This window comes from Nocardia niigatensis NBRC 100131 (assembly GCF_000308655.1).
Taxonomy (GTDB): Bacteria; Actinomycetota; Actinomycetes; order Mycobacteriales; family Mycobacteriaceae; genus Nocardia; species Nocardia niigatensis.
In genome coordinates this window covers 57,672-115,342 of record NZ_BAGC01000053.1, presented here as the reverse complement: position 1 = coordinate 115,342, position 57,671 = coordinate 57,672, and the positions used below count along the sequence as shown (strand labels likewise).

The 57,671-nt window shown below is 67.5% G+C and carries 31 protein-coding genes (2 of these 31 cut by a window edge); 12 read left to right on the top strand and 19 right to left on the bottom strand.

Going from position 1 to position 57,671, the window contains the following annotated elements; translation table 11 throughout:
- Window positions 1–20,757, top strand: the 3' portion of a protein-coding gene (locus tag ON33_RS25460) for a non-ribosomal peptide synthetase (protein ID WP_083869289.1). 3,690 nt of this gene lie to the left of the window's left edge; 20,757 of the gene's 24,447 nt are visible here — the last part of the coding sequence; its start codon lies beyond the left edge, outside the window; the stop codon is at window positions 20,755–20,757.
- Between the two features lie 38 nt (window positions 20,758–20,795).
- Complete coding sequence (locus tag ON33_RS25455) at window positions 20,796–21,539, top strand: FkbM family methyltransferase (protein ID WP_218001511.1); 744 nt, start codon at window positions 20,796–20,798, stop codon at window positions 21,537–21,539.
- 479 nt (window positions 21,540–22,018) lie between these two features.
- On the opposite strand, the gene ON33_RS25450 is transcribed toward ON33_RS25455, so the two are convergent.
- Window positions 22,019–22,318 carry a hypothetical protein gene (locus ON33_RS25450; protein ID WP_040861584.1) on the bottom strand — a complete coding sequence of 100 codons (300 nt, stop codon included), beginning with the start codon at window positions 22,316–22,318 and terminating at the stop codon, window positions 22,019–22,021.
- A 491-nt stretch (window positions 22,319–22,809) separates the two neighbouring features.
- Here ON33_RS25450 and ON33_RS25445 point away from each other — a divergent pair, with 491 nt between their 5' ends.
- Complete coding sequence (locus ON33_RS25445) at window positions 22,810–25,248, top strand: ATP-binding protein (RefSeq protein WP_085996843.1); 2,439 nt, start codon at window positions 22,810–22,812, stop codon at window positions 25,246–25,248.
- A gap of 343 nt (window positions 25,249–25,591) precedes the next feature.
- Here the strand turns inward: ON33_RS25445 and ON33_RS25440 are convergent, their stop codons facing one another.
- Window positions 25,592–28,057 carry an ATP-binding protein gene (locus ON33_RS25440; protein WP_051152783.1) on the bottom strand — a complete coding sequence of 822 codons (2,466 nt, stop codon included), beginning with the start codon at window positions 28,055–28,057 and terminating at the stop codon, window positions 25,592–25,594.
- Window positions 28,058–28,328: 271 nt separating this feature from the next.
- Between ON33_RS25440 and ON33_RS25435 the strand changes: the two genes are divergently transcribed.
- From ON33_RS25435 to ON33_RS41620, 3 genes are read left to right on the top strand one after another with little or no spacing between them, the layout of a single operon-like run.
- On the top strand, window positions 28,329–28,766 hold the full coding sequence (locus ON33_RS25435; RefSeq protein WP_051152782.1) for a Zn-ribbon domain-containing OB-fold protein: 438 nt from the start codon (window positions 28,329–28,331) through the stop codon (window positions 28,764–28,766).
- Window positions 28,763–29,137 (top strand): hypothetical protein, encoded by a 375-nt coding sequence (locus ON33_RS25430; RefSeq protein ID WP_157184723.1) that lies wholly within the window; start codon window positions 28,763–28,765, stop codon window positions 29,135–29,137. Before ON33_RS25435 ends, ON33_RS25430 begins: the two co-directional genes overlap by 4 nt.
- The gene (locus ON33_RS41620; RefSeq protein WP_157184722.1) at window positions 29,134–29,280 is read left to right on the top strand and encodes a hypothetical protein; all 147 of its coding nucleotides are present in this window, start codon (window positions 29,134–29,136) and stop codon (window positions 29,278–29,280) included. The genes ON33_RS25430 and ON33_RS41620 overlap by 4 nt, the downstream gene beginning before the upstream one ends.
- 8 nt (window positions 29,281–29,288) lie before the next feature.
- Here the strand turns inward: ON33_RS41620 and ON33_RS25425 are convergent, their stop codons facing one another.
- The 6 genes from ON33_RS25425 to ON33_RS25400 all read right to left on the bottom strand — a co-directional run bounded on the left by ON33_RS25425 (window position 29,289) and on the right by ON33_RS25400 (window position 35,121).
- Entirely contained in the window at window positions 29,289–29,771 is a 483-nt protein-coding gene (locus tag ON33_RS25425) for a hydrogenase maturation protease (RefSeq protein ID WP_040861582.1), read from the bottom strand.
- Window positions 29,768–31,060, bottom strand: a complete 1,293-nt coding sequence (locus ON33_RS25420) for a Ni/Fe hydrogenase subunit alpha (protein ID WP_040861581.1) — start codon at window positions 31,058–31,060, stop codon at window positions 29,768–29,770. The genes ON33_RS25425 and ON33_RS25420 overlap by 4 nt, the downstream gene beginning before the upstream one ends.
- A 33-nt stretch (window positions 31,061–31,093) precedes the next feature.
- Window positions 31,094–31,948: an FAD/NAD(P)-binding protein gene (locus ON33_RS25415; RefSeq protein ID WP_040861580.1), complete on the bottom strand. Its 855-nt coding sequence runs from the start codon at window positions 31,946–31,948 to the stop codon at window positions 31,094–31,096.
- Window positions 31,945–32,457 carry a cyclic nucleotide-binding domain-containing protein gene (locus ON33_RS25410; protein ID WP_063711072.1) on the bottom strand — a complete coding sequence of 171 codons (513 nt, stop codon included), beginning with the start codon at window positions 32,455–32,457 and terminating at the stop codon, window positions 31,945–31,947. Before ON33_RS25410 ends, ON33_RS25415 begins: the two co-directional genes overlap by 4 nt.
- Window positions 32,441–33,562: a 4Fe-4S dicluster domain-containing protein gene (locus ON33_RS25405; protein ID WP_040861579.1), complete on the bottom strand. Its 1,122-nt coding sequence runs from the start codon at window positions 33,560–33,562 to the stop codon at window positions 32,441–32,443. The genes ON33_RS25410 and ON33_RS25405 overlap by 17 nt, the downstream gene beginning before the upstream one ends.
- Before the next feature lie 170 nt (window positions 33,563–33,732).
- Entirely contained in the window at window positions 33,733–35,121 is a 1,389-nt protein-coding gene (locus ON33_RS25400) for a flavin monoamine oxidase family protein (protein ID WP_281033234.1), read from the bottom strand.
- A gap of 134 nt (window positions 35,122–35,255) precedes the next feature.
- Between ON33_RS25400 and ON33_RS25395 the strand changes: the two genes are divergently transcribed.
- The 4 genes from ON33_RS25395 (at window position 35,256) to ON33_RS25380 (ending at window position 39,111) form a co-directional block, all read left to right on the top strand.
- Window positions 35,256–35,816 (top strand): TetR/AcrR family transcriptional regulator, encoded by a 561-nt coding sequence (locus ON33_RS25395; RefSeq protein ID WP_040861578.1) that lies wholly within the window; start codon window positions 35,256–35,258, stop codon window positions 35,814–35,816.
- A gap of 341 nt (window positions 35,817–36,157) precedes the next feature.
- Window positions 36,158–37,105 (top strand): universal stress protein, encoded by a 948-nt coding sequence (locus tag ON33_RS25390; RefSeq protein ID WP_083869288.1) that lies wholly within the window; start codon window positions 36,158–36,160, stop codon window positions 37,103–37,105.
- A gap of 78 nt (window positions 37,106–37,183) precedes the next feature.
- A complete protein-coding gene (locus ON33_RS25385) occupies window positions 37,184–38,182 on the top strand; it encodes an Acg family FMN-binding oxidoreductase (protein WP_040861577.1) in 999 nt (332 codons plus the stop codon).
- A gap of 29 nt (window positions 38,183–38,211) precedes the next feature.
- Window positions 38,212–39,111, top strand: coding sequence for a universal stress protein (locus tag ON33_RS25380; RefSeq protein WP_040861576.1), 900 nt, complete (start codon window positions 38,212–38,214; stop codon window positions 39,109–39,111).
- A gap of 69 nt (window positions 39,112–39,180) precedes the next feature.
- Here ON33_RS25380 and ON33_RS25375 read toward each other — a convergent pair whose 3' ends face one another.
- The 8 genes from ON33_RS25375 to ON33_RS25345 form a co-directional block, all read right to left on the bottom strand.
- On the bottom strand, window positions 39,181–40,893 hold the full coding sequence (locus ON33_RS25375; protein ID WP_040861575.1) for a sensor histidine kinase: 1,713 nt from the start codon (window positions 40,891–40,893) through the stop codon (window positions 39,181–39,183).
- Window positions 40,894–41,005: 112 nt separating this feature from the next.
- On the bottom strand, window positions 41,006–43,306 hold the full coding sequence (ppsA, locus tag ON33_RS25370) for a phosphoenolpyruvate synthase (RefSeq protein ID WP_040861574.1): 2,301 nt from the start codon (window positions 43,304–43,306) through the stop codon (window positions 41,006–41,008).
- Complete coding sequence (locus ON33_RS41615; RefSeq protein ID WP_157184721.1) at window positions 43,299–43,475, bottom strand: hypothetical protein; 177 nt, start codon at window positions 43,473–43,475, stop codon at window positions 43,299–43,301. Before ON33_RS41615 ends, ppsA begins: the two co-directional genes overlap by 8 nt.
- Window positions 43,472–43,951, bottom strand: coding sequence for a DUF2267 domain-containing protein (locus ON33_RS25365; RefSeq protein WP_051152780.1), 480 nt, complete (start codon window positions 43,949–43,951; stop codon window positions 43,472–43,474). Before ON33_RS25365 ends, ON33_RS41615 begins: the two co-directional genes overlap by 4 nt.
- Window positions 43,952–43,985: 34 nt before the next feature.
- The gene (locus tag ON33_RS25360) at window positions 43,986–44,540 is read right to left on the bottom strand and encodes a flavodoxin domain-containing protein (protein ID WP_040861573.1); all 555 of its coding nucleotides are present in this window, start codon (window positions 44,538–44,540) and stop codon (window positions 43,986–43,988) included.
- Window positions 44,541–44,620: 80 nt separating this feature from the next.
- On the bottom strand, window positions 44,621–45,499 hold the full coding sequence (locus tag ON33_RS44490) for a DUF302 domain-containing protein (protein ID WP_083869287.1): 879 nt from the start codon (window positions 45,497–45,499) through the stop codon (window positions 44,621–44,623).
- A gap of 264 nt (window positions 45,500–45,763) precedes the next feature.
- Window positions 45,764–46,405 (bottom strand): phosphatase PAP2 family protein, encoded by a 642-nt coding sequence (locus ON33_RS25350; RefSeq protein WP_157184720.1) that lies wholly within the window; start codon window positions 46,403–46,405, stop codon window positions 45,764–45,766.
- A gap of 92 nt (window positions 46,406–46,497) precedes the next feature.
- Window positions 46,498–48,828 carry a heavy metal translocating P-type ATPase gene (locus ON33_RS25345; protein ID WP_083869286.1) on the bottom strand — a complete coding sequence of 777 codons (2,331 nt, stop codon included), beginning with the start codon at window positions 48,826–48,828 and terminating at the stop codon, window positions 46,498–46,500.
- A gap of 262 nt (window positions 48,829–49,090) precedes the next feature.
- On the opposite strand from ON33_RS25345, the gene ON33_RS25340 reads away from it, so the two are divergent.
- Entirely contained in the window at window positions 49,091–49,528 is a 438-nt protein-coding gene (locus ON33_RS25340; protein ID WP_040861572.1) for a pyridoxamine 5'-phosphate oxidase family protein, read from the top strand.
- Window positions 49,529–49,530: 2 nt separating this feature from the next.
- On the opposite strand, the gene mgtA is transcribed toward ON33_RS25340, so the two are convergent.
- The 3 genes from mgtA to ON33_RS25325 form a co-directional block, all read right to left on the bottom strand.
- On the bottom strand, window positions 49,531–52,230 hold the full coding sequence (gene mgtA, locus ON33_RS25335) for a magnesium-translocating P-type ATPase (RefSeq protein ID WP_051152778.1): 2,700 nt from the start codon (window positions 52,228–52,230) through the stop codon (window positions 49,531–49,533).
- 90 nt (window positions 52,231–52,320) lie between these two features.
- Window positions 52,321–52,968: a response regulator gene (locus tag ON33_RS25330; protein WP_040861571.1), complete on the bottom strand. Its 648-nt coding sequence runs from the start codon at window positions 52,966–52,968 to the stop codon at window positions 52,321–52,323.
- An 87-nt stretch (window positions 52,969–53,055) separates the two neighbouring features.
- A complete protein-coding gene (locus ON33_RS25325) occupies window positions 53,056–54,048 on the bottom strand; it encodes an Acg family FMN-binding oxidoreductase (RefSeq protein WP_040861570.1) in 993 nt (330 codons plus the stop codon).
- A gap of 119 nt (window positions 54,049–54,167) precedes the next feature.
- Between ON33_RS25325 and otsB the strand changes: the two genes are divergently transcribed.
- Window positions 54,168–57,671, top strand: partial view of a trehalose-phosphatase gene (otsB, locus tag ON33_RS25320; protein ID WP_051152805.1) — the 5' portion only. The gene runs 489 nt beyond the window's last position; the window shows 3,504 of its 3,993 coding nt (coding positions 1–3,504); it begins with the start codon at window positions 54,168–54,170; its stop codon lies off the right edge, out of view.

Sequence of the window (57,671 nt, the reverse complement as noted above, 5' to 3'; positions counted from 1 at the left end):
ATTCCGGACTGGCGGCCCCTGACCGTGCAATACGCCGATTACAGCATCTGGCGCCGCGGCATGCTCGGCGACGAAGACGACCCCGAGTCGTTGGCGGCACGCCAGTTGCGTTACTGGGTGAAACAACTGGCGGGAATGCCGCCGTTGCTGGAGCTGCCCGCGGACCGGCCGCGTCCTGCTCGCCAATCCATGCGCGGCGACATCGCCGAGAGCGTGATCCCAGCCGAAACCTTTGCTGCGATCCAGTATCTGGCCCGTACGTCCAGCGTCACTACCTTCATGGTCATCCATGCCGCGCTGGCGGTGCTGCTGGCCCGGCTGTCGGGCTCGGGGGATATCACCATCGGGACACCGGTCGCGGGCCGAGGGGAGCGTGCGCTGGAACCGCTCGTCGGCATGTTCGTCAATACGGTGCCGCTGCGTACCGAGGTGCGTTCCGATGAATCGTTCATCGAGTTTCTGTGGCGGGTCAAGGACATCGATGTCGATGCTTTAGCCAACAGCGACCTTCCATACGAACGGGTTGTCGATGAAATAGATCCCAGGCGATCGGTCGCGCACGCACCGCTGTGCCAGGTTTACCTCGTTTTCGAGAACATGGACCGTCCAAGGCTGGAGCTGCCCGAACTCACGGTCGAGATCCTGGATCCGGGGCCGCAACCGGCGAAGGTGGACGTTATCGTCACGGTCGCCGAAAACGCCTCTGCGGGAGGCGATGTCGCCCTCCGGATCAACTACGCCACAGATCTGTTCGATCGGGAGACGGTCGAGGAATTGGCCGCGCGGCTGAATCGGGTCCTCGATGCGGTGGTGTCGAGTCCTGACCTGCCGGTGGGTCGCGTGAATGTGCTGTCGGGGATCGAGCAGGCCGGTTTGGTGCCTGCGTCGGGGGGTCCTGCCGTGGCGCCGCGGGTCTTGGCGGAGTTGTTGTCGGTCGCGGATCCCGATGCGGTGGCTGTGGTTTCGGGTGAACACACGATGTCGTACCGAGAGCTCGATGAGCAGTCGAATCGTCTTGCCCGGCAATTGATCGCGTGGGGTGTCGGCCCGGGCGACCAGGTCGCGTTGGCGATGGACCGGTCGGCGGAGTTCGTGGTCGGGATGTGGGCGGTGACCAAGGCGGGCGCGGCGTTCGTGCCGGTGGATCCGCGCAATCCGGCCGACCGCGTTGCCCTCATGGTGGCCGATGCCGACGTGCGGGTGGGTCTCACCGTCGAGGCGTCACAGGACCTGCTGCCGGACCGGGTTCAGCGGCTGGCGCTCGATGCACCCGACGCACAGGCGCGCATCGCGGCTCGGTCTCCGGCCGCGGTGACGGATGCAGACCGGCTGCGGTCCTGCCGTGTCTCGGACGTGGCCTATGTGCTCTACACCTCGGGGTCGACGGGGGCGCCGAAAGGTGTCGCGGTCACGCACTCGGGACTGGCGAATTTCGCTGCCGAGCAGCGGCACCGCTATCGGGTCGACAGTTCCTCGCGGGTGTTGCAGTTGGCAGCACCGGGTTTCGACGCGGTTGTGCTGGAGTTGCTGATGGCTCATGCGAACGGCGCGGCGTTGGTGGTATCGCCTCCCGACGTGTTCGCGGGCCGTGAGTTGGCGGAATTGATCGGGAAGCAGCGGGTATCGCACGCCTTCGTGACCCCCAGTGTCCTGGCGACAATGTCGCCGGCCGGTCTGGATTCGCTGCGAGTGCTGGTCGCCGGTGGGGAGGCGGTGTCGGCGGAGACGGTCGCGGTATGGGCACCGGGCCGACAGCTGTACAACGGTTACGGGCCCACCGAGACCACGATCATGGTGGCGATCAGCGACCCGTTGTGCGCCGGGGACCGCGTCACCATTGGCGGCCCGATTCGTGGTGTCGAGGCCGTGGTACTGGACGCGGGCCTGCAGCCGGTGCCTGTCGGAGTATCGGGACAGCTGTATGTCTCCGGAGTGCAGCTGGCCCGCGGATACCTCGAGCGGCCGGCCGCGACAGCCACCACCTTCGTTGCCGATCCGTACGGTCCCCCGGGCACCCGCATGTACCGCACCGGTGATCTGGTCCGATGGACATCCGAGGAAACCCTCGAATATCTCGGTCGCGCCGACTTCCAGGTCAAGGTCCGGGGGCAGCGCATCGAACTCGGCGAAATCGAGGCCGTTCTCGCCGCGCACCCCACCGTGGCAGCAGCGGTGACGGTGGGTGCGGCGACCGCCGGCGGGTCGCGACTGGTGGCCTACGTCGTGCCGGCCAATGGCGCCGTCGACACCGCGGATCTGCTCGGTTACGCCGCGCAGCGCCTGCCGTCCCACATGGTCCCGGACACGGTGATGGTGCTCGACACGCTGCCGTTGTCGGCAGTGGGCAAGATCGACCGTGTGGCATTGCCCGAACCGGTTTTCGCCACCGGCACAACCGAATACGTCGCACCGCGCGACGCGGCCGAGCAGCTGGTCGCCGATGTGTGTGCCGCCGTGCTGGGAATCGAGCGGGTCGGTGTGTTCGACAGCTTCTTCGATCTGGGCGGCAACTCGCTGTCGGCGACCAGGGCAGCAGCACAGCTGAGCGCCGCGTTCGGCGCCGACGTCTCGTTGCGCGCGGTCTTCGAAGCGCCGACTGTCGCCGCGCTGGCGGAAAGCATCCGGACCAGCGACGCGGCCGGACGGGAACCGCTGGGTCCGCAAGAGCGCCCGGACCGGATCCCGCTCTCGCCCGCGCAGACACGCATGTGGTTCCTCAATCAGTTCGATACCGCCTCGCCGATATACAACGTTCCGATGGTCGTCCACATGTCGGGCAACCTCGACGTGGCCGCCATGCACGCGGCGATCGCCGATGTGATCGACCGGCACGAATCCCTGCGAACCGTCTACCCGGACAGCGACAGTGGACCACATCAGGTGATCGTGCCGATGGCGACGGCACGGCCTTCGTTGGAGCCCGTGCCGGTCCCCGAAGGCGAGGTCGAGGCGCGCATCGCTGCGGAGGTGACCGCCGGGTTCGATGTCACCTCCGAGGTTCCGTTCCGGATCACTCTGCTGCGCAGCGCACCCGGCGAGCACACTCTGATTCTCGTCGTCCACCACATCAGCTTCGACGGGTCGTCGCTGGCGCCGCTGGCCGCAGACCTCGCGACCGCTTACCAGGCTCGCGTCGGACACCAGTCCCCGCAGTGGACGCCGTTGCCCGTGCAATACGCGGATTACGCTGTGTGGCAACAAAAAATGCTCGGTACCGAAAACGACCCGAACAGCCTGACCGCCGCCCAGCTCGAGTATTGGCGCGCGACCCTCGCCGACCTGCCCGAGGTGCTCGACCTGCCGACCGATCGGCCACGACCGGCCAAACAGTCGTTCCGGGGGGCGGCCATATCGACGGTGGTGCCCGCAGACCTCCATCGTGATGTGATCGCGTTGGCCCGGCGACTCGACGCGACGGTCTTCATGGTGATGCACGCGGCGTACGCCATGCTGCTGGCGAGGCTTTCGGGAACCGGCGACATCGCGGTGGGCACACCGATCGCAGGCCGTGGCGAGCCCGGACTGGACAATCTGATCGGAATGTTCGTCAATACACTGGTATTGCGGACGCGCATCGACCCTGGCTCGTCGTTTCTGAACATTCTCGATCAGGTCCGGGCCGCCGATCTGGGTGCATTCGAGACCGCCGACATTCCGTTCGAACGGCTTGTCGAGGTACTGAATCCGCCTCGCTCGACGGCACATTCGCCCTTGACCCAGGTTGGATTCTCGTTCCAGAACATCGAGATCCCGACCGTGGAGTTCGAGGACCTGACGGTTTCGGCCCGGATGGTCGATCCGAGCGTGGCCAAGTACGACCTGCATCTGAACCTTGTCGACTCACCGGCGTCGGATGGTGATCCGGGCCACATGGCAGTCGAATTCAGTTATGCAACAGATCTTTTCGATGAGGCGACGGTCGCTGCGATGTTCGACCGCTACCTGCTGTTGCTGCGGGCGATCGTGGCCGAGCCCACCTGTGTCGTGGGCGATATCGAGCTGCTGACGGCGAACGAGGCGCGCGAGCTGGCGGCGCGGTCGAGCGGTGAGTTGACGAGCCCTTCGTCCGAGACGATCGCGTCCCTGTTCGCCGCGCAGGCTGCCGCGAACCCGAACAGGATCGCGGTTGTCGACGCCGAGGGTGGCGGCCGGCTCGGTTACGGGGAATTCGCGGCGCGGGTGAATTCGCTGGCTCGGGTGCTGATCGGACGCGGAGTCGGCCCGGGAACCGTCGTCGCCGTCGCGATGCGCCGCTGTGTCGATCTGCTGACCACGCTGTACGCGATTCATGCGGCCGGCGCGGCCTACCTGCCTCTGGATCCGGATCATCCGGTCGACCGGGTGCGTGCGGTCGTCACCGACGCGCGGCCGAGTGCCGTCATCACCCGGCCGGTCGACCAGGCGAATGTGCCCGAAAACGTAACGGTGTGGGCATTCGAGCAGCTCGATAGCGAGCGCGCGGATACGTCGACGGTGACAGACGCCGATCGGCCCCGGTCGCTGCGCCCGGATGATCTGGCGTATGTCATCTACACCTCCGGCTCGACGGGCGTGCCCAAGGGGGTGGCCGTACCGCATGCCGCGGTGGTCAACCAACTTCGCTGGCTGCGGGACCATTACGGGCTCGGGGCCGAGGACATCATGCTGTTGCGGACGCCGGCCACCTTCGATCTGTCGGTCTGGGAGCTGTTTTCCGCACTGACCTGCGGCGCGGCGGTGGTTGTCGCTGGTCGCGACGCGCACCTCGACCCCGGAGCCGCAGCCGGGCTGCTCGCCGAACACCGGATCACGACCGTGGACTTCGTGCCGTCCTCGCTGTCGGCATTCCTCGATGCGGCCGGCGCGCGTGAGTTCCCCGATCTGCGGCGGGTGCTGTGCATCGGTGAGGCATTGCCGGCCGAGACCGTCCGTCGCTTCCGGCAACTCAGCACGGCGCGCATCGACAACCTGTACGGGCCGACGGAGGCGGCGGTGAGCGTCACCGCTCATCGCATCGGCGCGCTCGACGACGTCACCGTGCCTATCGGCACCCCCGAGGCGAATGTGGTTGTGCGCGTGCTCGATTCGCGACTGCATCAGGTTCCTGTCGGGGTGACCGGAGAGCTGTACCTGGGTGGAGTCCAGCCGGCTCGCGGCTATCACGAGCGCCCTGGCCTGACGGCAGCGAGCTTCGTCGCCGACCCCTTCGGCAGCACAGGCGGGGCCCGGCTGTACCGCACGGGTGATCTGGTTCGCTGGGGCTCGGATGGCAACCTGCGTTATGTCGGCCGTGCCGACACCCAGGTGAAGGTACGCGGTCTTCGCATCGAGCTCGGTGACATCGAAGCCGCGTTGGTCGCGCACGAGCAGGTTGCCGCGGCCGTCGTGCAGATGCGCACCGAGCGCGGCGAACAGTACCTGGTCGCGTATCTGGTTACCGCGGAGGCGCTGGACCTCCAGCAGGTCCGAGCGTTCCTGCTGCAGCGGTTGCCGGCGTATATGGTGCCGTCCTCGATAGTCCGGATCGGTGCTGTCCCGCTCACCGTCAACGGCAAGGTCGACTACCGGGCATTGCCGGCACCGGATGTGAGAGGCCACGAAGCGGAATACCGTGCGCCGCAAGGCCTCATCGAGCAGACCGTCGCCGGGGTAGTCGGCGAACTGCTCGATCTTCCAGAGGTCGGCGCGGACGACAACTTCTTCGACCTCGGCGGAAACTCGCTCCTCGCAACGCGTGCGCTGAGCCGGATAGGCGAAATCGCCGGCGTCACCGTGCCGGTGCGGGTGATCTTCGAAGCACCCACTGTCGCAGAGCTGTCCGAACGAATCGGGCAGCTGCGCGCGGTGCCGAACCTGCCCGCGCCAACTCGCACGCCGCGCCCGGATCGTATCCCGCTGTCGCTGGCACAGGCCCGGATGTGGTTCCTCAACCAGTTCGATCCGAGTTCGCCCGGATATGTTGTGCCGCTGGCGATGCGGCTCGACGGTAGCGTCGATCTCGATGCGCTCGCAGCGGCGGTCGGTGATGTCATCGAGCGGCACGAGAGTCTGCGCACCATGTATCCAGCGGTCGATGGCATCCCCGCACAGGTCGTGCTCGACGCGGCCGACGTCGTCGGAAACTGGGACCTCGGGCCGCAACCGGTCGATGAGCACGAGTTGTCTGCCCGGTTGACCGAGTTCTTCGGTACCGGATTCGACGTGTCGAAGGGCGTGCCGCTGCGCATTGCCCTGTACCGGCTGTCCGACGAGACCTGGGTGGTCGCGCTGGCAGTCCACCACATCAGTTGCGACGGTTCTTCGGTTGCACCGCTGGCCGCCGACATCGTCACGGCCTACCGCGCACGGTCCAGCGGCAATCCGCCGGACTGGGCGCCGCTGGCCGTACAGTTCGCTGATTACGCACTCTGGCAGCGCGAGGTGCTCGGCTCGGCGGAGGACCCGGGCTCGTACCTGGCCCACGACCTCGCCTACTGGAAAACACAACTCGCGGGTATCCCTGATGTGATCGAAGTGCCGACCGATCGGCCACGGCCGCTCGTGCAGACACAACGCGGCGCGGTCGTCCATGCCACGATCCCGAGCGAGCTGCACGCCCGGTTGGAGGCGCTGGCGCGGCGCGCCGGGGCGACGACATTCATGGTCGTGCACACCGCGTTGGCGGTGTTGCTGTCGAGGCTTTCCGGCAGTGACGACATCACGATCGGTGTGCCGCATGCCGGCCGCGGCCATCGATCGCTGGACAACCTGGTCGGGATGTTCGTCAACACCCTGGTGATGCGCAGCCGGTGCAGGCGGGATCAATCGTTCACCAGTCTGCTGAACCAGGTGCGGCGCACGGCCACCGAGGCTTTCGACCATGCCACCATCCCGTTCGAGCAGCTGGTGGAGGCACTGAATCCGGCACGATCGACGTCGTATACGCCGTTGTTCCAGGTCATGCTCGCCTATCAGAACATGGCGCAGGCGCGGGTCGAGCTTCCGGGTCTCACCGTGGAGAGCCTCGATCCGGAAGACAGCGCCGCGATCTACGACCTGCTGCTGATGATCACGGAGGGACACGGCGCTCACCGCGAGCCGACCGGCATGACGCTGCGGCTGACGTATGCCACTGACCTTTTCGACGATGGCTCAGTGCTGCGCTTCGCAGAACAATTCGTGCGGGTGCTCGACGCCGCCGCGACCGACGCCGACGCGGCGGTCGGCGGTATCGAGTTGCTCGATGCCGCGGAGCGCCACCTGGTGCTGCAGCGATGGAACGACACCGCCGGCCCCGCGGCGACCGGCCGGACGCTGGTCGACGCTGTGGACGAACAGGTCGCCCGAACCCCGGATGCTCCGGCGATCTGTCTTCCGGGCGGCGTCAGGATGACCTACCGGGAGTTCGACACCCGCGTCAATCGCCTGGCCCGATGGCTCATCGCCCGTGGTGCCGGGCCGGAAACCGTTGTCGCGGTGGGCATCCGGCGATCGGTCGAACTCATCACCGCGCTGTACGCGGTAGTCAAGGCGGGCGCCGCATTCCTGCCGATCGATCCGGATCATCCGACCGCCCGCATCGCTGATGTGCTGAACGCGGCGCAGCCGCTGCTGGTACTCACCACCTCAGCGGATGGCGACGCACTGCCACGTGGTTTCGAGATCTCGTGCGTCGATCGAGTCGACGTGGCCGGTCTTCCGGATGTCCCGATCACCGACGCCGAGCGTCGTACGCCGCTGCGGCCGGACAACGTCGCCTACATCCTGTTCACCTCCGGCTCCACGGGAGTCCCCAAGGGCGTCGCGCTGACCCACGCCGCGACCGTGAGCCAATTGGCGTGGGCACAGCAGCAATGGCCGCACGACGCGTCCGACACCGTGCTGTACAAGACCCCGATCACCTTCGACATCGCCGTATGGGAGCTGTTCTGGCCCTTGCAGACCGGTGCGCAGATCGTGGTCGCCGAACCCGATGGGCATCGCGATCCCGGATATATCGCAACCGTCATTGCGGACCATCAGATCAGCACTGTGCACTTCGTGCCATCGATGCTCGAGGTTCTGGTCGAAACCGCCGCGGGGACGCCGCTGCCGTCGATACGACGGGTCTTCGTCGCCGGTGAGGCGCTGGCGCAGCGCACCGTCGACGCCGCATCGCGCGTATTCGCGCATGCCGAGGTGCTGAACTGGTACGGCCCGGCCGAGGCGGAAGTCGTGACGGCGGCGCGTTGCCTGCCGGGGGTAGCGAACCATTCGACGGCCCCCATCGGTACGCCGGTGGCCGGCATGCGGGTCTACGTCCTGGACCCGTGGCTGCGACCGGTGCCGATCGGTGTCGTCGGCGACCTCTATGTCTCGGGTGTCCAGCTGGCGCGCGGTTACCACGCCCGTCCCGACCTCACCTGCGGTGCCTTTGTCGCGCACCCGTTCGGCAGGCCCGGTGAGCGACTGTATCGCACCGGCGACCTGGTCCGGTGGGTGAAAACCGGTGAGCTGGAATACCTGGGCCGCAGCGACTTTCAGGTCAAGGTCCGCGGCCAGCGGGTCGAGCCTGGTGATGTCGAAGCGGCGCTGTCCACGCTCCCGGACGTCGCACGCGCCGTGGCCGTCGCTACGACGGATCGAATCGTCGCATACGTGACACTCGCTCCCGGCGCGCGCACCGATGGGCGCTCGATTCGCGACCAGCTCACCCACGCATTGCCGTCCTACCTGATTCCGGCCGCCGTGCAAATCCTCGAGGCGATCCCGTCGACACCGAACGGCAAGCTCGACCGAGCTGCCTTGCCGCAGCCGGTGTTCGACGATGCCGAGGAATTCGTGCCACCCCGCACCGAACGGGAAGCAGCCCTTGCGGCAATCGTCGCGGAGATCACCGATCGCGATCGGGTGACCGTGACGGCGAACCTCTTCGAGATCGGGGTCAACTCACTCTCCGCCGCCCGTATCGCGGCCCGGGCCGCCGCGGAGTTCGGCATCGAGGTCGGCATTCGCGACGTCTTCACCGAACCGACGATTGCCGGATTGGCCGAGCGCCTGCGCACAAGAGCCGGTCACGCGGTGGTTCCGCTCACCGCCCGGCCGCGTCCGGCAGCGGTCCCGTTGGCGGCGGCACAACGGCGGATGTGGTTCCTCAATCAGTTCGACACCGCCTCGGCGGCATACAACATCTGCTTTGCGGCCCGGCTGACAGGCCGGCTGGATCTCGAGGCGCTACAGGCGGCGCTACTCGACGTGGTGGAGCGGCACGAGCCACTGCGCACGGTGTATCCCGCCGTCGACGGCGAACCGTGCCAGGTAGTGCGTCCGGTTGCGGCTGTGGCCGAGGAGCTGATGCTGAATCCGGAGCCTGTCACCGACGAGGCGGAGCTGGCCGACCGGATCCGGCAGGTCGTCGAAACAGGTTTCGATGTAGTGGATTCGGTGCCGGTGCGGGCACGGGTATACCGCACCGGTGGCGACGAGCAGGTGATCGTGCTCGTGGTCCATCACATAGCGGCCGACGGTTCCTCGATGGCACCGCTGGCCCGCGACATCTTCGCCGCCTACGCGGCGCGTGTGAACGGCGAAGCGCCACAGTGGAAACCGCTCGAGGTCCAATACGCGGACTACGCGATGTGGCAGGGGGAAATACTCGGTGCCGAGGACGATCCGGCGTCGCCGATCGCCCGGCAGATCGCACATTGGAGCGAGGTCCTCGGTGGTGCTCCGGAGCTGCTGGACCTGCCGACGGATCGACCCCGGCCCGCCACCATGTCGATGGCCGGTGGCAGTGTCGGCTTCGCGCTGTCGGCTCGGCTGCACGACGAGGTAGTGCGGCTGGCACACCGTGAGGGAGTCACGGTGTTCGTTGTGCTCCATGCCGCACTGGCGATCCTGTTGGCGCGCACCGCGCACAGCGAGGACATCTCGGTCGGTTCTCCGGTTGCCGGTCGAGGCAGCCGGGCGCTGGACGATCTGGTCGGCATGTTCGTCAATACCGTGGTGCTGCGCACGCGGGTTCGGGACGATCTGTCGTTCCGCGAACTCTTGGCGGAGGTACGCGACGTCGACGTCGATGCGCTGGCCCACGCCGATGTGCCCTACGAGCGGCTGGTCGACATTCTCGACCGTGCCCGATCCACCGCGTATACGCCGCTGTATCAAGTGATGTTCGGTCTGCAGAACATGGGCGCGGCGCGGTTCGAGTTGCCCGGTGTGGATGTCGAACTGCTCGACCCCGGTATCGCGCAGGCGAAAACCGATCTCACCGTGCTGATGACCGAACGCGGCGATGGCGAACGGCCGGGCGGAATCGACGGCGAGATCATTTACGCCACAGACCTGTTCGTCGCGTCCACGGCGGAAGCGCTCGCGGAGAGATTCGTCCGAGTCCTGGAATCGGTCGTGTCCGACCCGGCGCGGACGGTCGGCGGAATCGATCTGCTCGACCCGACGGAGGCCGGACGACTGGTCCCGGCGCGAGGCGGCGAGAGCCCGTCGCCGTGTCTGCTGCCCGATCTGCTCGCCGCGGCGGTGGCAGCAGATCCGACCGCGATCGCCCTGATCGGTGAGACCGGAACCCTCACCTACGCCGAGCTGGACCGCCGGTCCAACCAGCTCAGCGCAGTTCTGCTCGCCCGAGGCGCCGGACCGGGTACGTTCACCGCACTGGCCGTGCCGCGCTCGGTCGACTACCACGTCGCCATGTGGGCGATCGCGAAGACCGGTGCCACGTTTGTACCGGTGGATCTGCGATATCCCGCAGAGCGGATTGCCCACATGGTGAACGATTCCGGTGTCACCGTAGGGATCACGATCGCGTCCGCGCGCGCGTCGCTTCCGGGCGATGTCCGATGGCTGGTGCTCGACGAACCGGAAGTAGCCGCCGAGATCGCCGCGCAGTCCGGCCGGGCCATCACGGATGCGGCTCGTGGCCGGACCCTGCGGATTCGGGAGGCGGCGTATGTGATCTACACGTCGGGGTCGACCGGAACACCGAAAGGTGTCGTGGTCAGCCACGAGGGATTGGCCGGCTTCGCCGCCGAGCAGCGGGCCCGCTATCGCGTGGACGCCACGTCGCGTGTGCTGCAGGTGGCGGCGCCTGCCTTCGACGCGGTGCTGCTCGAGGCATTGATGGCGTGCGCGGCCGGCGGTTGCCTGGTCGTGTCGCCGCCGGAAGTGTTCGGCGGTGCGGATCTTGCCGCACTGATCCGCGAGCACCGGGTGACGCATGCGTTCCTGACACCCAGCGTGCTGGTGACGATGTCGCCCGAGGACTTCGCATCGGTGCGGGTGCTGGCGGTCGGGGGTGAGATGGTCTCCGCGGACCTGATCGCCTCCTGGGCGCCGGGGCGGCAACTGCACAACATCTATGGTCCGACCGAGACGACGATCGTGGTCACGATCAGCGATCCGGTACAGCCGTCCGATCCGATCGACATCGGTGGTCCGATCCGTGGGGTCGAGGCTCTAGTGCTGGACGCACGGCTGCGTCCAGTGCCCGTTGGTGTGACCGGGGAGTTGTACCTTTCCGGCGGTGCCTTGGCCCGTGGCTATCTGAACCGCTTCGCTCTGACCGCCGGCGCGTTCGTGGCGAACCCCTACAGTGCGCCGGGATCGAGGATGTATCGCACCGGCGACATCGTCCGTTGGACCGCGAGTGGTGCGCTGGAGTACATCGGCCGGGTCGACTTTCAGGTCAAGATCCGTGGCCAGCGCATCGAACTCGGGGAGATCGACGCTGTGCTCCAAGCGCACCCGCAGGTTGCTGCTGCGGTCACCGTGAGCCGCTCGGGACCTGGCGGGCAGCCCATGCTCGCCGCGTACATCGTGGCCGAGACCGCGGCGGGCGTCGAACCCGATGTCGTGCTCGATCACGTCGCCGCTGTGCTGCCCGCCCACATGGTGCCCTCGACGATCACCGTGCTCGACCACATGCCGCTCGCCTCGACGGGCAAGGTGGATCGGAAACTGTTGCCCGAACCGGTCTTCGATACCGGCAGCGCCGAGGACGTCGTCGCGGCGACCGACTTGGAACGCACCATCGCCGCGGCTTTCGCGGGTGTGCTCGGCGTTGCGTCGGTCGGCGTGACAACATCGTTCTTCACGCTCGGCGGTGACTCCATCATGTCGATCCAGTTGGTGTCGCGGTTGAAGACGGTGGGTGTCGTCGTGACCGCTCGGGACATCTTCGAGCACAAGACCGTGCGCGGGCTGGCGCAGGTGGCCGCGGCTGCGGACCGGGTGTCCCTCGCCGAGCTGCCGGGCGGCGGTGTGGGAGACATCCCCTTCACGCCGATCGTGTCCTGGTTCGTCGACCGGATCGGGACCGCCGATCGGTTCGCACAGTCGATGCTGGTTCGCTTGCCGCGGGACGCGCGCGTCGACGAGGTGATCGCGACCGTGCAGGCAGTGCTCGAACAGCACGATATGTTGCGGTCGCGGATGCGCGAACAGTGCATGGATGTGCTGCCCGCTCACGCCGCCGATGCCATCGGCGCGGTATTCGCACGAACCTTCCGGGCGCACGAGGCGCCGGGCAGCGACGGTTTCACCGCCGTGGTGGAAGCGGCGCTGACCGAGGCGTCGGATCGTCTCGATCCCGCCGCGGGCCGGATGATGCAGGTCGCGTGCCTGCTTCCGGAATCGGGCGTCGAGGCCGATGCCCGTGCCCTCATCGTGATTCATCACCTGGCTGTCGACGGGGTGTCGTGGCGAATCCTGCTGCCCGACTTCGTCACCGCGTGGCAGCAGATCGGCCAGGGACGCGCGGTCGAGTTGCCGGCGCAGGGTACGTCGATGCGGCGATGGGCACACGCGTTGACCGCTGCCGCCACCGACCGGGCCAGCGAGTTCGAGTTGTGGCAGCGGATGAGTACCGCCGCCGATCCGCTTCTCGGGACGGCGGAATTCGATCCATCCGTCGACACCCACGCGACGGTGCGATACCTGAGGGTCTCCATTCCGGCCGCGGTGACCTCGGCATTGCTGGACTCGGTGCCACGGGCCGTGCGCGGCAGCGTCGATGACGCGCTGCTGGCCGGGCTGGCCGTGGCCCTGACCCGTTGGCGCCGACGCCGCGGCATTCTGCACCCGGGCATGAAAGTCCTGCTGGAAGGACACGGCCGCGAAGAGCAGATAGTCCCGGGAGCGGATGTTTCACGCACCGTCGGCTGGTTCACCAGCGCGTACCCCGTAACCCTCGACCTGAGCGGCATCGACGACACGGACCTGCGTACGGCAGTGAAGTCCGTCAAGGACCAGCTGCGCGAGATCCCCGACAAGGGCATCGGATACGGCTTGCTGCGCTATTTGAACACCGACACCGCCGACCGGCTCGCGCCGGCGCCCCAGCCACAGATCAGTTTCAACAATCTCGGCCGCGCCGGTGTGGACCTGGCATCCCTGTCGGATCTCGCGTGGGTCCCGACCGATGAGCAGTTCGACCGGCGATCCGCCTTCGATCCGGATATGCCTGCCGCAGCGGTGATCACGATCGACGTCGATATCGCGGACACCGAGATCGGACCCGAACTGTCCGCACATGTCGGCTACGCTTCGCGGCTACTGCAACACGACGAGGTGGCCGCACTCGTCGCCGGCTGGGTCGACGTCGTGACCGAGATCGCCAGCCTCGCCGGCGCCGACGACAAGTGGGGATTGTCCCGGGCGGATGTTCCGCTGGTCGACCTCACGCAGCACGATCTGGATGTATTCGCAGACCGGTACGGTCCGCTGAGCGAGGTGTGGTCATTGGCGCCGCTGCAGGAGGGCCTGCTGTTCCACGCCGAACTCGCGGCAGGCGAACTCGATGTGTACACCGCTCAGTCGGTCCTCACTCTCGCGGGCGCGGTCGACGAGGACCGGCTCGAATGTGCCGCACAAGCTCTGCTCGAACGCCATCCCAACCTGCGGGCTGCCTTCACCCGAACGGTGGATGGCGTTCCGGCGCAGGTCGTTCCGGCCGGCACCACCGTGCCCTGGTATCAGGTCGATCTCTCCGGCGACGCCGGCGCGGTCGCTGCGCTGATCGAAACCGAGAGGGCGGTCGTCTTCGATCCCGCCGACCCGCCGCTGCTGCGGTTCCTGCTTGTTGCCCTCGGGCAGAACGAGTTCCGGCTGGTGTTGACGGCGCACCATCTGCTCCTGGACGGCTGGTCGCTGCCGTTGCTGTGGCGTGAGCTGATCGGTTTGTATGCCGTTGCCGCGCAGCCGGAGCTGCTTCCGCCCGCGGCCTCGTATCGGCAGTACCTGGAATGGCTGGACCGGCGCGATCGCGACGCCAGCATCGAAGTGTGGCGGGACGCGCTGCGGGATATCAGTGAGCCGACACTCGTCGCCGATCCGCGCACGCCGGTGACGGCAGACATTCCGATCGATGTGCCGATCGTTGTAGATCGTTCCGCCACAGCAGAATTGGTGGCATTCGCGCGGGCACGGGGCGTGACGATGGCGACGATCGTGCAGTTCGCCTGGGCCGTGGTGCTGGGCAACCTGCTCGGTGTCGAACGCGTGGCATTCGGCAGCACGGTTTCCGGCCGCCCCGCCGAATTGCCCGATGTCGAGTCGATGATAGGACTGTTCATCAATACGATTCCGGTCGTCGCCGAGGTGCGCCGGGAGCTGAGCGTCGAGGACGCTCTGCGTCGGCTGCAAGCCGACAACACTCGTCTGCTCGACCACCACTACCTCGAACTGTCGCAGATCATGGCGGCCACCGGCAACAGCCAGTTGTTCGACACCCTGGTCGTTTTCGAGTCGTATCCGGTCGACAGCAGTGGCCTGGGCGATGTGGACATCGACGGTATGCGTGTGGTCTCAGCGGAGGGCCGCGACGCGGCGCACTACCCCATCACCGTGCAGGCGCACCAGACCGACGAGTTGCACGTCCGAGTCCGCTACCAACGAGCCCGCGTCGACGAGGTGATGGCGGCCGGTCTCGCGGGCCGTCTGGAAACCGTGCTACGGACCCTGGCCGGCGATCCGGATACGGTGCTCGGTGCGATCGATCTGCTGACCGAGGACGAGCGGCGCGCACTGGTGCCCGCATCGGGCGGAGGGGCCGTGGCACCGAGCCTGATGTCGGAGTTGCTGGTAGCGGGCGTGACGGTGAATCCCGATGCGGTAGCGGTAGTGTCCGGTCCGCACACGGTGTCCTACGCGGAGCTGGATGCCCGGTCCAACCAGCTGGCTCGGCAGCTGATCACGTGTGGCACAGGACCGGGTGATCAGGTCGCGCTGGCGATGCCGCGGTCGGTCGAATTGGTGATCGGCCTGTGGGCGGTGACCAAAACCGGCGCGGCGTTCGTGCCCGTTGATACACGGAATCCGGCCGAGCGCATCGCGCTCATGGCGTCCGATGCCGGCATTCGGCTGGCGGTCACGGTCGAGGAGACGCGAGATCTGTTGCCCGGCACGGTGTTTACGTTGGTAATGGACGATCCGGACATCGAGCGGTCGATCAACGCGCAATCGATTGCCCGTGTCACAGCTGGAGAACTCGTGCGGATGCCGCACATCCAGGATGTGGCATACGTTCTCTACACCTCGGGCTCGACCGGAATGCCGAAGGGCGTCGCGGTCACCCATGAGGGGCTTGCGAATTTCGCTGCCGCGCAGCGGGATCGGTGCGCTGTCGACACCGGATCGCGGGTGCTGCAGGTTGCCGCTCCCGGCTTCGACGCGATGGTCCTCGAGGTGCTGCTGGCTCACACCAGCGGCGCCGGGCTGGTGGTCGTGCCCCCCGCGGTTTTCGCCGGGCACGAGTTGGCGGAACTGGTTCGCGCACAGCAGGTCTCGCATGCCTTCATTACTCCCAGCGTGCTGGCGACGATGTCACCGGCCGGTATGGATTCGCTGCGGGTGCTGGTGGCGGGAGGCGAGGCGGTGACGCCGGAAACGGTCGAGACATGGGCGCCGGGCCGAACGCTGCTGAACGGGTACGGGCCGACCGAAACCACGATTCTCGCCGGCATCAGCGCTGCGCTGCACCCGGGTGACGCGGTGACCATCGGCGGGCCGATCCGTGGTGTCGAGGCCGTCGTGCTCGACGCGTGGCTGCGGCCGGTGCCGGTCGGGGTGGTGGGGGAGTTGTACCTCGCGGGAGTGCAACTGGCCCGCGGCTACGCGAACCGGGCATCGGCCACCGCAGGCGCGTTCGTCGCGAATCCGTTCGGTGCGGCGGGTTCGCGCATGTACCGCACCGGCGACCTGGTTCGCTGGACACCCGAGCACACTCTGGAATATCTCGGACGCCGCGATTTCCAGGTCAAGATCCGTGGCCAGCGCATCGAACTCGGTGAAATCGAAACTGTTCTGGCCGGGTATCCCGGGATCTCCCAAGCGGTGGTTCTGCGGCGGGAGGATCAACGTGGTGTCGACCGGCTCGTCGGCTATCTCGTCACCGACGAGGAGCTGGATCCGGACGATGTCCGTGCCGCTGCGCGGTTGCGGCTGCCCGCGCACATGGTGCCCGAGGCGTTGGCCGTGCTGGCCGAACTTCCGCTCACCACGACCGGCAAACTCGACCGCTCGGCCCTTCCCACTCCGGAATTCGCGGTGGGCGGGGAACGGGTCGCGCCCCGCACCGACGCCGAACGACGTGTCGCCGCAGTGTTCGAGAGCGTGCTGGGTATCGACAGTGTCGGGGCGACGGACAGTTTCTTCGACCTGGGCGGCGATTCGCTGTCGGCCACCCGGGTGGCCGCCCAGTTGAGTACGGCGTCAGGAGTGCGTCTGGGGGTTCGCGACCTGTTCCAGGCGCCCGTGGTGGCCGAACTCGCCGCTCGCCTGGCGACTCTCGACCGCGACTCCCGGGTGCCGTTGACGGTGCGCCCCCGGCCGGCGCAGGTACTGCTGTCACCGGCGCAGCAGCGAATGTGGTTCCTCAACCAGTTCGACACCGCCGTCGGCAGGTACAACGTCCCGCTGGTGATCCGACTGCGAGGAGTACTCGACATCGATGCGCTGCGGCGCGCGTGCGAACTGGTTGTCGACCGGCACGAATCGCTGCGTACGAAGTTCCCGATGGTCCATGGCCGGCCCTGTCAGGTCGCCGTCGCCGTGGACGAGGTCGTACCCGCGCTGGATCCGGTTCAGGTCGCCGAACATCAGGTGATGGATCGCGTGATCGCGGTGGTGTCAGCGGGTTTCGATGTGACGCAAGCGCCTCCGTTGCGGATGGAATTGCTCGCTGTCGACGACCGGGACCATGTTCTGGTCATCTGTGTGCACCATATCTGCGCGGATGGCCAGTCGATGATCCCGCTGGCGCGGGATGTGGCCATGGCCTACGAGGCGAGCAGGCATGGGAAAGAGCCCACGTGGCAGGTACTTCCGGTCCAGTACGTCGACTATGCGCTGTGGCAGCACGAGATGCTCGGGTCGGCGGATGACCCGGACTCGGTCATGTCCCAGCAGTTGCGATTCTGGAAGGACACCCTCGACGGGCTGCCCGAGCTGCTCGAGCTGCCGACCGACTTTCCACGGCCGCCGATCGCGTCGATGGACGGGTGCGCAATCGAGTTCGAACTTTCCGCCGATCTGCACGAGCGAATCGCCGGCGTCGCACGCGAGGCGAGCGCGACAGTCTTCATGGTCCTGCATGCCGCACTGGCCGTGCTGCTGTCGAGGCTGGCCGGCGTCGGCGATATCGCGATCGGCGCCCCGATAGCCGGACGTGGAGAGCGCGACCTCGACGATCTGATCGGCATGTTCGTGAATACCCTTGTGCTGCGGTCACGGGTGTCGATGCGGCAGCCGTTCGCCGAACTGCTCGCCGCGATCCGTGAGACGGATCTGGCGGCGTTCGCGCATGCGGATGTGCCTTTCGAACAAGTTGTGGAAGCGCTGAATCCGCCGCGGTCGACAGCGCATCTTCCGCTGTATCAGGTAACACTCGATGTCCAGAACCTGAGCAAGGCTGCATTGGAGCTGCCGGAGCTCAGTGTCGAGCTGATGGAAAACGGTTTCGAGCAGGCGCAGGCCGACCTGAATGTGAAGTTGGCCGAGCGATTCGGTCGGGAAGGCCGTCCAGATGGCATGGTGGGACGGCTCACCTTCGCCACCGATCTCTTCGTGAACGAGACGATGACTCGGTTCGCGCACGCTTACGTCCGGATTCTGGAGTACGTCACCGCGAATCCCGCGGTGCCGGTCGGCGATATCGACATCGTCGATCCGATACAGCGACGCGAATTGCTGGTCGCGGCAGGGGAAGACGGCGCCGCGGTGGCAGATGCGACACTCGCAGACCTGTTCGCTGCGCGAGCTTTGGACCAGCCGGATGCCGTCGCGGTCACCGACGGCGCCTCGCAACTGACCTACGCGGAACTGGATCAACGGTCTGTCCAGGTCGCGGCCCGGCTGACCGAACAGGGAGTGGAGCCGGAATCGCTTGTGGCCGTGGCATTGCCGCGTTCGATCGAACTGGTCGTGGGCCTGCTCGGAGTGATTCGGGCAGGCGCCGGGTATCTGCCACTCGACGTGGCGTATCCGATCGACCGATTGCGGTTCGTGCTCGACGATGCGCGTCCGGCGGCGGTGCTGACCTCCGTCGAAACGGCTACGGCCCTGCCCGAATGCGCGGCACCGATGGTGCTGGTCGAGGATTGTGTGGACGCGGCGAGGATCGCCGACGCGGCGATGCCGAACTTGCGGCCGGAGAATGTCGCGTACGTGATCTACACCTCCGGATCGACGGGCCGTCCCAAGGGAGTGCCGATCAGTCACCGCGAAGTGGTCACGTTGTTTGCCAACACGGCCGAGCGTTTCGATGTCGGCCCCGACGACGTGTGGACGCTGTTCCATTCGTACGCATTCGATTTCGCGGTATGGGAAATGTGGGGTGCGCTACTGTCCGGTGGCAGGTTGGTTGTCGTCGACTACGACACATCCAGGTCGCCGAAGGAACTCGTCGATCTCGTGGCGCGCGAGCGCGTGACGGTATTGAGCCAGACCCCATCGGCGTTCTACGGTTTCGCCGAAGCAGAGCGTGTGTATCGCGAATCCCGTTGCCCCGCCGGTCGACTCGCCCTGCGATACGTCGTATTCGGTGGCGAGCCGCTGGATGCATCCCGCTTGACCAATTGGCTCGCGGATCACGATCGAGGAACACCGTGCTTGGTCAACATGTACGGGATCACCGAGACGACGGTGCATGTCACATTCCGCGAGATCGAGGGCACGGGCGCGGCCGGGATCGGATCACCGCTGCCAGGGTTACGGGTGTATGTGCTCGACGATCGGTTGCGGCCGGTGCCGATCGGCGTCGCCGGGGAGATCTATGTGGCCGGTGGGCAACTGTCACGAGGCTACCTGCGCGCCCCGGCTTTGACCTCAGGACGATTCATCGCGAATCCCTTCGGTCCGCGTGGTTCGCGGTTGTATCGATCCGGAGATCTCGGCCGGTGGAGCAAGTCCGCGCGCGGGCTCGAATTGACCTACGCCGGCCGAGCGGACGCGCAGGTACAGCTGCGCGGCTACCGCATCGAACTGGGCGAGGTGGAATCCGCATTGCTCCAGCATCCTGATGTGGCGCGCGCCGCCGCGGCGGTGCATCGCCATGCGCGAGGCGTCGATCAGCTGATCGGCTACGTAGTGGGGGTCGACGGCCGGCACATCGATCCGGGCGAGGTCCGGGAGGCTGCCGCCCGTGTACTGACCACGTACATGGTCCCCTCGGCGGTGATGGTGCTGCCCGGTCTGCCATTGACGGTCAATGGCAAACTCGATCGAAAGGCTTTGCCCGCTCCCGATTTCGATGCATCGGTGACCGAGTTCGTCACACCGCGAACCCATTCCGAGAAAATGATCGCTGACGTCTACGCACAAGTCCTGGGCATGGAGCGGGTCGGGGCGTCGGATGGGTTCTTCGATCTGGGCGGCAATTCGCTGCTGGCCACGATGGTGGTGGCCGAGTTGCGCGCTCGTGGCGTGACGATCGCGCTGCCCTGGATGTTCGACGATGCGACGCCGAAAGCGTTGGCGCGCAGGGCCGACGAAGCCGCGGGCGGCTCCGGTCTGGAGGTAGTGCTTCCGCTTCGTGCGAGCGGATCGAAGCCTGCGATATTCGCCGTACACCCGGCCGGTGGATTGGCGTGGTTCTACGGCGGCTTGGTCGAGCATGTGGACAAGGAACGACCGGTGTACGGCCTGCAGGATCCACATGTGGTCGCGGGCGAACCAGGCGCGAAATCGGTGGATGAATTGGCCGAGCGGTATGTGGCCGAGATTCGCGGAGTGCAGCCGCACGGTCCGTATCACTTGCTCGGATGGTCTCTGGGTGGGCAAATCGCGCACGCGATCGCGGTCAAGTTGCAGCGCGACGGTGAACTCGTCGGAACCCTGACCCTGTTGGATTCCGCACCCGATATGTCTGCTGATTCGATGATCGCCGCCGTGGACGAGTCCGCACCAGGACACCTGATGGCGGACCTCCTCGGCGGCTGGCGGGAATTGTTCGATCTCGGCGATGTGGTCCAGGCGCACACCCACGAGCAAGCATGGGCGGTCATCCGCAGCCAAGTGGTCGGAACCGGGCTGTTCACTGCCGAACAGACGGATCGGGTGATGGAGAGTTTCGAAACCGCGAGCGACCTGGCCGCCGGCTACCGGCCCGCAGTTTTCGACGGAGATCTGCTCTTCTTCACTGCTGGCGAAGACCGCACCGAAGAGGACGCTCTCGCACAGGCGTGGCGCCTGTACGTGACCGGCAAGATACACAACACGGTTGTCGACGTACGTCACCTCGAGTTCAGTCATCCGCGCGCAATGGCCGTTGTCGGCTCGGTCCTGGAAAGGTTCGTGAACGCATGTTGACTACCCCTCAGCAGTTTCGTCTCGACGATGACAGAACTGTGACCTGCACGAGTCCGGCCGAGGCGCGCATGTTGTGGCGCGAGACGATGGCGGCGGACGGCTTCTATCAGTACGCCGCTGCCCGCCTGCGGCCCGAGGAGATCATCTTGGATATCGGCGCGAACATCGGACTCGCCACGATGATGTTCGCGGAGAAGTGCCCCGGAATCGGGGTCATCGCCGCCGAGCCCGTGCCGATGATCTTTCACTGTCTCCAGCGCAACATGGCAGCTCATGTGCCGCATGGGGTTTCGCTGCGGGTCGCGGTCGGTGCCGTGCCCGGGACTGTGCCGTTCACCTGGTACCCGCAGGCGTCGGCCAATTCCAGTCTGTACGCGGACCGCGAACGAGACGATGAAACGACCAAGATCTTTCTGCGCAACAGCGGCCTGGACGATGAGTCGATCGGATACATCACCGCCGGCCTGCACGACGGCGAGCAGATCGACGTGGACGTGACCACGGTGTCGGCGCTGCTGGCCGAACACGCTCCCGACGCTCAGATCGGGCTGCTCAAAGTGGATGTGGAGCGGGCGGAATTGGACGTATTGCGCGGCATTTCCGAAACGGATTGGCCCCGCATTCGTGCCGTCGTGGCCGAGGTGCACGACACCGACGGCCGCCTGGCCGAGTTCTGCGAGTTGTTGAGCCGGCACGGACTGTCCCCACACCACAGGCAAGACCCAAACTTGGTCGGGACCGAACTGCACGAGGTCTACGCCGCCCGGCCGTCGGACTACTGACTGATCGGAGGGGGGCGGGGGAGCGGGCCGATCGATCTACCTCATCAAGAGACAGGTCATGTCGTCACTTTGACGGGGCCATGCAGTCACCTGGTGGGCCGTGAAAGATCCGGCGGTCGATTGGGTGGCTGATCCAGTTGGATTCGAACGGAACGGTGCGCCGGGTGCGTGTTCGAACTGCGTCAGCTCGAACAGCGAAGCTTCGAGCACGGCCGGCCGCCTGTACGTCGACGCCGTCGCCAATGGCGGCAACCCGTGTTGATCGGCTCGGCCGCGTTCCGGACGAGCTTGCCCTCCGTGGCCGCCATCGCGAGCGCGGCCCGGAGCCCACAGGCGCGATCAGCCGATCGGTGGTGCGAGGTATTGCAGCTGACCTCGGAGTGGGCTTCGACGAACTCGAGTGGGGTTCGACCGGGACGACGCGGTGGACCTGGGCGAGCTGGTCGCCGCCGAATCGGTACCGCGGGACCGTGTTTCGGTCAGTGGTCGTCGTAGTGTCCCTCGTGACTGGCGTGTCGATGTCCGTCGTGGATGTAGTCGACGTGATCGCCGTGGGGGACCGCAATGTGCCCGCAGCCTTCGCCGTGAACGTGGGCGTGGTCGTCGTGCGCGGTGTGCTCGGCCGGTTCGCACTCGTCGTAGTGTCCGTCGTGCTCGCGGTGCAGATGTCCGTCGTGTACGTAGTCGGTGTGGTCTTCATGCGGGACGGCTACGTGCCCGCAACCCTCGCCGTGTGTGTGGTCGTGACCCGCGTGCGGGTGGTGTGCCGCTGTGGTCATGCCTCGTCGTCCTTCCTCTATTCCCCTGTCGTTACTGTGTCGATTTCACCTTCACCCAATTATGTGCGCACTTGTTCCGCTGGATGCGCGGATCGGTTGCCAGATTTCCTTGAAAGGCGTCGGGTCAGGCTTGAATGCCATCAACCTGTACAGATGCTGTTCGCCCTGGCTGATTTCGCCGTAATCCGCGGACGCTGATAAATCGCTTTGTCGCAGTTGCTTGATTCCCGTGAACCGGAAGCTTGGATTTCGGCTGGAATGCGAACGACCGGACTGCTATCAGCTTGACAACGATTGCCAGTTTCAGAGAATAAAGGGTTGCACGATGGCTCGTCCGGGGTTCGGTGGCGGTGAGGGGCCTCGGATATCGACTGCGCATCCGTCGAATAGCTGGATGCCTGCTCGCCATGGGCGATAGGCTGGGCACCGTCGAAAGGTGAGTCGATCATGTCAGATGCTCACAGTCATGCCGTGAGGATTGCGCACGGCTGATGGTCGACGACGCTGCGAACCGGACCCGCCGTGACGTGAGCATGACGGTAGCCGGCGAGATGGCGCTGCGCAGCGACCCCGCCGCCCGCGACCACGAGCCGCGCAACCGTCAGCCGATCTCGTCGGGGACCATAGGACACAAAGGCAACCTGCTGCCCGAGTTGACCAGCTTCATCAACAGGCGCGCCGAGCTGACCGAGCTCCAGCACCTGCTGACCGTGTCGAGGCTGGTGACGCTGGCCGGGATGGGCGGCGTGGGCAAGACCCGACTGGCGCTGCGGGCGGCCTCGGCCGCTCGACGCGATTTCCCCGATGGGGTGTGGGCGATCGATCTGGCCGACGTGCGTGATCCGTCGCTGGTGGCTCCCATCGTCGCTGCCGCACTGGGCGTGCGGGTCGATTCGGCTCGGCCGGTCCACGACACGCTGATCGAGTTTCTGCGGCCCCTGGAAACCCTGCTCGTCGTGGACAACTGCGAGCAGGTTGCCGAATCGATGGCAAGCCTGGCCGAGACACTGTTGTCGGCGTGTCCGGGATTGCGGATCCTGGTGACCAGCCGAGAGCCGCTGGATATCGGCGGCGAAGCGGTGCAGCGGCTGCCGCCGCTGAGCGTTCCTGCCGCCGGCCGCGAGCCGACACTGCGAGAGCTGCGCAAATACGATGCCGTGACGCTGTTCGCCGATCGCGCTGCGGCAGTCGTGCCCGGCTTCGCGTTGACCGAGGAGAACAGGGCCGCGGTGGCCGGGATCTGTTCCCGGCTGGACGGGTTGCCACTGGCGATCGAACTCGCGGCGGCTCGGATGCGCACCATGTCGCCGGACCAGATTCTGCAGCGGCTCACCGACCGGTTCGCGCTGCTCACCCGGGGCCACCGCACCGCGCCGACACGGCAACAGGCCCTGCGGTGGTGCATCGACTGGAGTTATCAGCTGTGCACCCCGGCCGAGCAGCGGCTGTGGGCCCGGTTGTCGGTGTTCGCCGGTGGTTTCGAACTCGACGCCGTCGAGGCGGTGTGCGGTGCCGATGCCGAGGCGGCAGAGCTGCTCGATGTGCTGTCCTGGCTGGTGGACAAATCGGTCGTGATCAGGGAAGAACTCGAGGGTGCGGTCCGCTTCCGGATGCTCGACACGGTACGGGACTACGGGCAGGACAAGCTGCGGGAGGCCGGCGCGGACGAGGATCTGCGGCGTCGGCATCGGGACTGGTACCGACAACTGGTGCTCGATGCCGAGGCGGACTGGATCAGCGACCGGCAATTCGACTGGATGGCCCGGCTCGACCGCGAGCAGGCGAACATCCGGGCAGTGCTCGAATTCTGCATGGCCGACCCGACCGAGCAGGCAGCCGAAGCGGGGCTGCAGATCAGCGCCGCCTCCTTCGTGTTCTGGACTTTCCGTGGCTTGTTCGGTGAAGGCCGCCGCTGGCTCGACCGCGCCCTGGCACATCCCCGCGCACATTCGACAGCCGACCAGGTCCGGGCGCTGCACGCCAGCATCTTCATGGCCGTGCGGCAATGGGACCTCGAGACGGCGGACACTCTGCTCGCGCAGGGGCATGTGCTCGCCGAGCGCGATCCCACGCCCATGAATCAGGCGCTGATCGCCTATGCCGAGGGCGATCTGGCGCTCTATCGCGACGAGCCCGCGCATGCGGTGTCGTGCCTCAATCGGGCCATCGAGGTGCTGAGCTCAGACCCGCGAGGATGTCTGCACGTTGCCGCGTTGCTGTTGCTCGGTGTGGCGCATGCGCAGCAGGGCGACACCGAACGGGCAGCCGAGTGCCATCAGCGGATCCTCTCCATCACCGAGGCGTGCGGCGAGTCGTTGTTCCGGTCGACCGTTCTGGGGATGACCGGGATCGCGGCGTACCGGCAGGGTGAGAACTCCCGCGCACAGGATTTGCTGCGGGAATCGTTGCGGCTCAATCGGCGCACGCGCAGCCTGCTGGTCGCGGCGCTCGATCTCGAAGTGCTGGCGTGGATCGCGGCCGGCACCGACGACCAGCGAGCTGCCGTGCTGATGGGCGCCGCCGCACGTATGATGCGGACCGCCCCCGGCGTGGCGATCTACTTCCCCCAGATGGTCGAGGCCCACCTCGACTGCGAGCGGGTCGTGCGTCGCGCGCTCGGTGCATCGCGCTTCGATGCGGCATGGCGACGTGGCCAGGCAATGAGAATCAACGCCGCGGTCGACTACGCGCTGGACGAAGGACAACCGGCCGGCGCCCCACGCGCCGGCGGGACGACACTGACCAAACGTGAACGCCAGGTCGCGGACCTGGTAGCCGAAGGGCTCACCAACAAGCAGATCGCATCCCAGTTGGTGATCGCCCAGCGCACCGCGGACGCCCACGTCGAGCACATCCTGGCCAAGCTCGGATTCACCTCTCGCTCCCAGATCGCGGCGTGGATCGTGGACACGGCTCGCCACGGAAGCTGATCACGTGCCATCAGGTTCGCGGTCGGTGCCGAATCTGTAGCCGCGCCGGACAATTCACTCTCGACGACCTCGAACACCACACCGCGCGCATCGCCCGCCGTCAGCGCCGACGCAACTCGAACGTCACTTCGACTTCCACGACAGCTGCCCCGACTACGCGCCGCCGACAGCCACCGGATCCCGGAGCGAAGGTCCCGCCGATGCAGGTGAAGTGGACCATGACGTTGGAGCACGGGAACCGCGGAAAGTATTACGCGACAATGAGTTCGGCCTGAATACACGGTGGATCGCCGCGTCTGTGGGGTGATCGCGCCGTCCGGCTTCCCGCCCGAATCCATCGGTGCTACGTGGCTTTGTCAACGCATGTCTCATCCTGCTTCGAAGCCCAAGACGCAATCTGTGACCGAGAGGCGAATCCCAGTTTCGTGAGGATGTGTTCCACGTGCGCCTTGGCTGTGCGCAGCGAAATCGCCAGTTGGTCGGCGATTTGCTTGTTGGTGAAACCGCGGGCAACGAGTCCGGCGACCTGGCACTCGCGCTTGGTCAGTTCTCCTGTCGACTGCGCGGCGGACTCGTGCTGATCCGGTTGCTCGCCGAGTGCGAAGCTGGCCGCGGCATCGAAACTCATCGCCGTGCCTTCCTGCCGCGCCGCCTCGAATGCGCTGTCCCCGAGCGCCTTACGGCTGCTCCCAGCGCATTCCTCGCGGTAGCAGAGCAAGCCGGGAAGCATGAATGCGGATCCGCCGGCGATGCTGGCCAGCGAGTCGGCTGCACCCATGAGGGCTGCGGCACGGCAAAAGTTGTTCCGCTCGGCGGAGATCCAGGCCAGCACCTCCGAGCAAGCCCCGGTCACCAGCGGATCGGCTCCCAGTCGAGCCGATCGAATTCCCTGCTGTAACAGCTGGATGGCCCGCTCGGAATCTCCACTGCGCCACAGGGAAAACCCGGCCCCCCACTGCCCCCACGATCGGAATACCGTCTCCTCGACGGATTCCGCGGTGGCGAGCACCTTCTGGAAGTTTGTGAGAGCGTGCTCGACGTCCCCGGTCAGCGCGTATGCCCACCCGATCGAGATCCGGGCTTCCAACTCCAACATCAGATTGCCCATGGCCTCGTAAGAGTCGGCGGTCTCGGTCAGGACTGCGATCCAGTGAGCCGGATCGGCATCGCCGGTGACGAGGCGAATGTTTGCCTCTGCGTGTGCGAGCAGGGCATCGACCAGCGGCTCGCGAGTGTGCCGGGCCACGCTCTTCAGCTCCGTCACGATGTCTGCGACGGCCGCTGTGTCTCCCTGCGCCAGGGCCATTTCGATGGACTTGTGCAGCGCATTGGCGCGGTCGCTTGTCTGCCTGCCGGCCGTGTGGTCGAGTGCGCGCTCGTACCAGGGGCGTCCCTCCCGGAGCCGGCCACGTGTCATCCAGAACGAGTAGAGCGCGGTGGTGATCCGCAATGCGGAATCGCCGGTCTCGGTCAGGCTGAATTCGAGTGCCTTGCGCAGATTCGGCAGTTCCCGCTCGAGCCGAGCGACCCACTGGAGTTGGTGCGGGCCGACCCACTCGTCCTGTGCTCGGGCCGCCAGTCGCTCACACCACTGTCGGTGACGGCGGCATGATTCGGTGTAACCGCCGGTCTCGGCGGCCTTGTCTCTGCCGTACTCCTGGACGGTCTCGAGCATGCGGAAGCGGACAGTGCCGTCGGCTTCGTCGCGAATCAGGATCGACTTTTCGACCAGCGCTGACAATGCGTTCATCAGTGTGGCATCGGGTATGTCGGGACCGCATACGTACTCGGCGGCATCGAGTTCGAACCCACCGGCGAACGCCGACAGCTGATTCCAGAGCAGTTGCTCGACCGGCGTACAGAGGTCGTAGCTCCACGCGATGCACCATCGCAGTGTCTGCTGTCTTATCGGGGCGCCGCGATTGCCGCGGGTCAGCAACGCGTATCGGTCGTCGAGCCGGGAGAGTATCTGTTCGGGCGACATCGTGCGCAGTCGGGCGGCGGCCAGCTCGATCGCCAATGGCAACCCGTCCAGGCGCGCACAGATTCGAGCGACGCTGAGCCGGGTGTCGTCGGTGATCTCGAAGCCGTGCACTGCCGCCGCAGCGCGTTCGGCGAAGAGGGTGAGCGCGTCATAGCGCGCTGCGGTCCACGGTGTGGGCTCGTCCGCCGGGGCGGGAAAGCTCAGGGCCGGCACCGCGAACACCGATTCCCCGCCGATGCTCAGGGCTTCGCGACTGGTTGCCAGGATCCGTAGCCCTGGGCAGCTCCGCAGGAGCGGATCGGCCAGGCCTGCGACTTCCTCGATCAAGTGCTCGCAGTTGTCCAGTATCAGCAGCAGATCGCGTGCGGCCAGGAACTCCATCAGCACGTCGAGGGTGGATCCGGTGCCGCGATTCCGCACGCCGAGCGCTGCGGCCGCGACGTCGGCCAGCAACGTCGCATCCCGCAGCTCCCCGAGTTCGACCAGCCACACTCCGTCTGCGAAATCTCCGCTGATCTGGTGGGCCAAGCGCAGCGCGAGTCGTGACTTGCCGACTCCACCCATGCCGGTCAGCGTGACCAGGCGCGATGTCGTCAGAAGCTTCTTGATCGCTGCCAGTTCGAGTCGCCGGTTGACGAAGCTGGTCAGTTCGAGCGGTAGGTTTCCTGTGCTGCCGGCTCCCGAGGGTGCAGGTGTCGGACCGGATACGTGGCCTTGGCGTTGTTCTCCGTGTATCTCCGCGCCCTCGTAACCGGCAGCACTCAGTTCCGTGACGACATCAATACCGACATCACGTTGCGTCTCGAACGGATCGATCTCCACCATCGGCTACCTGCGGCTCGACCACTGTCAGCGCTAGTCAGGATATCCGCGCTCTCAGTAGAAGACCACTGGGTCTGGTCAGCCGATGGTTGGCCCACCGACGAGGAGAAATCTCTGATCGCGGGGTGCGATACCGCGGGCCGGTTCGGTTCTGGTGACCGCTCCCGGCGCAAAAATAGGTATGCCCAGTGGCCATTCGACCGTCGTGGACGTACTCCGGACAGGCGATGCTGAACCGGAATCCAGCAGCACCGATACATGGAGGTTCCGTTCCATGTCCCGACCGAATGCCCAGTACACAGCGGGTGTCAGCGACGACAGCGCCGTTGGTGTCGAAGGCACGCTGACAATCCGGCGTTGCGCGGCCTGCGACAAGCTCTTCGCGCCGCTGACCTCCGCGTGTTCTGCCTGCGCGTCCGACGATCTCGAGTGGGTGCCCTCGTCGGGTGCTGGTTCGATCGTGTCCTGGCGGGTGGTGTACCGCACGCGTGGTCCGCACGGCGAGTTGACGCCGTTGATGATCGCCATAGTCGAACTCGACGAGGGCCCATGGGTCTACACCTCCCTCGAAGGTGAGGTCCCGCTGACCTACATCGGGCCGGTGCGGGTGTACTTCCAGCCGAGTCCCCGGCAGGACGGGTTTCCGGTCTTCAAAGTCGACGCCGACCCGCGGCAGCCGGCGTCGTGGCGTGTGAACGGGATGCTTCGATGACTGCGCTGTTGCCGCTTGCCTACGGATACGTGCGCGACGATCTGCTGAGTAACCACGACCCGAATTCCAGCGACACCATACTGCGAGCCGCCGCCAGATCACTCGGGTATGCGCTGGGCGCCGTATTCCACGAGCCGGCACCACGGAACGCGACACTGCCCCCGGCGTTCGTCGATCTCGTCCAGGAATGCCGGCGGGCCAAGGCCCACACCGTGCTGACGCTCCCCGGACACCTGTCGGGCATGTCCGTGTGCCGCATGGTCCTCCTCGCGATCCTCGAGGTTCGAGCCGAAGCCGCAGTACAGGAAGTCTGCCCGGACCGGACTCTCGGTGATGTGCTCGGCGGCCCGTCCGCGGCATACTCGTCATGAACAGCGCAGCGCCGTCGAAGAAGACGACGAGCGCCATTTCCATGCCGCTGATGCCGGTGGTGGTGATGGGGATCTTCGTGTACCGGATCCTTCAGTTCGCCGAAGCGACCTACTACCGGTGGCGCACAGCGGGCTGCCGGTGAGCGCTGATTCAGTGCGTGGGAGCGGGTGCGATGTCCAGCCGGGCGAGTTCGGCCAGGACGGCCGCCACTACTTCCGGGCGGGCGGCGGCCACCGGCCCGGAGAGGCCGATGCCCAGATCGAGGCGCTGGGCCTCGACCGCGATGACGACCAGTTCCGCCGGGACACGGTTCAGGACGCGGCCCAGTGGCAGGGCGTCGGGTATGCCGAGGGCGTGAGAACTGGTGGCGTGGGTGCGTTCGCGCAAGGTGTCGACGGTGGTGCGCCAGATGCGGCCGGGGGTCGAGGGCTCGCAGAGCACGGCATCCACGACCACCGCCAACTCGGCGCCGGCCCACACGTCCAGCAGGTCGGTGGCCTCACCGTCGCATAATTCTACAGAAACTCCTGGCAGACAGAGTTTTTGGAGGTACCGGACCACTGCCGGGCCGATGCCGTCGTCGCGCCGATACTCGTTGCCGACGCCGATCACCACCGCCCGTGGCCGGCTCATCGGCGCACCACGTCGAGTTCGAGGAAGTGCGCCGAGCACGAGATGCACGGGTCGTAGTTGCGGATTGTCTGTTCGCACAGGCGAGTCAGCGCCGCATCGTCCAGGTCGAGATTGTTCTCGGCCACCCGGCGCAGGTCGTCTTCGATCGCGGACTGATTCTGGGAGGTCGGTGGAATGATGGTGGCAGCGCGTACCGTTCCGCTGTCGTCGACTTCGTAACGATGGTAAAGCAGTCCACGGGGGGCTTCGCTGACGCCATGTCCGACGCCGGCGCGCGGCGCGCACGGGACGAATGGGCGGGCGGGCGGTTCGTAGTCGCCGATCAGCCGGAGCGCTTCATCGATCGCGTACACGACCTCGACGGCGCGAATCACGATGCTGCGGAAAGGGTTACGGCATACGGGTCCGAGGCCGGCCGCGGCGGCGACCTCCCGGGCCAGCGGTGACAGTTGCCCGGAATTGAGACTGTACCGGGCGAGCGGACCGGTCAGATAGCGCCGGCCGTCCAGCTGCGCGTGCAGCGCGGTGGAATGCGGCACTTGCTGCTCGATGACGTGGATGCCGAAATCGGCGGCGGGGAAGGATGATCCGGAGCTGGTCCGGACGGTCCCGTTCTCGATGGCGTAGCGGTCCGGTGTGGTGGCGGCGAGCAGATCGTACTCGAATTCCAGGTCGGGAAATTCGAATCCGGCAACGAAATACGCGGTTTCGATGGCGTATTCCTGAGCGCGGCGGAGCTGTTCGGCGATCCTCGCCAACTCGGTGCGCGTGGGCACCGAGTAGAAGCCGCCGACACGGACATTGATCGGATGGATCGGGCGGCCGCCGAGGAGTTCGAGCAGGCTGTTGCCCGCTTTCTTCAACGCCAGCCCGTGCTCCACCAGTTCCCGATGGTCTTTGGCCAGGGTGATGGCGTCCGGATATCCGAGGAAGTCGGGGATGTGCAGCAGGTGGATGTGCAGCGTGTGGCTGGAGATCCATTCGCCGCAGTACAACAGCCGCCGCAGCGCGGCGAGCGGCGCGTCGAGTTCGATGCCGCAGAGCTGTTCGAGGGCGTTGCACGCACTGGTTTGGTAGGCAACCGGGCAGATACCGCAGATTCGGGCGGTGATATCGGGAGGCTCGGTATAGGCCCTTCCTCGCAAGAACGCCTCGAAGAACCGCGGCGGCTCATAGATGTTCAGCTCCGCGCGCGTGACGCGGCCGGCCTCTACGATGACGCGCAGCGCGCCCTCACCCTCCACCCGAGCCAGTGAACTGACCCGCAATTGCCTACTGCGATGGCTCATCCCGCGTCCTCTCCGCGAGGTTCGGCGCGCCCACTACAGCTCCCGCACCGAGATCAGTGGTTCGGCGACCGCGTAATCCACGATGGGACCATCCCGGCAGACGAGTAGCGGGCCGAGCTGGCAGTGGCCGCATCGGGCGATGCCGCACTGCATATTTCGCTCCAGGGAAATCCGGATATCGTTGGGGGGCATGCTCTTACTCAGCAGTGTCTGCGCGCAGAACCGCATCATCGGTTCCGGCCCGCACAGGAACGCGGTGGTGTGCGCGGGGTCGATGACGAGCTTACCGAGGGGTTCGGTGACGAACCCGATCCGTCCCCTCCACCCCGGCGCCGGGTGGTCGACGGTCTGGTGCAGTTCGATCGTGCCGCTGTCGGCCCACAAGGACTGGTCGTGCCTGAAGAGGATGTCGCCGGGGGTTCGGGCACCGGTGATGAGCACGACCCTCCGGTACTCGGCGCGCCGCGCCAGCACCTCCAGCACCACCGGACGCAAGGGGGCCAGGCCGACCCCGCCACCGACGATGATCAGATCGCGGTCGGCGGCGGAGTCGAGGTCCCATCCGGTACCGAACGGGCCGCGCACGCCGATCACCGCGCCGACCGGGGCATCGTGGAGAGCGGCGCTGACCGCGCCGACCGAGCGGATGGTGTGCTCGAGCAGATCATCCGGGCCACAGGGATTCCCGCTGATCGAGATGGCGATCTCGCCGACCCCGAAACGGTAGAGCATCATGAACTGTCCGGCCCGGAATCGTTGTGCCGCATCGTCGATCGGTGCGAGCAACAGCGTTACGGTGTCGGCGGTCTGCGGGACACGGTCGGCCACGCGATAGCGGAGCATGGTGTCCGGATCCGCCACCGCGTGAACGGATGGCGCACTGCTCATCGCCTGCCTCCGGCCTCACCCAGGCGCAGCGGTGCGGTTGTGCAGGTTTCGCCCGAGTTGCGATAGAGGTTGAGGAGTCTGGCCCGGGTGGCCTGCAGCCGCTCCAGGAGCGCTTCGAAGAGCAGCAGCGTCAGCGCTTGCCCGAATTTGGGGTCCGCGTCGGCGAATTCGGTCAGGCGGGCCGAATCGAATTCGATCGCGTGCACGGGTTCGGCGGTGATGGCGCCGAAGTGCCAGCGATACGGCGGCACCAGCCAGGACCAGCCCAGCAGATCGCCAGGGCCGAGAGTCTGTATCGCGACGTCGCCCCGTCCGGGCACCGTCGCGTCCAGCACCACGTATCCCGAGCGGATGAGCCAGCACCGGTCAGCCCGATGGCCTTCCGCGATCAAGCGCTGCCCGGCGGGATAACGGACCTCCCGGCCGGCCTGGGCGAGGGTCTCGAGTTTCGCGTGATCGAGCGCGGCGAGCGCAGGGAAGGTGGACAGATCTTCAGCGCTGGTCGTCATCACCATCCCCTGCCAGTTCGGCGAGCCTGGCGAGCTCGGCGGTCAGGTCGATACCCGCCGGGCACCACGCGATGCACCGCCCGCAACCCACGCACCCGGAGCTGCCGAACTGGTCGTACCAGGTGCCCAGTTTGTGGCTGAGCCACTGCCGGTAGCGACTCTCCCCGGACTGCCGGACACTGCCGCCGTGCAGATAGGAGAAGTCCAGTTCGAAGCACGAGGCCCAGCGCTCCCAACGTTCGGCGTGGGTGCCCGTGAGATCGGTGACATCCTCGGTGGTGGTACAGAAGCAGGTGGGGCACACCATGGTGCAATTGGCGCAGGCGAAGCAGCGGCTCGCGACGTCCTCCCAGTGCGGGGACTCGCGTGAGTTGCGGATCACCTCGCGGATATCGACGTCCGGCATGGTGCGTCCCATTCGGCCGGCCGCCGCCGCGACGTCGGTTCTGGCCGCCGAGATCTCGGCGGCCGAGGCGGGTTCGGTGACAAGTTCGGCGATGATTCCCGCGCCCGCATCGCTGCCCGCCTCGACGAGGAACCGGTGGCCGCTGTCGTCGAGGCGTTCGGTGAGGGCCAGGTCATAGCCGGAGGAGACACCCGGGCCGGTGCCCATCGAGGCGCAGAAGCACACCCCGCCAGGCTCGGTGCAGTTCACGGCGATGATGAACAATTCCCTGCGCCGGGCCGCGAAGGCCGTATCCACGCCGCCCAGCACCCGGCCCAGGACGGCGATCGCGGCGAGATCGCAGCCGCGTACGCCGAGAAACGCGGTTGGCACCGGAATCTCTTGTACCGCTTCGGAATTCAGTTCGGCGTCGAGCTGCGCGAGCTTGCGGTGCGGGGGCTGTAGAAACTGCTTCCACGATCCCGGTCCCGCCGAATGCGAGAAGACGGCTTCGTCGTCGCGGCGGTACAGCCGGTAGCGACCCGGCTCGGTGTGCACGCCCCAGCCGGCCGGCAGCGCGGCGCCGGAGTCGAGTTCGTCCAGGATGATCGCGCCGTCACGGACCTGCGGTCCGATAACTCGGTAGCCGTGCTCCCCGAGCACCTCGACAAGTCGATCGAGGCCTGCCCGGTCGATCGTCACAGTCTCGCTGATGGTCATGTGAGCCTCTGTTCGCCCAACGGTCGATGGTCGTCGCAGCGTCGGTTTCGAGTCTGGCCGGGGCGGTGCCGGATCGGGAGCGGCAAAGGTCCCTGTTCATCTGCCGGAGGGCCCGAATCGAGGCGTTCGGGTCAGCCGGCCGATCATCGCCGTGACGGCGACCGCCGTGGTCAGCCTGTGATTTCGGCGGCTGCGCGCAGGCCGGAGTCGTAGGCGCCGTGGACGGTGCCGAAGGAGGCGCGGTTGGTCGCTTCGCCGGCGAAATGCACGCGGTCGTCGATGCCGGCGGCGAGGTGGTCGCGCATGTCGGGGGTGGAGCCGAGTTTGTTGAACGAGTAGGAGCCGCGGGCGTAGGGGTCGGATGACCAGCGGGTGATCTGGTAGTCGATCGGCGTGGGTATGGCGGGCCCGAAGATGGTGCGCAGGGTGGCCATGGCGTCGGCGACAAGGTCGGCGTCGGACCAGTTTTCGCTGGTGCGGCCGAACTCGGCGGCGTTGAAGCCGAGCAGGATCGGGTGGTCGGCCGCGCGGGCGTAGTTGATCCATTGACCCCAGTGCCCAGGCTTGTCGAGGCCGGGAATGTAGGTGAGCCAGTCGGTGTCCGGCCAGAACCTGCTCGGGAATCGCAGGTAGCACTTGTCGAGCACGCCCATGCCCAGTTTCGAGATCGCGGTGGTCTTCTCGGCGGGCAGACCGGGATCGAATTCGATCGCGCCGCTCTGCAAGACGCCCAGTGGCACAGTGACGACGACGTGATCGGCGTCGAGGGCGCCGCCGGCGCTGGACACGGTGACACGGGACCGGTTCCAGTCGATGCCCTCCACGACCTGCCCGGTGCGTACGGTCAGTCCGCGGGCCAGGTAGTCGGTGATCGCCCCGTAGCCGGCGGGGAAGAGCACGTCTCGGCCCTTGATCTTCGCGTCGTCGTCGAAGTACAGGCTCGACAACTCGTCGGCGCTGCCGGAGTACTCATGTTCGTAGTCGTTGAGTATCGAGGCCACCAGCGTCTTGTCCGCTTCGGGCAGTGCGGGCCAGTTGACCCCGCGTTCGGCGACCGAGCGCAGCGACGCGTCGGGTGCCTCGTCGGCGTCGTTCCGGGCATCGGCGAGCGCCTTGCCGATGGTGGTGCGCCACTGCTCGATTCGGTCGGCGGTGTGCTCGGTGACGCGCTGCCCGTCCGTGCCGTAGTCGGTGCCGTTCGCGTAGCTGGTCGGCACCACCCGCGCACCGGCCTTTCGGGCCAGTTCTGTCAGCGGGTTGCCATCCACTCCGTGGATCCAGGACGCGCCCAGATCGACCGGGGCATCGGGCCAATGGTTGGTGGTCCAGACCCGGCCGCCGATGCGATCACGCGCCTCGAGCACGACCACGTCATGGCCTCGATCGGTCAGGGTGCGCGCCGCGGCGAGGCCGGCGATCCCCGCACCGACCACGATGACTTTCCGGCTCCCGCCCGCCGGCGGGGTCGAGCCGTCGTTGTCGTCGCAGGCCGCGGCGATCATCAGTGCCAGTGCGGACAGGCCGCTCGTCTGCAGGAACCGGCGACGGTGCATCGTCATGGCCACCGAACCCCTCTGTCGCCGCCCGCGCCCGCAGGCGTGACGGTGCCGACCTCGTAAAATAAGAATCTGATACGCCAGAGAATACTTTGAGACACTCATGTGTCAAATGAGACGTATGGAGTTGGTAGCGGATGCGTACCGATGCGGCAGAGGTTCTGGATGCGGCGATCCCGGCCCTGGCCAAGGACCGGGGGGCGTCGATGCAGGTTATCGCGGCGCGTGCGGGCATCAGCCGCGCGACACTGACCCGGCTTTTCCCGACCCGTCAGGTCCTCGTACAAGCCATGGCCGCCAAGATCCTCGAGGATTGTGACCGTGCCCTGGTCTCCGCCGAAACCAGCCCGGGATTCACCGATGCTGTGCTGGCCGGGTTGCTCGCCGAATACATTCCGTTCGCGCAGCTGTGGAATCTGGTCTACGTCGAGCCCGATGTGCTGGGCGCTCCCGAGGCCACCGACCGCGCCGAGGAGATCTTCGCCCGCACGGTAGCGCTGATGGCTGCCGGTCAGCATGCGGGCATCCTGCGCGGGGACATGCCCGCCACCTGGCTGGCCTCGACATTCTGCGGACTGGCCGAAACCACGTGGGAGCTGACACTCGAAGGCCACATGGGAATCCGTCAAGCCCCCGGCTTCCTGACCGCCATCCTCGACCAGGGTCTCACCACCGAATCCGAGATACCGGCGCGGTAACTTCGCGGGCGCCCGCAGGGCGCGATCACATCTGCATCGTCATCGGTGGGCAGATGCCCTGGGCCACAAGCCACATCATGATCGCGTGCATGGCCTGCATGACGGGGGATTGCATATCCATGGTCATCGGCTTTCTCCCTCGGGACGGCTGTCTTCTCGGCGTCCACGGTCGTCGGTCATCGGCCGGACCGGCAGGGTCCGAGGTCCCCGGGCGCCGGACGGAGGTCACGCTGGTCAGCGATTCGCTGGGGGAGTACGGCCCTGCCCGGGAGTGACGTTGTTCTCTGTGGTCGGTCCGGTGAGAGCGGGATGCTCGGGGTACCGCCGATTCAGGAGATGCCATGGAAGAGAACACTGGTCCAGCAATGGTTTTCGAGCCCTCCGAGCACAATGATCTGGGTGTTGTGGTCGGTACGGATGGATCGGAGATCTCGTATCAGGCGGTGGCGTGGGCCGCGGTCGAAGCGGACCTGCGGGGTTGTCCACTGCGCATCGTCACCTCGTACGCGAATCCGATCGTGCCGGGGGCGCCGGAACTGGACCCCGACGATCGGCGTGACCTGCGGCAGCAGGCGCAGCAGGTGCTGTCCGACGCCGTGCACATCGCTATGCACGCCGTGCCGGGGGCAAGCCTGCACATCACGACCGAACTCATCTTCGACCTGATCGCCGGAGCGCTGATCGATCGCTCGCGGCGGGCACAGCTGCTGGTGGTCGGGAATCGGGGGCTCGGCGCGGTCCGGCGGGCGGTACTGGGCTCGGTGAGCACCGCGCTGGCCCGGCACGCGCACTGCCCGGTAGCGGTCGTGCACGGAATCTCGGAAACGGATCCGGCCTCGGCGTCGAAGCCGGTCGTGGTAGGGGTGGACGGGTCGCCGAACAGCCTGCCGGCCGTCGAACTCGCCTTCCAGGAGGCGTCGCAGCGGAAGGTCGATCTGATCGCCGTCCACGCGTGGAGCGACACCAGCGGCTTCGACCTGCCCGTGCTGGGCTGGGACTCGATCCGTTCGACGCAGGATGTGCTGCTGGAAGCGGCACTCGCCGGTTACGTCGCGCGGTATCCCGAGGTAACCGTTCGCCGGATAGTGGCCTGCGATACCCCGGTCCGGTCGGTGCTGGAGCAGGCCGAGAACGCACAGCTCGTGGTGGTCGGCAGTCACGGCCGAGGCGGATTCGAAGGCATGGTGCTGGGTTCGGTGAGCACCGCGCTGCTGCATCTGGCGCCCTGTCCGGTGCTCGTGGTCCGTCAGCCATCCCAAAAGCGGGCCGAAGAACCCGCAGGACAGTGACTTTCGGCAGTCACGAGCAGGCTGTCGCACACGCCATGCTGAGGTCACGAGAACGCGAACTCCAAGGAAGGACACGCGATGTCGACTCACCCTGATCACGACACCATCCGCGCCGCTGTGGCGCTGGCGGTGCGGGCGCCATCGGTGCACAACACCCAGCCGTGGCTGTGGCGAGTCGGGGACACCACGGTGCATCTCTACGCCGATGACAGCCGCCGGTTGCCCTACACGGACCCGGACAGCCGGGAGCTGGTGGTGAGTTGCGGCGCGGCGCTGCACCATCTGCGTGTGGCCTTGCGCGCGGCGGGCTGGGACACGGACGTGCACCGGTTCCCGAACCCCGCCGAGCCCAAGCATCTCGCCGCCCTGGAACTGCACCGGGCCGAGCCCGACGCATCCGCCGTGCGCCTGGCGCGCGCCATTTCGCAGCGGCGCAGCGACCGCCGGCGGTTCACCTCGTGGGAGGTGCCGCCCGGCCAGGTGGCCGCCGTCGTCGCCGCGGGCGCGGGCGTGACCGGCACGCAGGTCCGTGAGGTCGACGCGACCGGTGAGCACGCACGTCTGCTGCAGGCTTTCGTCGACGCCGCGACCGCACATCGTGGCGATCCCGGATACAACGCCGAGCTGGCGGAGTGGAGCGGTCATCATGCCAGCGACCAGGGGGTGCCCGCGCGTAATGCGGTCGTGCCGCCGGATGCGACGGTCCGGCCCTTCGACGATCCTCTGCTGTCCGAGGCTGTCGTCCACGACACCGACGAAGCCGCGCGAATGCTGGTGGTGTGCACCGCCTCCGATGATCTGCACGGCTGGCTGAGCGCGGGTGAGGTGGCGAGCGCGGTGCTGCTGGAGGCCACTGTGCGGGGGCTGGCCACCTGTGCGCTGAGCGAACCCCTCGAGATCACCGGGATACGGGCAAGGATCCGCCGGGATCTGCTGGGCGACTTCGGTTATCCGCAGCTGATCATCCGGATGGGCTGGGCGGCGACCAGCGCCGCGCCGGTTCCCGCCACTCCCCGGCTCCCGCTCGAGGACGTTGTGCATCCGCTCGAAACCCTGCGCCTGTCGGGCGACCAATAGCGAAGACACGAGATTCAGGAGCTGTCACCATGACCGAAAAGTTTGTACCGCAGGGTGATTCGAATCCGCCGGTCATCGTCGCCGCGGACGGGTCGGCCGTCTCGTATCAAGCCGTGGCCTGGGCCGCGCTCGAGGCCGCACGGCACGGTTCCCGCCTGCACATCGTCACCTCGATCTGCGCACCGGTCGGCCCGCCGCCGAACACCGTGCTGGATGCCTCCGATATGGCGTGGCTCGAACTGGACGGCGAGCGCGTCGTGGGTGAGGCGACGCATATCGCCTCCGAGGCGCTGTCCGGCGAAGGGGTCGAGATGTCCTCGGAGGTCACGGAGGAGCCGATCATCTCGCGGCTGATCGAGCTGTCGCGGGACGCCCGCATGGTGGTGCTCGGGAGCCGTGGACTCGGCGCGCTCCGGCGCGGTCTGCTGGGGTCGGTCGCCTCGGCCGTCACCCATCATGCCCACTGCCCGGTCGCCGTCATCCATACCACCGCGGCGGCGGACCCGGTGTCGGCGCGTCAGCCGGTGCTGGTCGGCGTCGACGGCTCACCGAACAGTGTTGCGGCGCTGCAACTTGCGTTCGAAGAGGCGTCGCTGCGCAAGACGGGCCTGACCGCCCTGCACGCTTGGAGCGATGTGAGCGGGCCCTATCTGCCGATGTCGGGCTGGGAGACCATCGAGGAGCAGGAACGGGCGACCTTCGCTGAGGAGATGGCCGGATACGCCGAGCGCTATCCCGATGTGCCGATCCGCCGCATCCTGGTGAAGGACCGTCCGGTCCGGTCGATGCTGGACGAGTCCGAGCACTCCCAGTTGGTGGTGGTCGGCAGCCATGGCCGCGGCGGCTTCGCCGGCATGCTGCTGGGTTCCACCAGCAATGCCCTGCTGCACAGCGTCGACTGCCCGATCGTCATCGTACGCGGGGCGTAGCAGGACCGACATCGCCTTCGGGGCAATGCTTTCCGTTCAGGAGCCGGCGGCCGATCGACCGCCGCCGGCTCATCCCAGTGGCACTGCCCAGCGCAGCAGGGTGCCCTGTCCCTCGGGGTTGGGAACGAAGGAGAACGTCCCGCCCATCTCCTCGGCCCGGCACGTGAGGTTCTGGAGTCCGCTGGGGGTGATGTTGTCGGGTATCCCGCAGCCGTCGTCGGCGATCAGCACGGTCAGGTCGTCGGAGACGTCGATGGTCACCGCGAGCGTCTCGGCGTGGGCGTGCCGCACCGCATTGGAAACCGCTTCGCGCACCACGGCTTCGGCATGGTCGGCGAGTTCGGGCGCGACCACCGACAGCGGCCCGGTGATGCGCAGTGAGGTCCGCAGGCCGGTGTCGGCGGTGTGGGTACGGATCACCTCCTCGATCCGCTGCCGTAGCCGGGTGCTGCTCGCCGCGCCGCCGTGCAGATCGAAGATCGAGGTGCGGATCTCCTGCACGACGTCCTGCAACTCGTTGATGACATCCGAGATCCGGTCGCGCACTTCGGCCGAGCGGGCGCGGGCGACGGTGCCCTGCAGGCTCAGACCGGCCGCGAACAGCCGCTGGATGACATGGTCGTGCAGGTCGCGGGCGATGCGGTCACGATCGGTGAGCACATCGAGTTCACGCATCCGCTGCTGTGCCTCGGACAGCTGGATGGCCAGCGCCGCCTGATCGGTGAAAGCGCCCGCCAGCTCCCGCAATTCGTCCGGGAAGGGGGGAGCGCCGGCCGATCGGACCATCACCAGGACGCCGAAGGTCGACTCCTGGGCGTTGAGCGGCAGGATCAGCGCGGGGCCGGCGTCGAGCGAGGCGTCGAGTCCGAGGTCGTCGCTGTCGGCGAGAGTCAGGGCGATTCCCTGGCGGAATGCCCGCCCGATCGCCGTCCCGGTCGTGCGGACCACCCCGGTGTGCCGGTGCCCGTTCGGTCCGGCGCAGTGGCTGATCCGCAGCCCTTCGGCATCGCTGTGGTTGCTGTCGAGTTCGTCGTCGACCGCCAGGAAAGCCCACTCGGATTCGGTGAGTGTGCGCGCGTGTGCGACGACGTGGGCGAGGACCTGCTCGGGGTCGTTCTCGGCCAGGAATTCGGTGGCGATGTCGCGGGTGGCCTCGATCCACGCCTGGCGGGTGCGGGTGGATTGATAGAGCCGCGCGTTGTCGATCGCCGTGCCGGCGGCCGCGGCGAGGGCCTGCACGATGACCTCGTCGTCCTCGGTGAAGGGCTGTCCACCGGACTTCTCGGTGAGATACAGGTTGCCGAAGATCTCGTCACGGATCCGGACGGGTACGCCGAGGAAGGTCCGCATCGGCGGATGGTTGGCCGGGAAGCCGACCGATGCCGGATGATCGGCGATGTTGTCCAGGCGGATCGGCTTGGGCTGGCTGATCAGCAGACCCAGGACACCGCGCCCCTCGGGCAGGTCACCGATGCGGGCTCGCATCTCCTCGTCGATGCCCTCGTAGATGAACTGCTCGAGTTGATCGTCGGCACGGACGCCGAGAGCGCCGTACCGCGCGTCGACGAGGTTGATGGCGGTGTGCACGATGGTGCGCAGCGTCTGGTCGAGATCGAGTCCCGAGGTGACCGTGAGCATGGCTTCGACCAGGCCATCCATGCGGTCGCGGGCATCGATGATCTGTTCGACGCGGTCCTTCACCTCGGTGAGCAACTCCCGCAACCGGAGCTGGGAGAGGGTGTCGCGTACCGAGTAGGAGCCATCCGGGGGCTCAACAGTCATATCGGGTGTTTTCCTGTACTCGTGTAGGTGCGCGCACGAAATATCCCGTTACGGCAACCTCATTCTAGGCGCGCACCCGACCCGGCTTGTGCAGGAGAACAGTGTGAGATTCTCACCGCCCGTCGGCGGACAGGGCGCGGTCCAGGAGTACGCGCCGCTCGGCCGCGGCGACCGCGCGGCGGGTGCGTGCGACCGCGTCGGGGGAAACCGACACCGACGTGATGCCCGCCCGCACCAGATGCTCCACGAACTCCGGCTTGGTGGAGGGCGCCTGGCCGCACAGCGACGACGTGATGCCCAGTTTCCGCGCGGTGGTGACGATCTGCCCGATGGCGTCGAGTACCGCCGCGTCGGACTCGTCGAACAGTTCGGCGCACTCCTCGGAATCGCGATCGACGCCGAGCATCAGCTGGGTGAGATCGTTACTGCCGATCGAGATTCCATCGATACCCAGCTCGACGTACTCGGGCAGTCGGTAGACCACCGACGGCACCTCGGCCATGATCCAGCGGTGCAGACCGCGCTGGCGTCCCAGTGGACTCGCGTCGACGAGCTCCAGGCAGGCCGCCAGCTCCCAGCGGGTGCGCACGAACGGAATCATCAAGTGCACGTTGGGAGTTTGTTCCCGCACCCGCGCGAGCGCGGCCAGCTCGAGGCGGAACATCTCCGGCTGGCGCACATAGCGGTAGCAACCCCGGAAGCCGATCATGGGGTTGTGTTCCTCGGGTTCGTAGTGACTGCCGCCCTTGAGCGCCCGGAATTCGTTGCTGCGCATATCACTTGCCCGGTAGATGACCGGGCGGGGCGCGAAGGCGGAGCTGATCCGATGGATGGAGGCGGTCATGCTCTGGATGAACTTCTCGTCCTCGCCGCGCGCGATGAGGTCGCGGGGATGCCGGCCGCCGAGCGCCTGGGTCAGCAGGACCTCCGCGCGCAGCAGGCCGACGCCGTCGGCATCGGTGGTGGCCACCCGTTCGGCGGCTTCGGGCAGCGCGAGATTCACATAGACCCGGGTCGCGGTGGCCTCGGGTAGCGCGGTCTCGGGAATCGCGCGGGGCACCGCGGTGATCGAAGCCGGAAGCGGATTTCCGGCGTACACCCGACCCGCGGACCCGTCCACGGTGACCTCCGCGCCGGTGGTCAGCTGGGTGGTGGCCGTGCGCGCGCCGACGATGCACGGAATCCCGAGTTCGCGGGCCACGATGGCGGCGTGGCAGGTCATGCCGCCGCTGTCGGTCACCACGGCCGCGGCCCGGGACAGCGTCGGCAGCCAGTCCGGGTTGGTCATGGGCGCGACCAGGACCTCGCCGTTGCTGAGCGCGGATCCCTCCGCGGGTGAGCGCAGGACGCGCACCGGTCCGACGGCGCGGCCGGGTGCCGCGGCCAGACCGCGCACCAGCACGCGGCCCTCGGCAGTGTGTGGCGCTTTCGCGTCGGCGTCGTGGGGCAGCACGGTGATCGGCCGTGCCTGCACCAGCCAGAGGTGCTCGTCGTCGAAGGCCCATTCGACATCCTGGGGACGACCGTCGTGGTGCGCCTGCACCTTCAGTGCGAGCCGGGCCACGGCAACAGCCTGCTCGTCGGTGAGCGCCGGTGTCTCGGCTTCGGATTCGGAGAGCTCAACGCGCTGATCGCCGTCGGGGCCGGACACGATGGCGAAGCTCTGGCGGCCGACCTCGGTGCTGAGCAGCGTCGGTCCGGCCGCGTCGAAGACATAGGTGTCGGGTGTGACGGCGCCGGACACCACTACCTCGCCCTGACCGCGCGCCGCGTCGACGATGATGCGATCGAGCTTGCCGGTGGCCGGGTCGGCGGTGAAGGCCACGCCGGCCGTGCGGACGGTGACCATGCGCTGCACCACGACGGCCATCTCGGGCCGATTGTGCATTCCTCGCCGCGCCCGATAGGTCAGCACGCGCGGGGTGAACAGCGATGCCCAGCAATCGGTGAGCGCGGTGATCAGTTCCTCGTCACCATGAATATTGGTGTGGGACACGTTCATTCCCGCGAATGACGCGGTCGCGCTGTCCTCGCCGACCGCCGATGACCGGACGGCCACGGAGACCCCGTCGCCGAGCCGGTGGTATGCCGAGAGCACGGCATCGCGGACCGACGGTGAAATCGGGGTGCCGTGCACGAGTTCCCGCATGCGGCGGCACAGCTCGTCGAGCTGCTGGGCCTGGTCGCGGGACGCGTCCTGCGCTGCCGCGAGCCCCCGGGCGTGCAGCTCGTCGAGTTCCGGCCCGTGCGCGCCGGCGCAGACCACCTCCTCGTAGGCGGATCTGAGCACGACGAATCCTGGCGGCACGGGCAGGCGGGCCGCGACGAGTTCGCCGAGATTGGCTCCCTTGCCACCGGCGCGGTCGGCATCGGTCAATCGCAATTCATCGAAAGTGGCGACATAGTCACCCATGACGGCTCCAGTTCTTTGTCGACCCCGGCAGCATGAGCAGCAACAGGATCGGGACGGCGAGGATGAACGGGGCGGACAGCATCGCGAGCGGCGAAGCGCCGCTGAGTTCGAGTCCGGTGACCACGAAGGGGAGTGCGATCACGAACAGAGGGGCGTGCCGAATGGTCACAGCAGTTGCTCCGGTGTCTCGAAAATTCCTGCGGCGCTGAGGATGTCGCTGAAATCGGCGCCGAGCAGAACGCGCCGCAGCGGTGCGGGAAGCTGTGCCAGCACGTGATCGAGCTGGCCGGGGGAGAAGAGCTGGGCCAGCGCGTCGGTGACCGCCGCGGACAACCGCCTCGCCTCCGCCGTCGACACGTCCGCCGTGTGGGCGAACTGGTGCAGGAACGACTGCGGATCATGGGGCACCGGAACGCGTCCCGGGGTCCAGCCCTCGTAGAAGACGCCGCGCAGCAGCGTGGGCAGTTGGGCGCTCAGGTGTGCGGCCGCACCGATGTCGAGGCGGTCGCGCACGGTGTGCAGCCAGGCGCGTAGGGCCTGATGCGCCGCCATCCGGTCGTCGGTGCCGAGCCGGTCAGCGACGGTGCGCAGCCAGATGCGGCCGGTATGGATCGCGGGGGCGAACGGATCGGTGTGATGGCTCATCGGCGTGGTCTTTCTCGAAAAAGGCGTGTGCTGGTCAGGGGTGTGTCGGGGTGGCCTGCGCCTGTGGCAGCCGCAGTGCCTCAGCGATGCCGTCGGCCCAGCGGGTGATGGCGGGCCAGTCGCGCAGATCTCCGTAGCGGGTGCCGCCCAGGATCCGGTAGATGGTCCGGGCCGGCAGGTCGACGCCGGCGCGTTCGTAGTGGCCCGCGAAGGCGTGGAAGTCGCGCGGCGAAATGGAATCACGCAGGGTGGCAATCTTTTTCGGGACGGCGCGGCCGAGCCGGCGTCCGATCGGGCCGACCAGTGCGGGCCCCAGGCCGACGCTGAACAGCCACACCGGTCGCGAACCCAGCTCGGTGCGATGCGACCGGACGAAATCGGCCATTTCGGGCAGCAGGGCGCGATCGTGCACAGCGCTGCCCAGCACGACGGCGTCGAAGGGCGTGAGTTCGGGGGCGTGTTCGGCGTCGGCGACCTCGACGGTCGCGCCACGGGCGGTGAGGTAGGAACCGATGAAATCGGCGATCTCGCGAGTGGATCCCTGGGCGGTGGCGTAGACGACGGCGATGCGGGGGGTGGTGGTTTCCATGTATCGAGCCTGCTCGCGTGGCCGGAGTTCGGTGAGAGGACTCCTACCCGCGGTGGCCGGGACCATGGTCCTCGGTCGCCTCAGCCGGCCGCCGCGGCGGTGCGGGATAGTTCCGCCATTGCGGCGGCGAGCAATCGGCGAGCCTCCTCGGCCGGGCCGGCGAGTTCGGGCCGGGCCAGGACCTCGACGAACAGGGTGGGATCGGCGGCCTCCACCAGCACGCCGGTCCGGTCGGCCCGGACGACGACGTTGCACGGCAACAGCAGGCCCGCCTCCCGGTCGACGGCGAGCGCGCGACCGGCCAGCTGAGGGTTGCAGGCGCCGAGGATCAGATACTCCTCGATGTGCTCGCCGGTCCGCTCCCGGAGGGCGGCCTGGACATCGAACTCGGTCACCACGGCGAATCCGTGCTCCTGCAACGCTGTCCGGGTGCGGTCGACGGCATCCGGAAACGCCGTGTCGAGGTGCGCGGCGATGGCCGGGGCGGGGGCCACCGGAATCCGGATCTCCGTGATCAGCATGCGCGGATCGCTGACCTCGTCGGGGCCGATGAGATACGCTTCCGTCGGCGGCCCGACCGGCCGATAGCCATTGCCCTGCAACCACTCTCGCAACGCGCGGTAGCCCGCGTCGATATCGTGGTAGCTGCCGCGATGGCAGGTACGGGCCACCAGTACGGGCGGCTGGATGGCCAGCTCCGCCCCGGAACTCGGGCCGAGGGCCGGCGCCGCCTCGATCGGAAGCCCGAAATCTACGACGATGGCCTCCTCGGCGGGCAGCTCGCGGTGAAAAGTGATCGTCGGCGCGCCGTTCGCGACGAGCCCGGCCCTGTCGGCGACCTCTGCCAGCCGGTTCATACCGCCGACGATGCCGTCGCTCAGTAGGTCCGGGCGGATCTCCAACGGTATGCGCAGTACCGCCTGCGGCGGGGTCTCGCACACGTTCACCCGGTACTCCATGACGTGCCTCCTTGGGTTGGTTCGTGTGTCCAGCGTGCGTCCGGCCGCGCGGACGGCACAGAGGACAAGGTCACGGTGGCGGGGGAACAAATGCACGACCGTGCGGGGTGATCGGGGGGAGGACCAAGGTCCCGGGATCGTCCGACCATCGCGGTGCCCGGAACGGGGCCAAGAGCATCGCGAAGGCCGGACCTTCGCCGCTGTGTGACGCGGCTCACCGCGCGCAGAATCTAGCTATCGGCTCGAAGTCCGAAGGCTCGAAGTTCAAGGGCGACAATGGCGCCGCCCCAGCGAGTGGCCCCGCAGCAACGGCGCGGCGGCGGTGCCCGCGACCATGACGAATCCGGCCCAGGACGCGCCCAATGCCCAACCGGCGATGATGTCGCTGGGATAGTGGACACCGAGATAGACGCGGGAAAAGCCTACGGCGGCAATGAGAACGACCGCCGCCGCCCAGACTGCCAGACAGGTCCGGCGGGACCATCGATACCCGCGGGTGAGCATCCACGCCGATACCAGAGCGACCACGGCGATGCCCGCGGCATGGCCCGACGGGAACGAAGACCCGTCAACGGCGATCGCTCGCTCCGCATCCGGCGGCCGGGGCCTTCCCACCGCCAGCTTCACTGTCACCACCATCAGGATGAACCCGGCGAACGCGACGCTGCCGAGGACGACCGGGGCGAGCGTGCGAACCCGGATGGCCGTCACGGCCGCGGTGGCGGCGATCGTCATGGCCAGCACGGGCGGATTTCCCACGTCGGTCAGCCCTCGCATGATCGCGGTGAGCGCCGGTTCGCGATGTGCCGCAAGCCATGTCGATATCGGCTGATCCCAGGCCGTGAATCCGTCGCCGTCGAGGACGTTGTCGAGGATCTTCGCGAACAGGACCGCCAGCGCGCACACGGCCGCCGCACCCGCCGCTGTCACGAGTACGGCGATACCGCCCGGAGTGAACCCCGGGTCCGGCGGCCGGCCGGCGGCGGATCGGGCCATGATCACCGCCGTTCGTCGGCGGCGAGGGCGAAGTAGTTCTCCTCCTCCTGGACGAAGTGCAGGCGCAGGACGGCGTACAGGCCGTAGAGGCAGGCCTGCAGGTCGTCGATTTGATCCGGGTCGAAATGGCCACGGGCGTGGGCCAATTCGAGATGGGTGCCGATCCGCGTGGCGAGCCGCTGGATCTCGGCGTGGGCGCGGCTCATGGTGGCCGTCGCGTCGGCGCCGCCGAGTGGTCCGGCGAGTGCGGGATACAGCTGGGTCTCCTCGGCCAGCTCGTGGGGCAGTAGGTCCTCGACCAGGAGACGGTGCACGCTGTCGAGCGCCGTGAGGGCATCGTCATCGGGGTGGTCGGCGATCCGATCGGCGACCGTACGCAGTTTCGTGAGGGCGTCCTGCAGGACATCGTGTTCGGCGGCGAAGCGGTGCAGCAGCTCTTCGGTGTCCGCCGGCAGATCGAGCCGGACAGCCGGATTGCCGCGCAGAGCGCGCAGCGCATTGAGGATCACGGCGACGTCGATGGCCTCCTGCAGGAGCGCGCCCGCCGCAGGCGGTAGCCATCCGACGGCCGCGATGACCATGGCCGCCAGCGACAGCGTCATACCCACGGTCGCGCTCTGCACCGCGATGCGCCGTGACCAGCGGGCGATGTCCATGGCGTCCGCGAGCCGGTCCAGCCGATCGGTGGTGAGCACGATATCGGCGGCCTCGGACGAGGCGGTCGATCCGCGTGCCCCCATGGCCACTCCCACCGTGGCGGCGGCGAGGGCCGGGGCGTCGTTGATGCCGTCACCGACCATGACGGTCACGTGCTGGTCGCTCTCCCGGCGGACCGCCTCGACCTTGTCGGCGGGGCTCTGGCCCGCGTAGACCTCGTCGAGGCCCAGCACCGTCGCGACCTCGCGGGCGGGTTCGGGGCGATCACCGGTGAGCATGACCAGGCGGTTCAGTCCGGCGTCGCGCAGCCGGCGCAGGGTGCGGGGTGCGTGCCGCCGCAAGGGATCTCGCAGCAGCACGACACCGAGGGGCTCGTCGTCGACGGTGATCCACGCGACGGCGGCGGAGTCCAGGCGTGCCCGATTCATTACCGGCCGTGCCCATTCCGGGGCGATCGCGGCCTCCGGCAACTTACCCACCTGGACACGATGACCGTCGATCGTTCCGGTCACGCCACGACCGGCCTGCTCGGAAACCGCCGTGGCAACGGCGAGTTGGAGCTTGCGGGCCAGCGCCTCGGTCACGATGGCCTCGGCCAGCACGTGCGGCGAGAACTGATCCACCGACGCGGCCTGCTGCAGCAGCCACGCTACATCCGTGCCCGGAGCTCCGGTGACCTCGGTGACGACGGGCTGCCCGGCTGTCACGGTGCCGGTCTTGTCCATGACCAGAGTGGTTGCGCGACCCAGGTTTTCCAGCGCCCCGCCGTCCCGCACCACCACACCGATCCGCGACGCGCGGGACAGCCCCGACACGATGGCGACGGGCGCGGCGAGCAACAACGGGCACGGCGTCGCGACGACCAGCACCGCCACCGCGCGCACCAGGGACCCGCTGAACCAATATGCGGCGCCGGCGACGATCAACGTCAGCGGCAGAAACCAGACGGCATAACGGTCCGCCAATCGGACCGTCGGTGCGGTGGCGGCCCCGGCTTCCTGCGCCAGCCGAACGATTCCGGCGTATGTGCTGTCGTCGGCCGTGGCGGTGGCCCGCATCTCGAACACGCCACCCGCGTTGAGCACGCCGCTGCGCACCGGCTCACCGGGCGCGCGCTCGACCTGGAGCGGCTCACCCGTCAGCGCCGATTCATCGAGCGCCGCAACGGTATCCATGATCCTGCCGTCGGTGGGAACCACCTCGCCGGCGGCGATCACCAGGATGTCGCCCGGGACGATCTCCTCCAGATCGACGATCCGCACCACATCCTCGCGCCGCCGCCGCGCCGTCCGCGGCGCCCGCTCCAGCAGAGCCCGCAGATCCCGGGCCGCGCGCCGCTCGGCAGCGGCATCGAGGGCATGCCCGGTACTGAGCATGACCGCGATGAGCGCGCCCGCGAGGTACTCGTGCACCCAGAGCGTGCCGGCCAGCGACAGTACCGCGATGAGATCCACTCCGGCGCGCCCGCGCCGCAGCGCCGCGACCACCCACCACACCGCCGGCACCATGGCCACCACCGTGCCCGCGGCCCAGCACCAGTCGGCCACCACTGTCGCCCCGGCGATCCAGGCGATGCCCCCGGCGACCAATGGCGCGATCGTCCCCGCCAGCAGCACGGCACCGAAGACACTGCCGGCCCGATCCCACAGACCATGGACACGCGAATCGACCACCATGGCTCTCGTCCTTTCGCCGGGTGTTTTCCTCGACCAGTTCATCGTGTTCGTCGAGCGGAGCGACAGGGTCGCAGTCCCCGATCACCACAGCCCTTCGTCCCCACCGTAGCCGCCACGGGGTGCGTGCGAGGTGCGCCGGCCCGTGTCCGAAGGATGTCCGAGACAGGACCTTCGGCCCTGTGAGGGGCGCAGGGCGAATGCTGACATGGATTCGGGGTCTGCGATGCAAGGGGACCAGGTGAGAAAGGATTGTGTCGAGTTCATGCGTGGGTATGAGTTCGCTCCGCGCGCCACCGTGAGTCTGGGGCGCACGGAAGCGCTGCGGCTGCTGGCCAGTGTTCCGTTCGGGAGGGTCATCTTCACTCGCGAGGCGCTGCCTGCGGTACGGCCGGTGAACCATCTGGTCGACGACGGCGAGATCATCGTTGTGCGGACCCGGCTCACGTCCAGGCTTACCTCGACGGTGCGCGCGGATTCGAATGTGGTGGTGGCGTACGAGGCCGACGACATCGACCCCGTCGCGGGGTTGGGATGGTCGGTGGTGGTGACGGGGATCGCCCGCACCGTGACGGATCCGGAACGGGTCGCCCGCTACGAGGGCCTGCTGCGGCCGTGGGTCGACGGCGCGATGGACACCGTCGTCGCCATCGAGCCGACCCTGGTGACCGGCCTGCGCCTGGTGGAGAAGCAGGCCGGTTGACTCTAACGGACGAGTGCCTCCGCCGGTCGTGCGGAAGTCCCCTGTGCGGTAGTCCCCTGTGCCGGATGCGGTCCGGTGGCGAAACGCGCGGCGCGACGGCGCACTCGATGATCGGGCCGGCGGTCGCGGGCGGCGGGGACCGCCGGGGCTGTCCGGAAGAACCAGCGCTTCGCGGTTTCCGCCAGTACCAGGTACACGACGATCATGGCGAGCAGCGCGACGAAGAAGGCGCCGGGTAGTGGCTGGAAGCCGAGCGTGGCGGCCAGCGGCGTCACGGGCAGCAGTGCGCCGATCCCGACCGCGGCCAATGCGGCGGTGACCAGGGCGACGCTCGGGTGGCTGCGGAAGAAGGGGGTTCTGCGAGTGCGGATCACGAACAGCACCAGCGTCTGGGTGGCCAGCGATTCGACGAACCACGCGGTGTGGAAGAGGGCTTCGCCGGCGTGGAAGACCCACAGCATGATGCCGAAGGTCGCGAAATCGAACACCGAGCTGATCGGGCCGAACACCAGCATGAACCGCTGGATCAGCCCGATGTCCCAGCGCGAGGGCCGGGCCAGCTGCTCCTCGTCGACAGTGTCGGTGGGGATCGCGAGCTGGCTGGAGTCGTAGAGCAGATTGTTGAGCAGGATCTGCGAGGGCAGCATGGGCAGGAACGGCAGGAACGCCGAGGCGCCGGCGGCGCTGAACATATTGCCGAAATTGCTCGACGTGCCCATCAGGACGTACTTCATCGTGTTGGCGAATACGCGGCGGCCCTGGGTGACGCCGTCCGCCAGCACCTGCAGGTCCTTTTCGAGCAGCACGACGTCGGCGGCGTCCTTGGCGACGTCGGTGGCGGCGTCCACGGAGATGCCGACATCGGCGGCATGCAGGGCGAGCGCGTCGTTGACGCCGTCACCGAGGAAGGCGACGTCGACTCCGAGGGAGCGCTGCGCACGCACGATGCGCGCCTTCTGTTCGGGATCGATGCGGGCGAAAACGGTTGTGGTGGAGAGCTTCCCGGTGAGCTCGGCGTCGCTGAGCCGGTCGAGATCGGCGCCCGAGAGAGTATCTCCCGCCGGTAGGCCCAGCTGTTCGCAGACGCGCGCGGCCACGGTCGGATGATCGCCGGTGATGACCTTGACCGCGATGCCGAGCCCGGCGAGACGGCTGATCGCTTCTCGCGCAGAGGTTTTCGGCGGGTCCAGGAAGACCAGGAACCCGGCCAGTCGGAGCCCGGTCTCGTCGGAGCCGGTCAACGTCGTCCGCCCGGGCGCCGGACGGGTCGCGACGGCCACCACGCGATGCCCGGCCGCGAACTCGGCGCTGAGCGCCGACGCGGCTGTATCCGGCACGTTCTCGCAGCAGGCGAGGACGGCCTCGGGCGCCCCCTTCGTGATGATCGTTCTCCCGGTGCCGGGCGCGTCGACCAGCACCGACACCATGCGCCGACGGTGATCGAAAGGCAGTGTGGCGAGGCGGGTATATCGCCCGGCGTCCTCCCGCGGCGCGAGCGGCGCTGCCCACAGCGCCGTATCGAGCGCGTCACCGCCGGCCAGGCGGCCATTCTGGATCACGCCGTCGGTGCACGCCATGCCCAGCGTGGTGACTTCGCCCTCGGACTGCGGTCCGGCGGCGACCGTCCGCATGAATTCGATCCGTCCCTCGGTCAGCGTGCCGGTCTTGTCGGTGAACAACACCTCGATGTCGCCGAGGTCTTCGATGCAGACCAGTCGCTTCACCAGCACCTTGCGCTGCGCCAGGGTTCGCGATCCGGCCGCCAGACTCGTCGACACCACGGCCGGCAACAGTTGCGGGGAAATGCCGACCGCGATGGCCAGCGAGAACATCAGCGCGTCCAGCAGCGGCCGGTGCAGCACCAGGTTCACCGCGAAGATGCCGATCGTCAGGACCGCGGCGACGCGCACCAGCAGCATCGAGAACCGGCGCAGCCCGGCCTGGAACTCGGTCTCGGGTTCGCGGCGCGCCAGACCGACGGCGATCCGGCCGAATTCGGTGTCGCTGCCCGTCGCTGTCACGACGCCGCGGCCGGTCCCGGCCGCCACCACGGTGCCCATGAGCGCGCAGCAGGTCAGCTCGGACACCGGGCTGTCCTGCGCCACCGGGTCGATCGATTTGACCACCGATTCCGACTCGCCCGTCAGGACCGATTCGTCGCACTGCAGTCCGGTGCCGGACAACAGCCGCAGATCAGCGGGTATCAGCTCACCGGGCCGCAACTCGACGATATCGCCCGGTACCAATTCCGCGAGGTCGACCGATCGGGCCTGCCCGGCCCGCGTCACCACCACGCGATGCCGGATTCGGTCGTGCAGGGCGGCTGCGGCCTGCTCGGCGCGGAATTCGTTGACGGTGCCCAGACCCACGGACATCGCCACGATCACCCCGATGACCACCGCGTCGCTGCGTTCACCGAGGAAGAACGACACCACAGCGGTCACAGCGAGCAGCAACAGCAGTGGTGAGCGCAATTGCCGGGCGATGACCGGCCCCAGGCGCGCACGATGCGCCTGGATGGCGTTCGGTCCGAAAAGGCGTGCCCGCCCGGCATATTCGGATTCGCTCAGCCCGCTCTCGCCGGTGGCGAGCGCGGTCAGTATCGCGTCGGCGGGCAGTGCGGCGGCGCTCGCGGCCGGGATGGCGCGAATCGTCTGGGGCCGATCGGGATTCGTGACGGTGGCGTGCGCGTGAACGTGCATATGATCGAGGTTTCCGTTGACCGAGCCGGACGGGTAGGGCCTGCTCGCACGCGGCGAGGGGACCAAAGACCTTGTCGCCGAGGACTTCGGCTACTCCGGGTTCGGGTGGTCGCCACGCAGCTTGGACGCGTAGACCGCGGCCTGGGTGCGGCGTTCCATACCGAGCTTGGCGAGCAGCCGGGACACGTAGTTCTTGACGGTTTTCTCCGCCAGGAACATGCGTTCGGCGATCTGGCGGTTGGTCAGACCTTCACCGAGCAGGTCGAGGAGCTTGCGCTCCTGATCGGTGAGTCCGGCCAGCGGCCCGTCGGACTGGGTGCTGCGTCGCAGCCGATCCATCAGTGCCGCGGCGGCGCGGTTGTCCAGCAGCGAGCGGCCCGCGCCGACCTCCTTGATGGCCTTGGCCAGTTCCATGCCCTTGATGTCCTTGACCACATAGCCGCTGGCGCCGGCCAGGATGGCGTCCATCATGGCCTGCTCGTCGGTGAACGAGGTGAGGATGAGGCAGCGCAGTGGATCGACGCGCGAGAGCAGGTCGCGGCAGAGCTCGATACCGTTCCCGTCCGGCAGCCGCACGTCGAGCACCGCGACGTCGGGTTTCAGCGCGGGAATTCGGGCCAGGGCCTGGGCGCAATCCGACGCTTGACCGATGACGTCGAGTTCGGGGTCGCTCTCGAGCAGGTCGACGAGTCCTCGGCGGACGATCTCGTGATCGTCAACGAGAAATACCTTGATCATGTGGCCTGTCCTGTCCTGTCTTCTGGGACTACGTGGTCAAACATAGCTCGCACCGCGCATTATCGGGGACGGCCGAAAGGCGTTCGATCACTGGGTGGTTACGGCCTTGCTGATATCCAGAATCTTTTCGAGGGGCAGCCTCGGAGTCTGCGTCGGCTTCCGGTCGGAGGCCGGTACCGTGCCGACCCTGACCAGGACCTGGGGCTGCTCGGTGCGACCGGTGAGCTCCCGGATGACGGCGCGGCTCTGCGGTACCTCGGTGACGTGGGTGATCGGACATGTCGCGTAGCCCGCGACCGTGCATTCGAGCAGGATGGTGGACAGCGCCTCACCGCACCGCAGCAGATCCGTGAAGCTGCCGCCGCTGGACACGACGAGCACCACGGATCGGTCCTCCTCGATCTCGGTCCGCCGCGGCTCGTCGCCGGTGGCCGGGAGTACCCGGCTCAGATCGACTCGCTCGCGCTCCTCAGCGGACACCCGGGCCGACGGCGGAACGCCTTCCATCGGGAGCGAATGTCCTGCCCACCAATGCAATTCAGCCTGATAGTCGGAATCGTAGCGGCGTACCGCTGCGGTGAGCCGCGACGCGCGGGCGAGTTCGGTGTGCGCCTCGGGCGGCAGCACGGTGATCACGGCGTCGTAGGGGTCGACGATGACCGGGAGTACGGGCTCGAATTCGCGCCAGCCCGCCGGTGCCGCGAAGGGGAGCCGATCGGTGTAGCGCGTCGCGATGGCGGCGGCTCGTTCCCGGTCGGCATCGGTGACGATCCGGGCCGGTTCGAATGTCACTTCCGCCAACTGATCGTGGCGCGTGGGATTCGGGAAGTAGGTGACCTTCGTCTGCCACCCGACGCCGGCGAGCACGGCGCGTAGATGTCCCAGTGCGATACCACAACTGATCAGCATCTGCCGGCCCGAGTGGTCGGTGGCGGGGAGCATGCGGGATCGCACCGAGAACAGGTTCAGGGTCCGGCCGTCGAAGACCCAGTGCCAGGGCTGGCTGTTGTGCAGGGAGGGCGCGCGACCGGCCAGCCGGACAGCCTGCTCGATCGTTTCGCCGCTGGGTAGTGGGCTCATGGATTCACGCTAGGACGTGGTGCGGGCCCGCTACAGGGGCCGTTGGTCCTCGTTGCTGTGCTACAGGACCCTTGGCCCCGGCGCCCTGGCGGACGCAGGCTGAAACCGTGGACGACAACATGCAGCCCGCGCCCCTGATCGATGCGCGGCGCCACGACGCGGTGATCTTCGATATGGACGGCGTGGTGACCGACAGCGCTCGCGTCCACGCGGCGGCCTGGAAAGAGATGTTCGACGAGTTCCTCGCGCACCGTGCGCCGGCGCCGGGCGAGAACCTGTCGCCCTTCACCGATGAGGACTACCAGCGCTGGGTGGATGGCGAGCCGCGCTATCGGGGTGTGGCCGATTTCCTCGCCGCACGCGGTATCTCATTGCCCGCAGGCGATCCCGCCGACAGTGAGGACGCGGGGACGGTGTGCGCGCTCGGCAATCACAAGGACCGGCTGTTCCTCGAGCGGCTCGCCCGCGACGGCGTCCCGGCATTCGACTCCACCGTGGCCCTGGTGCGGCGCCTGCAGACGGCCGGAATCGGCGTCGCGGTGTTCTCCGCCAGCCGTAACTGCGCCGACGTGCTGAGTGCCGCGGGCATCGGGGACCTGTTCACGGTGCGGGTGGACGGCATCGTGGCGGCGGAGCTCGGGCTGGCGGGTAAGCCCGACCCGGCGATGCTGCTCGAGGCCGCGCGCCGACTGGGCGCGGAGCCGGAACGGACTGTCGTGGTCGAGGACGCGGAGGCCGGTGTCGCCGCGGGCCGGGCCGGGGGATTCGGTCTGGTGATCGGGGTCGACCGGGGCGGGCACGGTGACCGGCTGGCGGAACGCGGGGCCGACGTGGTCGTGGCCGATCTCGATCGGGTGCGGCTGCGCAACGGCTTCCGGCGGATGTCGGAGGTGCCGGACGCGGTCGCGGGGCGGCTCGGTGACCTGCTCGACGTCGAGAAGGCGTCCGTCCTCCTCGACTTCGACGGCACGCTGTCGGCGATCGTCCCCGATCCGGCCACGGCGACTCTGGTGGAGGGCGGGGCCGCGGTCCTGGCGCGGCTGGCCGCGCAGTGCCCCGTCGCCATCGTCAGCGGGCGCGAGCTGGCGGATCTGCGCGATCGGGTGGGCGTCGACGGTCTCTGGTACGCCGGCTGCCACGGTTTCGAATTGCAGGCCCCGGACGGCACGACGTACGTGCACGAGGCCGCTCCGGGCGCGGAGCTCGCACTTGCCGCTGCCGCCGACGACCTGGCCCGGTCGCTGAGCGCGATCGAGGGAATCCTGGTGGAGCACAAGCGGTTCGCGGTCGCAGTGCACTATCGGCGGGTCGTCCCGGACCAGGTCGGCGCGGTGACGGCGGCAGTGCACGCGCAGGCACGCCTGCGCGGCCTGCGGGTGACGGGCGGGCGCAAGGTGATCGAACTGCGGCCGGACATGGACTGGGACAAGGGCACCGCGCTCGGGTGGATCCTGGGCCACCTCGTCACACCCACCCTGCCGATCTATATCGGCGACGACCTCACCGACGAGGACGCCTTCGACGCCATCGAGGCGGAAGGCCTTCCGATCGTGGTCCGGCACGACGAGAACGGCGACCGCCGGACCGCCGCCCAGTGCGCGCTGCCCGGACCGGAGGGCGTCCGGTCGTTCCTCGACGAACTGGCCACCCTGCTGGCCGCCGAATCCGCCGGAGCCTTGTCGGATTCGTGGGTGTTCGCGTTCGACGGATACGATCCGACGCACGAGCGGTTGCGCGAGGCACTGTGCACCGTCGGCAACGGGTATCTCGCCACCCGTGGGTCCGCGCCCGAGTGCGCCGTGGGGGAGCATCACTACCCCGGTACCTATGTCGCGGGGATCTACAACCGGCTCTTCGATCAGATCGCGGGGCGCACAATCGACAACGAGAGCCTGGTGAACCTGCCGAACTGGCTGCCGGTCACCTTCCGGGTCGGCGACGGCGACTGGCTCGACATCGACACTGTCGAATTGCTGTCCTACCGCCAGGAATTCGATCTGCGCCGGGCCGTCCTGCTGCGGCACTTCCGCTTCCGGGACGGTACCGGCCGCATCACCGCGGTGCGGCAGCGGCGGTTCGCGGCCATGCACGCGCCGCACCTGTGCGCGCTCGAGACCGCCGTGACCGCCGAGAACTGGTCGGGCACCGTGGTTTTCCGCTCCAAGGTGGACGGCGCGGTGACCAACAGCCTGGTGGCGCGCTACCAGGATCTGTCGGGTCGGCACCTCGTGGAGGTCTCGACGCGCGAGCTGTCACCGGAGTCGGTGCTGCTGACGGTGCGCACCGGGCAATCCGGGGTTCCGGTCGCGACCGCGACGCGCGGCACGCTGCACCGGGACGGCGTGAAGCTGTGTCCCGCCACCGAACTCGTCGAGACCGCCGAGTCGATCGGGCACGACCACGGGGTCGTGATGGCCGAGGGCGACACGGTCGTGCTGGAGAAGATCGCGGCCGTGGTCACCGGGCGCGACCACGCGGTCTCGGCCCCGGATGACGAGGCCATCCGCTCGTTGCGCAGCGCTGGCCGATTCGCGGAGCTGCTCGAATCGCACACGGCCGCATGGGAACACCTCTGGGATCGGCTCCGTATCGATCTGGACGGCGGCACGCACGCGACCCGGGTGCTCCGGCTGCACCTGCTGCACCTGGTGCAGACGCTCTCGCCGCACACCGCGGATCTGGACGTCGGGGTACCGGCTCGCGGTCTGCACGGTGAAGCCTATCGGGGGCATGTCTTCTGGGACGAGCTGTTCGTGTATCCGGTTCTGAACCCCCGCTTCCCGCGTCTCGCGCGCGGTCTGCAGCGGTACCGGTACCGGCGGTTGCCGGAGGCGCGTCGCGCGGCGGCGGCCGTCGGGCTGTCCGGTGCGATGTTCCCGTGGCAATCCGCCTCCGACGGGCGGGAGGAAAGCCAGCGCATGCATCTGAATCCGCTGTCGGGACATTGGAATCCCGATCCGAGCCCGCGCGCCCACCACATCGGCAGCGCCATCGCCTACAACGTCTGGCAGTACTATCAGGCGACCGGTGATCTCGAATTCCTCACCGACTACGGCGCGGAACTCATGGTGGAGATCGCTCGCTTCTGGGCGAGCCTGGCCGACTACGACCCTCGCCACGACCGATATCATCTGCGCGGGGTCATCGGGCCCGACGAGTTCCACACCGGTTCGCCCAGCGACCCCGGGAGCGGTGTGGACGACAACGCCTACACCAATGTGATGGCGGTGTGGACGCTGTTGCGGGCGCGCGACGCGCTGGACCGGCTGACCCCCCGGGCGCGGGCGGAACTGCTCGAGTCGCTGCGGGTCTCACCGGTGGAACTGGCGCGGTGGGAGCATGTCGGGCGGCGGATGCACGTGCCCTTCCACGACGGGGTGATCAGCCAGTTCGACGGTTACGACCAACTGGCCGAACTCGATTGGGACGGCTACCGTCAGCGTTACGGCGAGATCCAGCGGCTGGATCGCATCCTCGAAGCCGAGGGCGACGACGTCAACCGCTACCGGGCCGGCAAACAGGCCGATGTCCTGATGCTGTTCTACCTGCTGTCGGCTGACGAATTGCGGGAGGTGTTCGAGTATCTCGGCTATGAGCTACCCGGCGAGATGATTCCGCGGACG

Coding starts and splice junctions, on each gene's coding strand:
- ON33_RS25450 (WP_040861584.1), bottom strand. CDS start 22,318: ATGACCACAGCGGCACACCACCCGCACGCGGGTCACGACCACACACAC.
- ON33_RS25445 (WP_085996843.1), top strand. CDS start 22,810: ATGGTCGACGACGCTGCGAACCGGACCCGCCGTGACGTGAGCATGACG.
- ON33_RS25440 (WP_051152783.1), bottom strand. CDS start 28,057: ATGGTGGAGATCGATCCGTTCGAGACGCAACGTGATGTCGGTATTGAT.
- ON33_RS25435 (WP_051152782.1), top strand. CDS start 28,329: ATGTCCCGACCGAATGCCCAGTACACAGCGGGTGTCAGCGACGACAGC.
- ON33_RS25430 (WP_157184723.1), top strand. CDS start 28,763: ATGACTGCGCTGTTGCCGCTTGCCTACGGATACGTGCGCGACGATCTG.
- ON33_RS41620 (WP_157184722.1), top strand. CDS start 29,134: ATGAACAGCGCAGCGCCGTCGAAGAAGACGACGAGCGCCATTTCCATG.
- ON33_RS25425 (WP_040861582.1), bottom strand. CDS start 29,771: ATGAGCCGGCCACGGGCGGTGGTGATCGGCGTCGGCAACGAGTATCGG.
- ON33_RS25420 (WP_040861581.1), bottom strand. CDS start 31,060: ATGAGCCATCGCAGTAGGCAATTGCGGGTCAGTTCACTGGCTCGGGTG.
- ON33_RS25415 (WP_040861580.1), bottom strand. CDS start 31,948: ATGAGCAGTGCGCCATCCGTTCACGCGGTGGCGGATCCGGACACCATG.
- ON33_RS25410 (WP_063711072.1), bottom strand. CDS start 32,457: ATGACGACCAGCGCTGAAGATCTGTCCACCTTCCCTGCGCTCGCCGCG.
- ON33_RS25405 (WP_040861579.1), bottom strand. CDS start 33,562: ATGACCATCAGCGAGACTGTGACGATCGACCGGGCAGGCCTCGATCGA.
- ON33_RS25400 (WP_281033234.1), bottom strand. CDS start 35,121: ATGACGATGCACCGTCGCCGGTTCCTGCAGACGAGCGGCCTGTCCGCA.
- ON33_RS25395 (WP_040861578.1), top strand. CDS start 35,256: ATGCGTACCGATGCGGCAGAGGTTCTGGATGCGGCGATCCCGGCCCTG.
- ON33_RS25390 (WP_083869288.1), top strand. CDS start 36,158: ATGGAAGAGAACACTGGTCCAGCAATGGTTTTCGAGCCCTCCGAGCAC.
- ON33_RS25385 (WP_040861577.1), top strand. CDS start 37,184: ATGTCGACTCACCCTGATCACGACACCATCCGCGCCGCTGTGGCGCTG.
- ON33_RS25380 (WP_040861576.1), top strand. CDS start 38,212: ATGACCGAAAAGTTTGTACCGCAGGGTGATTCGAATCCGCCGGTCATC.
- ON33_RS25375 (WP_040861575.1), bottom strand. CDS start 40,893: ATGACTGTTGAGCCCCCGGATGGCTCCTACTCGGTACGCGACACCCTC.
- ppsA (WP_040861574.1), bottom strand. CDS start 43,306: ATGGGTGACTATGTCGCCACTTTCGATGAATTGCGATTGACCGATGCC.
- ON33_RS25365 (WP_051152780.1), bottom strand. CDS start 43,951: ATGAGCCATCACACCGATCCGTTCGCCCCCGCGATCCATACCGGCCGC.
- ON33_RS25360 (WP_040861573.1), bottom strand. CDS start 44,540: ATGGAAACCACCACCCCCCGCATCGCCGTCGTCTACGCCACCGCCCAG.
- ON33_RS44490 (WP_083869287.1), bottom strand. CDS start 45,499: ATGGAGTACCGGGTGAACGTGTGCGAGACCCCGCCGCAGGCGGTACTG.
- ON33_RS25345 (WP_083869286.1), bottom strand. CDS start 48,828: ATGGTGGTCGATTCGCGTGTCCATGGTCTGTGGGATCGGGCCGGCAGT.
- ON33_RS25340 (WP_040861572.1), top strand. CDS start 49,091: ATGCGTGGGTATGAGTTCGCTCCGCGCGCCACCGTGAGTCTGGGGCGC.
- mgtA (WP_051152778.1), bottom strand. CDS start 52,230: ATGCACGTTCACGCGCACGCCACCGTCACGAATCCCGATCGGCCCCAG.
- ON33_RS25330 (WP_040861571.1), bottom strand. CDS start 52,968: ATGATCAAGGTATTTCTCGTTGACGATCACGAGATCGTCCGCCGAGGA.
- ON33_RS25325 (WP_040861570.1), bottom strand. CDS start 54,048: ATGAGCCCACTACCCAGCGGCGAAACGATCGAGCAGGCTGTCCGGCTG.